Origin of the sequence: Streptomyces sp. NPDC087422 (assembly GCF_044744145.1) — a bacterium.
Taxonomy (GTDB): Bacteria; Actinomycetota; Actinomycetes; order Streptomycetales; family Streptomycetaceae; genus Actinacidiphila.
This window is the reverse complement of sequence record NZ_JBIUXT010000002.1, coordinates 1-56,372: the sequence shown is the minus strand read 5'-3', so window position 1 is coordinate 56,372 and position 56,372 is coordinate 1. Positions and strand designations below refer to the sequence as shown.

Annotated in this window: 55 protein-coding genes and 2 pseudogenes (1 of these 57 running past the window's edge); 34 read left to right on the top strand and 23 right to left on the bottom strand. The window is 71.3% G+C overall.

The genetic code is table 11. The features are described from left to right. From ACIO6U_RS06125 to ACIO6U_RS06105, 5 genes are all read left to right on the top strand, one after another. Nucleotides 1–899: the 3' portion of a gamma-glutamyltransferase family protein gene (locus tag ACIO6U_RS06125; RefSeq protein WP_401715982.1), read on the top strand. It extends 751 nt beyond the left edge of the window; 899 of the gene's 1,650 nt are visible here — the last part of the coding sequence; its start codon lies off the left edge, out of view; it ends in the stop codon at nt 897–899. A 62-nt stretch (nt 900–961) separates the two neighbouring features. Further along, complete coding sequence (locus ACIO6U_RS06120) at nt 962–1,741, top strand: IclR family transcriptional regulator (protein WP_355348430.1); 780 nt, start codon at nt 962–964, stop codon at nt 1,739–1,741. 101 nt (nt 1,742–1,842) lie between these two features. Next, nucleotides 1,843–2,829, top strand: coding sequence for a M14 family metallopeptidase (locus ACIO6U_RS06115; protein ID WP_355348433.1), 987 nt, complete (start codon nt 1,843–1,845; stop codon nt 2,827–2,829). Between the two features lie 60 nt (nt 2,830–2,889). Then, nucleotides 2,890–4,104 (top strand): amidohydrolase family protein, encoded by a 1,215-nt coding sequence (locus ACIO6U_RS06110; protein WP_401715979.1) that lies wholly within the window; start codon nt 2,890–2,892, stop codon nt 4,102–4,104. A 59-nt stretch (nt 4,105–4,163) separates the two neighbouring features. Then, complete coding sequence (locus ACIO6U_RS06105) at nt 4,164–5,063, top strand: aldo/keto reductase (RefSeq protein ID WP_401715976.1); 900 nt, start codon at nt 4,164–4,166, stop codon at nt 5,061–5,063. A 26-nt stretch (nt 5,064–5,089) separates the two neighbouring features. On the opposite strand, the gene ACIO6U_RS06100 is transcribed toward ACIO6U_RS06105, so the two are convergent. Further along, nucleotides 5,090–5,410: a DUF6191 domain-containing protein gene (locus tag ACIO6U_RS06100; protein WP_355348442.1), complete on the bottom strand. Its 321-nt coding sequence runs from the start codon at nt 5,408–5,410 to the stop codon at nt 5,090–5,092. A 132-nt stretch (nt 5,411–5,542) separates the two neighbouring features. Between ACIO6U_RS06100 and ACIO6U_RS06095 the strand changes: the two genes are divergently transcribed. After that, nucleotides 5,543–6,058 carry a malectin domain-containing carbohydrate-binding protein gene (locus ACIO6U_RS06095; protein ID WP_401715973.1) on the top strand — a complete coding sequence of 172 codons (516 nt, stop codon included), beginning with the start codon at nt 5,543–5,545 and terminating at the stop codon, nt 6,056–6,058. A gap of 115 nt (nt 6,059–6,173) precedes the next feature. Here ACIO6U_RS06095 and ACIO6U_RS06090 read toward each other — a convergent pair whose 3' ends face one another. Next, a complete protein-coding gene (locus ACIO6U_RS06090; protein ID WP_401715971.1) occupies nt 6,174–6,980 on the bottom strand; it encodes a LysR substrate-binding domain-containing protein in 807 nt (268 codons plus the stop codon). Between the two features lie 59 nt (nt 6,981–7,039). Between ACIO6U_RS06090 and ACIO6U_RS06085 the strand changes: the two genes are divergently transcribed. The 4 genes from ACIO6U_RS06085 (at nt 7,040) to ACIO6U_RS06070 (ending at nt 12,003) form a co-directional block, all read left to right on the top strand. Further along, nucleotides 7,040–7,432, top strand: coding sequence for a DUF5997 family protein (locus ACIO6U_RS06085; RefSeq protein WP_391161785.1), 393 nt, complete (start codon nt 7,040–7,042; stop codon nt 7,430–7,432). Nucleotides 7,433–7,624: 192 nt separating this feature from the next. Continuing rightward, nucleotides 7,625–8,458 carry a GntR family transcriptional regulator gene (locus tag ACIO6U_RS06080; protein WP_401715968.1) on the top strand — a complete coding sequence of 278 codons (834 nt, stop codon included), beginning with the start codon at nt 7,625–7,627 and terminating at the stop codon, nt 8,456–8,458. Nucleotides 8,459–8,552: 94 nt separating this feature from the next. Beyond that, the gene (locus ACIO6U_RS06075) at nt 8,553–9,692 is read left to right on the top strand and encodes a glycosyl hydrolase family 18 protein (protein WP_401715965.1); all 1,140 of its coding nucleotides are present in this window, start codon (nt 8,553–8,555) and stop codon (nt 9,690–9,692) included. A gap of 154 nt (nt 9,693–9,846) precedes the next feature. Further along, entirely contained in the window at nt 9,847–12,003 is a 2,157-nt protein-coding gene (locus ACIO6U_RS06070) for an ATP-binding protein (protein WP_401715963.1), read from the top strand. A gap of 159 nt (nt 12,004–12,162) precedes the next feature. On the opposite strand, the gene ACIO6U_RS06065 is transcribed toward ACIO6U_RS06070, so the two are convergent. Continuing rightward, nucleotides 12,163–12,945 (bottom strand): CAP domain-containing protein, encoded by a 783-nt coding sequence (locus ACIO6U_RS06065; RefSeq protein WP_401715960.1) that lies wholly within the window; start codon nt 12,943–12,945, stop codon nt 12,163–12,165. A 320-nt stretch (nt 12,946–13,265) separates the two neighbouring features. Beyond that, the gene (locus tag ACIO6U_RS06060; protein WP_401715957.1) at nt 13,266–13,829 is read right to left on the bottom strand and encodes a hypothetical protein; all 564 of its coding nucleotides are present in this window, start codon (nt 13,827–13,829) and stop codon (nt 13,266–13,268) included. A 35-nt stretch (nt 13,830–13,864) separates the two neighbouring features. Between ACIO6U_RS06060 and ACIO6U_RS06055 the strand changes: the two genes are divergently transcribed. Further along, complete coding sequence (locus tag ACIO6U_RS06055; RefSeq protein ID WP_355348469.1) at nt 13,865–14,563, top strand: response regulator transcription factor; 699 nt, start codon at nt 13,865–13,867, stop codon at nt 14,561–14,563. Then, the gene (locus ACIO6U_RS06050) at nt 14,560–15,927 is read left to right on the top strand and encodes an ATP-binding protein (RefSeq protein ID WP_401715954.1); all 1,368 of its coding nucleotides are present in this window, start codon (nt 14,560–14,562) and stop codon (nt 15,925–15,927) included. The genes ACIO6U_RS06055 and ACIO6U_RS06050 overlap by 4 nt, the downstream gene beginning before the upstream one ends. A 59-nt stretch (nt 15,928–15,986) precedes the next feature. Here the strand turns inward: ACIO6U_RS06050 and ACIO6U_RS06045 are convergent, their stop codons facing one another. Both ACIO6U_RS06045 and ACIO6U_RS06040 read right to left on the bottom strand, forming a co-directional pair. Continuing rightward, entirely contained in the window at nt 15,987–17,141 is a 1,155-nt protein-coding gene (locus tag ACIO6U_RS06045; RefSeq protein ID WP_401312370.1) for a cytochrome P450, read from the bottom strand. Nucleotides 17,142–17,596: 455 nt separating this feature from the next. Then, complete coding sequence (locus ACIO6U_RS06040; protein ID WP_401715950.1) at nt 17,597–18,910, bottom strand: ricin-type beta-trefoil lectin domain protein; 1,314 nt, start codon at nt 18,908–18,910, stop codon at nt 17,597–17,599. Between the two features lie 423 nt (nt 18,911–19,333). Here ACIO6U_RS06040 and ACIO6U_RS06035 point away from each other — a divergent pair, with 423 nt between their 5' ends. Together ACIO6U_RS06035 and ACIO6U_RS06030 are read left to right on the top strand one after the other, a co-directional pair. Then, nucleotides 19,334–21,616, top strand: coding sequence for a DUF4139 domain-containing protein (locus ACIO6U_RS06035; protein WP_401715949.1), 2,283 nt, complete (start codon nt 19,334–19,336; stop codon nt 21,614–21,616). A 3-nt stretch (nt 21,617–21,619) separates the two neighbouring features. Beyond that, complete coding sequence (locus ACIO6U_RS06030) at nt 21,620–23,338, top strand: mucoidy inhibitor MuiA family protein (RefSeq protein WP_401715947.1); 1,719 nt, start codon at nt 21,620–21,622, stop codon at nt 23,336–23,338. Nucleotides 23,339–23,371: 33 nt separating this feature from the next. Here ACIO6U_RS06030 and ACIO6U_RS06025 read toward each other — a convergent pair whose 3' ends face one another. Then, complete coding sequence (locus ACIO6U_RS06025; RefSeq protein ID WP_401715944.1) at nt 23,372–24,547, bottom strand: epoxide hydrolase family protein; 1,176 nt, start codon at nt 24,545–24,547, stop codon at nt 23,372–23,374. A 248-nt stretch (nt 24,548–24,795) separates the two neighbouring features. Here ACIO6U_RS06025 and ACIO6U_RS06020 point away from each other — a divergent pair, with 248 nt between their 5' ends. From ACIO6U_RS06020 to ACIO6U_RS06010, 3 genes are all read left to right on the top strand, one after another. After that, nucleotides 24,796–26,334, top strand: a complete 1,539-nt coding sequence (locus ACIO6U_RS06020) for an alkaline phosphatase family protein (RefSeq protein ID WP_401715941.1) — start codon at nt 24,796–24,798, stop codon at nt 26,332–26,334. 148 nt (nt 26,335–26,482) lie between these two features. Beyond that, complete coding sequence (locus ACIO6U_RS06015) at nt 26,483–27,364, top strand: alpha/beta fold hydrolase (protein ID WP_401715938.1); 882 nt, start codon at nt 26,483–26,485, stop codon at nt 27,362–27,364. Between the two features lie 315 nt (nt 27,365–27,679). Further along, complete coding sequence (locus tag ACIO6U_RS06010; protein WP_355348495.1) at nt 27,680–28,063, top strand: PPOX class F420-dependent oxidoreductase; 384 nt, start codon at nt 27,680–27,682, stop codon at nt 28,061–28,063. Between the two features lie 36 nt (nt 28,064–28,099). On the opposite strand, the gene ACIO6U_RS06005 is transcribed toward ACIO6U_RS06010, so the two are convergent. The 3 genes from ACIO6U_RS06005 to ACIO6U_RS05995 all read right to left on the bottom strand — a co-directional run bounded on the left by ACIO6U_RS06005 (nt 28,100) and on the right by ACIO6U_RS05995 (nt 32,196). After that, a complete protein-coding gene (locus ACIO6U_RS06005; RefSeq protein ID WP_401715936.1) occupies nt 28,100–29,908 on the bottom strand; it encodes a gamma-glutamyltransferase family protein in 1,809 nt (602 codons plus the stop codon). Nucleotides 29,909–30,108: 200 nt separating this feature from the next. Further along, nucleotides 30,109–30,780 (bottom strand): DUF4232 domain-containing protein, encoded by a 672-nt coding sequence (locus ACIO6U_RS06000; RefSeq protein ID WP_391050013.1) that lies wholly within the window; start codon nt 30,778–30,780, stop codon nt 30,109–30,111. 150 nt (nt 30,781–30,930) lie between these two features. Beyond that, nucleotides 30,931–32,196 carry a saccharopine dehydrogenase C-terminal domain-containing protein gene (locus ACIO6U_RS05995; protein ID WP_401715933.1) on the bottom strand — a complete coding sequence of 422 codons (1,266 nt, stop codon included), beginning with the start codon at nt 32,194–32,196 and terminating at the stop codon, nt 30,931–30,933. A gap of 143 nt (nt 32,197–32,339) precedes the next feature. Between ACIO6U_RS05995 and ACIO6U_RS05990 the strand changes: the two genes are divergently transcribed. From ACIO6U_RS05990 to ACIO6U_RS05980, 3 genes are all read left to right on the top strand, one after another. Continuing rightward, nucleotides 32,340–33,047 (top strand): helix-turn-helix domain-containing protein, encoded by a 708-nt coding sequence (locus tag ACIO6U_RS05990; protein WP_355348507.1) that lies wholly within the window; start codon nt 32,340–32,342, stop codon nt 33,045–33,047. 319 nt (nt 33,048–33,366) lie between these two features. Continuing rightward, nucleotides 33,367–33,714 carry an ATP-binding protein gene (locus ACIO6U_RS05985; RefSeq protein ID WP_355348510.1) on the top strand — a complete coding sequence of 116 codons (348 nt, stop codon included), beginning with the start codon at nt 33,367–33,369 and terminating at the stop codon, nt 33,712–33,714. Between the two features lie 94 nt (nt 33,715–33,808). Further along, nucleotides 33,809–34,714, top strand: coding sequence for a hypothetical protein (locus ACIO6U_RS05980; RefSeq protein ID WP_401715928.1), 906 nt, complete (start codon nt 33,809–33,811; stop codon nt 34,712–34,714). Nucleotides 34,715–34,984: 270 nt separating this feature from the next. Here ACIO6U_RS05980 and ACIO6U_RS05975 read toward each other — a convergent pair whose 3' ends face one another. Next, entirely contained in the window at nt 34,985–35,893 is a 909-nt protein-coding gene (locus ACIO6U_RS05975; protein ID WP_401715925.1) for a LysR family transcriptional regulator, read from the bottom strand. Between the two features lie 88 nt (nt 35,894–35,981). Here ACIO6U_RS05975 and ACIO6U_RS05970 point away from each other — a divergent pair, with 88 nt between their 5' ends. Then, nucleotides 35,982–36,362, top strand: coding sequence for a DoxX family protein (locus ACIO6U_RS05970; protein ID WP_391050059.1), 381 nt, complete (start codon nt 35,982–35,984; stop codon nt 36,360–36,362). A gap of 95 nt (nt 36,363–36,457) precedes the next feature. Here the strand turns inward: ACIO6U_RS05970 and ACIO6U_RS05965 are convergent, their stop codons facing one another. Both ACIO6U_RS05965 and ACIO6U_RS05960 read right to left on the bottom strand, forming a co-directional pair. After that, on the bottom strand, nt 36,458–37,093 hold the full coding sequence (locus tag ACIO6U_RS05965) for an NAD(P)-dependent oxidoreductase (protein WP_401715922.1): 636 nt from the start codon (nt 37,091–37,093) through the stop codon (nt 36,458–36,460). Nucleotides 37,094–37,179: 86 nt separating this feature from the next. Then, nucleotides 37,180–37,434, bottom strand: a pseudogene (locus ACIO6U_RS05960) (discoidin domain-containing protein); the annotation flags it as partial. A gap of 123 nt (nt 37,435–37,557) precedes the next feature. Here ACIO6U_RS05960 and ACIO6U_RS05955 point away from each other — a divergent pair. Continuing rightward, entirely contained in the window at nt 37,558–38,589 is a 1,032-nt protein-coding gene (locus tag ACIO6U_RS05955) for an SDR family oxidoreductase (RefSeq protein ID WP_401717108.1), read from the top strand. Here the strand turns inward: ACIO6U_RS05955 and ACIO6U_RS05950 are convergent. Both ACIO6U_RS05950 and ACIO6U_RS05945 read right to left on the bottom strand, forming a co-directional pair. Then, nucleotides 38,580–39,608 carry a helix-turn-helix transcriptional regulator gene (locus tag ACIO6U_RS05950; protein WP_401715919.1) on the bottom strand — a complete coding sequence of 343 codons (1,029 nt, stop codon included), beginning with the start codon at nt 39,606–39,608 and terminating at the stop codon, nt 38,580–38,582. The genes ACIO6U_RS05955 and ACIO6U_RS05950 overlap by 10 nt on opposite strands. A gap of 40 nt (nt 39,609–39,648) precedes the next feature. Then, nucleotides 39,649–39,816, bottom strand: a complete 168-nt coding sequence (locus ACIO6U_RS05945; RefSeq protein ID WP_401715917.1) for a hypothetical protein — start codon at nt 39,814–39,816, stop codon at nt 39,649–39,651. A 549-nt stretch (nt 39,817–40,365) separates the two neighbouring features. Here ACIO6U_RS05945 and ACIO6U_RS05940 point away from each other — a divergent pair. The 3 genes from ACIO6U_RS05940 (at nt 40,366) to ACIO6U_RS05930 (ending at nt 42,026) form a co-directional block, all read left to right on the top strand. Then, nucleotides 40,366–40,677: a hypothetical protein gene (locus ACIO6U_RS05940; protein WP_401715914.1), complete on the top strand. Its 312-nt coding sequence runs from the start codon at nt 40,366–40,368 to the stop codon at nt 40,675–40,677. 236 nt (nt 40,678–40,913) lie between these two features. Further along, entirely contained in the window at nt 40,914–41,192 is a 279-nt protein-coding gene (locus ACIO6U_RS05935; protein WP_401715911.1) for a hypothetical protein, read from the top strand. A 66-nt stretch (nt 41,193–41,258) separates the two neighbouring features. Further along, the gene (locus ACIO6U_RS05930) at nt 41,259–42,026 is read left to right on the top strand and encodes an IS5 family transposase (protein WP_401715908.1); all 768 of its coding nucleotides are present in this window, start codon (nt 41,259–41,261) and stop codon (nt 42,024–42,026) included. A 10-nt stretch (nt 42,027–42,036) separates the two neighbouring features. On the opposite strand, the gene ACIO6U_RS05925 is transcribed toward ACIO6U_RS05930, so the two are convergent. Then, nucleotides 42,037–42,204 (bottom strand): hypothetical protein, encoded by a 168-nt coding sequence (locus ACIO6U_RS05925; RefSeq protein WP_401312316.1) that lies wholly within the window; start codon nt 42,202–42,204, stop codon nt 42,037–42,039. Nucleotides 42,205–42,581: 377 nt separating this feature from the next. On the opposite strand from ACIO6U_RS05925, the pseudogene ACIO6U_RS05920 reads away from it, so the two are divergent. After that, a pseudogene (locus ACIO6U_RS05920) lies at nt 42,582–42,770 on the top strand (IS701 family transposase); the annotation flags it as partial. Between the two features lie 535 nt (nt 42,771–43,305). On the opposite strand, the gene ACIO6U_RS05915 reads toward ACIO6U_RS05920, so the two are convergent. Then, nucleotides 43,306–46,554 (bottom strand): RHS repeat domain-containing protein, encoded by a 3,249-nt coding sequence (locus ACIO6U_RS05915; RefSeq protein ID WP_401715905.1) that lies wholly within the window; start codon nt 46,552–46,554, stop codon nt 43,306–43,308. Between the two features lie 648 nt (nt 46,555–47,202). Here ACIO6U_RS05915 and ACIO6U_RS05910 point away from each other — a divergent pair. Both ACIO6U_RS05910 and ACIO6U_RS05905 read left to right on the top strand, forming a co-directional pair. Then, complete coding sequence (locus ACIO6U_RS05910) at nt 47,203–47,415, top strand: hypothetical protein (protein ID WP_391053013.1); 213 nt, start codon at nt 47,203–47,205, stop codon at nt 47,413–47,415. Between the two features lie 105 nt (nt 47,416–47,520). Then, on the top strand, nt 47,521–47,829 hold the full coding sequence (locus ACIO6U_RS05905; RefSeq protein ID WP_401715902.1) for a hypothetical protein: 309 nt from the start codon (nt 47,521–47,523) through the stop codon (nt 47,827–47,829). A gap of 214 nt (nt 47,830–48,043) precedes the next feature. On the opposite strand, the gene ACIO6U_RS05900 is transcribed toward ACIO6U_RS05905, so the two are convergent. The 4 genes from ACIO6U_RS05900 to ACIO6U_RS05885 all read right to left on the bottom strand — a co-directional run bounded on the left by ACIO6U_RS05900 (nt 48,044) and on the right by ACIO6U_RS05885 (nt 50,895). Further along, a complete protein-coding gene (locus ACIO6U_RS05900; protein ID WP_355343423.1) occupies nt 48,044–48,475 on the bottom strand; it encodes a hypothetical protein in 432 nt (143 codons plus the stop codon). 251 nt (nt 48,476–48,726) lie between these two features. Next, nucleotides 48,727–49,131 carry a DUF6262 family protein gene (locus ACIO6U_RS05895; protein WP_401312305.1) on the bottom strand — a complete coding sequence of 135 codons (405 nt, stop codon included), beginning with the start codon at nt 49,129–49,131 and terminating at the stop codon, nt 48,727–48,729. Beyond that, nucleotides 49,128–50,237, bottom strand: coding sequence for a tyrosine-type recombinase/integrase (locus ACIO6U_RS05890; RefSeq protein WP_401312302.1), 1,110 nt, complete (start codon nt 50,235–50,237; stop codon nt 49,128–49,130). The genes ACIO6U_RS05895 and ACIO6U_RS05890 overlap by 4 nt, the downstream gene beginning before the upstream one ends. A 13-nt stretch (nt 50,238–50,250) precedes the next feature. Next, a complete protein-coding gene (locus ACIO6U_RS05885; RefSeq protein WP_401312299.1) occupies nt 50,251–50,895 on the bottom strand; it encodes a site-specific integrase in 645 nt (214 codons plus the stop codon). 80 nt (nt 50,896–50,975) lie between these two features. On the opposite strand from ACIO6U_RS05885, the gene ACIO6U_RS05880 reads away from it, so the two are divergent. Next, on the top strand, nt 50,976–51,287 hold the full coding sequence (locus tag ACIO6U_RS05880; RefSeq protein ID WP_401312296.1) for an HNH endonuclease family protein: 312 nt from the start codon (nt 50,976–50,978) through the stop codon (nt 51,285–51,287). Between the two features lie 117 nt (nt 51,288–51,404). Next, a complete protein-coding gene (locus ACIO6U_RS05875; protein WP_401715897.1) occupies nt 51,405–51,683 on the top strand; it encodes a hypothetical protein in 279 nt (92 codons plus the stop codon). 5 nt (nt 51,684–51,688) lie between these two features. Here the strand turns inward: ACIO6U_RS05875 and ACIO6U_RS05870 are convergent, their stop codons facing one another. Beyond that, on the bottom strand, nt 51,689–51,832 hold the full coding sequence (locus tag ACIO6U_RS05870) for a DUF6233 domain-containing protein (RefSeq protein ID WP_401717105.1): 144 nt from the start codon (nt 51,830–51,832) through the stop codon (nt 51,689–51,691). Nucleotides 51,833–51,990: 158 nt separating this feature from the next. Then, nucleotides 51,991–52,461, bottom strand: a complete 471-nt coding sequence (locus tag ACIO6U_RS05865) for a hypothetical protein (protein ID WP_391052957.1) — start codon at nt 52,459–52,461, stop codon at nt 51,991–51,993. A gap of 1,192 nt (nt 52,462–53,653) precedes the next feature. Between ACIO6U_RS05865 and ACIO6U_RS05860 the strand changes: the two genes are divergently transcribed. The 4 genes from ACIO6U_RS05860 to ACIO6U_RS05845 all read left to right on the top strand — a co-directional run. Further along, nucleotides 53,654–54,664, top strand: a complete 1,011-nt coding sequence (locus tag ACIO6U_RS05860) for a DUF6192 family protein (RefSeq protein ID WP_391052960.1) — start codon at nt 53,654–53,656, stop codon at nt 54,662–54,664. A gap of 3 nt (nt 54,665–54,667) precedes the next feature. Beyond that, nucleotides 54,668–55,096, top strand: coding sequence for a RacP protein (locus tag ACIO6U_RS05855; RefSeq protein ID WP_401715894.1), 429 nt, complete (start codon nt 54,668–54,670; stop codon nt 55,094–55,096). A gap of 65 nt (nt 55,097–55,161) precedes the next feature. After that, entirely contained in the window at nt 55,162–56,016 is an 855-nt protein-coding gene (locus tag ACIO6U_RS05850) for an IS5 family transposase (RefSeq protein WP_401715891.1), read from the top strand. A gap of 132 nt (nt 56,017–56,148) precedes the next feature. Beyond that, a partial coding sequence (locus ACIO6U_RS05845; RefSeq protein ID WP_391052969.1) for a DUF2199 domain-containing protein occupies nt 56,149–56,372 on the top strand: 224 nt, incomplete at its 3' end.

The window sequence follows — 56,372 nt, the reverse complement described above, 5'->3', positions numbered from 1 at the left end:
CCCGCGCGAGCCGCCCGGTGCGGCGCGCCTACCGGGACCACGAGATCGTCGGCGCCCCGCCCCCGTCGTCCGCGGGCGTCCTCATCGGCCTCGTGCTCGGCATCCTGGAACACTTCGACCTGCCCGCCCTGGGCCACTACACCCGCGACGCCGAAGCCCTCGAAGTGCTGCGACGCGCCACGGCGTTCGCCGAGTTCTTCACCGAGCGCTTCGTGAAGGACCCGCTGTCCTTCGACGTCCCGGTGGACGAACTCCTCTCGTCCGACTTCACGGCGTCGCTGGCCGCGCTGATCCGCGGCAGCACCCGACGCGACCCGGCGCCCGCGAGCGGCGGTACGGTCCGGCCGCCCGGCGCGCCGCACACCCACAACACCGACCACGTCGTGGCGGTGGACGGTGCGGGCAACATGGCGTCGCTCACCCACAGCGTCTACGGCACCACCTTCGGCACCGGCCTGGTCGTGGACGGCGTTCACGTCAACAGCGGCAACAGCTTCCCCGGCACCGGCGACGGCGACGGGCGGCGCGTCCTGTCGCCCTTCCCGCCCACCATGGTCGCCCGCGCCGGAACCCCGCACCTGGCCCTCGGGTCACCGGGCCTGTCCGCGCGCGCCACCGCGATCGTCCTGGCCAACCACCTCGGATACGGCCTCGACCTGGCCGAGTCGATCGACGCGCCGCGCTTCCAGGGCGTCCAGACCGACCAGCCGTTCACCGTCGAGGCACGGGTCGACCCGCGGGTGCTCGACGCGCTCGCTACCCGCTACGGCGCCGACGTACGACCGACCACCCCCTACTTCTGGCACTTCGGATCCGTCCACGCGGTGGAAGTCGACGCGGACGGCCACCGCCACGGATACTGCGACCCGCGGCGCCCGGGACGGGCCACGGGATGGTGACCGACCCGCCCGAACAGCCGCCCAACGCAACCGACTTGGGACGACAGGAGACGCACGTACCCATGGCAGAGGACACCGAAGTCCCCGTACCGGCCCCCAGCGAGAACACCAAGTCACCCAGCTACATGGGGCGCATCCTCAACTTGCTGGAGCAGTCCGTGGTCGCCGAGGGCGCACCGCTGACCCTCACCGAACTGGCGGCGGCGGCCGACGCGCCGCTGTCCACCGTGTCCCGGCTGACGGCCCAGCTCGTCACCTGGGGCTTCCTCAACGAGACCACCTCGCACCGCTTCGTGCCCGGCCGACGGCTCGCCGCCATGGCCGCGGCCGTCAGCGAACACCTCTACAGCAACGACCGCCTCCAGCAGGCCACCCGGCTGCTCACCGGCGTCACCGGCGAGAGCACGACCGCCGGACGCATCGTCGGGAACAGCATGTTCATCATCGCCCGCACCGAGTCCGAGCAGCCGCTGCGCGCGGTGAACCGCATCGGCGAGTTCATACCGCCCGACAACTCCGCGCTCGGCAAGGCCATCATGTCCCGGCTGCCCCGCGCCCGGCAGCTCGCGCTGCTGCGCGGCGCCGACGTGGCGGACCCCGAGGCCACGCTGGAGAAGATGCAGCCGGAGCTGGAGGAGGCCAGGCGGCGCGGCTACGCCGTGGACGAGGAGACCTACAGCGTGGGCCTGCGCTGCCGGGCCGCCGCCGTCGTCGGCCCCGACGGCGTCGCGGTCGCCGGACTCTCCATCAGCGGACCCGCCGCCCGCTTCACCCTCGACCTCGCCGAAGGAGCCGTTCCCGCGCTGCGCCAGGAGGCGTCCGCGATCGGCGACATGCGGTGACCCCCGCCGCGGCCGGGGACACCGTCCCCGGCCCCGGCGACGACACGAACCCGAGCACCGATCCCCGTATCAGTACCCGTATCAGCAAGGAGACACAGCGGATGAGCGACACCACAGCCACCGGTACCCCGGCCGCGCAGCCCGGCCACACCGTCGAGACCGTCCCCGTCACCCGCGTGGACAACGGGCACGACCTCGCGCTCACCGTCCACCGCCTGACCGGCGCCCGGCCGGGGCCCACCCTGGTCGCCTTCGGCGGCGTCCACGGCGACGAGGCCATGGGACCCGAGGAGATCCGCAGGTTCGTCTCGTCGGTCGACCCCGCCGAACTGGCGGGCACGATCGTCGCCGTACCGGTGGCCAACCCGTACGCGTACGCGGCGATGTCCCGCTTCACCCCGCAGGACGGCCTCAACCTCAACCGCATCTTCCCCGGCGACCGCAACGGCTCGGTCACCGAGCAACTGGCCGCCGTACTCGCCGAGATCATGCTTCAGGCCGACTACTTCGTGGACTTCCACTCCAGCGGCCTGTACTCCACGGTCGAGTACTCCTACATCATGGACGACGGCCGGGAGATGGCCACGTCCTTCGGCGCCGCGCTGCTCTACCACCACGAGCCCTACGAGGGCACCTCCAACGCGTGGGCGATCAAGAACGGCATCTCCTCGACCGTCTGCGAACTGGGCGGCGGCGGGCAGCTCACCGACGCCTTCCTCGACAAGGCCGTACGCCAGGGCCGCAACATGCTCAAGGGCATCGGCATGCTGGAAGGCGCCCCCGAGGCGATCGTCGAGCAGCAGACGGTGATGACCGAACTCGTCACGCTGCGCCCGACCAAGGGCGGCACGATGATCTCCCACTTCACCCCTGACCGGCTCGGCGAGGTCATCAAGGGCGGCACGGTGCTGGGCGAGGTCGTGGACCCGTACACCTTCGAGACGCTGGAACAGCTCGTCGCGCCGTACGACTCCAACATCCTGGTGCTCAGCCGCGAGGGCTACTCCCGCACCGCGCCGGGCGACTACGGCTTCATGGTCGGCAACGCCGGCACCACGACCACCGTCGACGAGCTGTTCGGCGCCTGAGCGCAGGGGCGCGAGCCAGCGGGCGACGGGTGTAGCGGAGACGAGGAGCGGCGTACCGGCATGGACATCAGACACGTCCGCGTGGTGGACCCCGAGAGCGAACAGATCCTCAGGGACCGGCGGATCACCCTGGAAGGAGACCGGATCACCGCCGTCACGGCCGACACCCCCGACCCACTCGCGCCCGGCGACGTGGACGGCACGGACCTGTACGCGGTCCCCGGCTTCATCGACTGCCACGTGCACGTCACCTCGGTGACCGCCGACGAGTGGGCCGACACCGGGATGGCGCCCAGCTACGTCACCGCCCACGCGCTACGGGAACTGCGCGCGATGCTCGAACGCGGCTTCACCACCGTCCGGGACGCGGGCGGCGCCGACGCCGGGCTGGCCGACGCCCTGGACGAGGGGCTGGCGCCAGGACCCCGGCTGTACGTGTGCGGCAAGGCGCTGTCGCAGACCGGGGGCCACGGCGACCTGCGCCCCCGTGGCCGCTACCACGCCGACGACCATCCGGCCGTGCCCGGCATCGGCCGGATCGTCGACGGACCCGACGCACTGCGCACCGCCGTACGCGAAGGCGTACGGTCCGGGGCGTCGTTCGTGAAACTCATGCTCTCCGGCGGGATCTCCAGCCCCACCGACCGGATCGACACCCCGCAGTACAGCGAGGACGAGATCCGCGCGGCGGTCGACGAGGCCGCGCGGACGGGCGTCTACTGCGCCGGGCACGCCTACACCCCGCAGGCGGTGGCCCGCGCGCTGCGCCTGGGCGTACGCACCATCGAGCACGGCAATCTGATCGGCCCGGACGAGGCCCGGCTGTTCGCCGAGCACGACGCGTACTACGTGCCGACGCTGGTGACGTACACGGTGCTGGCGCAGGAGGGTCCGCTCCACGGGCTCCCGCCCGCGAGCACCGCCAAGGTCGCGGCCGTCCGGGACAGCGGCCTCACCGCGCTGGCCCACGCCCACGCCGCCGACGCCCCGATCGCCTTCGGCACCGACCTGCTCGGCGCGATGCACGTCCACCAGTCGCGGGAGTTCGCGCTGCGGGCCAGGGTGCAGCCGGGCTGGGCGGTGCTGCGCAGCGCCACCACCACCGGCGCCCGGCTGCTCGGCGCGGCCGGTGAACTCGGTGTGCTCGCGCCCGGCGCCCGCGCCGACATCGTCCTGACCCGCCACAACCCCGCTGTCCACGTCGAGCGGCTGGCGGACCCGGAGGCCGAGGTCGCCGCCGTCTTCTCACGGGGCCGCCTCGCGGTACGCCGCTAGGCGCCGCCAGGGCCCCGGCGCCGCACGCGGCAGCACCATCACACGAGACAGGGAGCCGTATGCACCACCCACCGCACCTCACCAACCCGACCCGCGCGTGCGGGAGTTCGAAGGTCTTCCCGGTCGGCCTTGGCGGCATGCTGCTGTCCATCGAAGGGCGCCCGGACCGCGCCCGTGCCACGGCGACGATCCACACCGCGCTCGACGCCGGAGTGACCCTCATCGACTCCGCCTCCGCCTACCACACAGGTGCCGACGAAGTAGGGCACAACGAGACGCTGATCGCCGACGCGCTGGAGAGCTGGGACGGCGACGCCTCCGGAGTCACGGTGGTGACGAAGGCGGGCCGGGTCAGACCGGGCGACGGGCGGTGGCTCACCGACAGCAGCCCCGACCACCTCGTCCGCTCGGCCGCCGCGTCCCGCGACCGGCTCCGCCTGGACCGTATCGAGCTGTTCTTCCTGCACGCACCCGACCCGGTGGTGCCGATCGCCGACTCACTGACGGCGCTGCTCCGGCTGGTCGCCGACGGGACCGTCACCTCGGTCGGTGTCTCCAACGTCACCGTCGCCGAACTCGACCAGGCACACGAGCTGTTGGGTGACGCCCTCGTCGCCGTGCAGAACGAGTTCTCACCCAGCGCCGTACAGCACCGCGCGGTACTGCGCCGCGCGGAGGAACTCGGTCTGGCGTTCCTGGCCTGGCGGCCGTTGGGCACCATCGGCACGAAGGACGACGAACTCACCGCCGCCTTCACCGAGATCGGCCGCGCCCACGACGCCAGCCCGCAACGCACCGCGCTGTCCTGGATGTTGTCCACCAGCCCGGCCCTCATCCCCATACCGGGCGCCCGCCGCCCCGAGACGATCCTCGACTCCGCCCGCGCCGCCGAACTGCACCTGGGGGAGGACGAAGTGAGCCGACTGGACGCGGCGGTCGCGAGCCGCGTGCCGTCCTAGGCGAGAGGCGTTCCGAAGGTCGCGCCTCAGGAGCGGGGCCGCGCCATCCGTACGACCGCGGTCCCGCGCTGGAGATCGACGGTCGTACGGTTCGCGGGCGCGCCGTCCTCCTCGTCGTCCCGCAGCACGAGGGCCGACTGCCGCTCCTTCAACTCGTTCTGCTTGCCCGGCGAGAAGCTCGCGTGCAGCATCTCGAAGCCGGTGGACGAGATCTGCCCCTGGCGGCCAGGGCCGCGCCACGGCAGGATTCCGGCCCGCCCGGCCCGCATGAGCATCTGATCGGCGAAGGCCACCAGGGTCAGCAGGATGACCAGACCGGGCAGGGTCATGAAAACGACGAACGTCATGCCCCCAGTATCGCCGTCCGGGCACCGGTGATCCATGGGCCGGCAGGGGCCGGTCCGGCCCGCGCGCCACCGCGTCGGCCGCGCGAGGGGTCCGGCGGGAGGCTCCCTCTGAGCATGGTGCTGGGCGGTCTCGTGACCGCGGGGACCGCTCACGCCGACGTGGCACCAGGGGTGTCGATCGACCTCGGCGGCGCGGGCGGCGGCGACTTCATCGCGGACACCGGCACCGGCGGCAGGCCCGACACCATTCCCGCGGGCGCTCCCAGCTTCCCGAACTGGGGACGGACCGTGGCCCACCCGATCCCCGCCGACATCTGGAACACCTCACGCGTCGGGGACTCCTCCTACAGCATCCCCGGTCTCACCCCGGGCGCCGACTACCAGGTCCGTCTCTACTTCATGGACTGGTACTACACCCACTCCGGTCAGCGTGAATTCGACGTCACGATCGACGGCGCCAAGGTCCTGACCGACTTCGACACCATCGGCGCGGCCGTGGCGGCGGGCGCGGACGGCCAGGAAGCCTTCGGCGTCGAGAAGGACTTCCCCGTCACCGTGGACGCCTCCGGCACCGTCTCCCTCGACTTCACCCGCGGCTCCGCCAACCAGGCCCAGGTCAACGCCATCGTCGTGACGCCCGCGAGCTGACGACCCGCCTCCGGCACGCATCGTCCACGTGATCGCGGTCGGCCGGCCGGGCGGTGCCTCCATGGCGGGTCCGGCCGACCGCGCTGCCGTACGGGGGACCGGGACCCCGGTCCGGCTACGGGCGGCGGCGGGGCTTGCCGCGCTTCGCGCCGCCCGTACCGCCGCTCTTGCCGCCCTTGCCTCCGGCACCCCGGCCCGGCGCGGGCTTGCGGCGCGCCTGCGACACCTTGTCCGGGCGCTTGTCCTTCGCCTTGTCCGTGGCCTTCGCGGCCTTCGCCCCCGGTGCGGACCGCTCCGGGAGCGGCCGGCCGCGCGTGCTGTTGACGGTGCGACCGCGCACGATGCCGATGAGGTGTTCCACCAGATCCGTGGTCTCCTCCTGCGGCCAGGACAGGGCGACGCGGGACTCGGGCGCGTCCGGGACCGGCCGGTAGGTGAGGTCCCTGCGGTGGTGCAGCCGCGCGAGCGACTGGGGGACGATCAGCAGGCCCACACCCGCCGCGACCAGTTCCACGGCGTCCGCCGTGGTGGCGGGCCGCTCCTTCGCGGGCCGCCCCGGCGGCGTCTGCCAGGTGAGGGTGTCGTCCAGGGGACGCAGCACGATGTCGTCCGCGAGGTCGGCCAGCGACACCTCGTCGACCGCCGCGACCGCGTGGTCCTTGGGGACGACGACCACCGTCGTCTCCGTGTAGAGCGGGATCGCGCTGAGGTCCGCGCCGTCGACCGGCAGCCGTACGAATCCGGCGTCCGCGCCGGACCCGCCGCCGTCCCGCAGCGCGCCGAACGCCTCGGCGGCGGGCACCGGGACCAGGGTGAGCGGGACCTCCGGCAGTCGCTCGTTCCAGATCCGCACCCACTTGGTCGGCATCACGCCCGGAACGTATGCGAGCCGGAACGAAGGAGGTACTTCCGAACCTGTCACCCCAGCAGGTTATCCGCTGGTGGTCGGAGGCGGCGCACGCGCTCGTTACCCTTGACGGCATGACGTCGCAGCAGACCGCCCAGACCATGAAGCCCGCGACAGCGGCGAAGAAGCTGGGTGTGTACCTCCAGGCCACACCCGCCGAGTTCCAGGAGGGTGTCGTCTCGCGCACTGAGCTCAACGCGCTCCAGGCCGATCCCCCCGAGTGGCTGGTGGAACTGCGGCACAACGGACCGCACCCCCGCCCCGTCGTCGCGTCCAAGCTCGGCGTGTCCATCGCGGGTCTCGCGCGCGGCGGCGTGACCGAGGCGCTCACCACCGAGGAGATCGAGGCGCTGAAGCGGGACCAGCCGCAGTGGCTGGTCGAGGAGCGTGCCGTGCAGGCGGAGGTCCGCAAGGAAGCGGTGCGGATCAAGGAGAAGAACGCGGAGCGCGCCGCCCGTACCCGCTGACCTTTTTCCCGCTGACCCGTACCCGCTGACCTTTGTCCCCCGACCTTTGTCCGCTGACTCCGGCGCGGATTCGTTGACCACATATTGACCAGTGGTAAGAACGGGGTCCATCATCGGTGCGTCGCCGAACACCTCGGCGTCCGGACGCCGAGACACCGGCACCCGCCCCGCGCGGACAGGACTGGTGGGCCCATGGTCAGCAGCGAGAGCCGCTGGGAGAAGCGGCAGCGGATCCGTACGCACCTCCTCGACCTCGTCGAGGAGACCGCGACCGGACGACCGCTGCCCGGTGAGCGCCAGCTCTGCGAGACCCTGGAGGTCTCCCGCCCGACGCTGCGCTCGGTGATGGACGACCTGGTGCGCGACGGACTGCTGATCCGGGCCCACGGGCGCGGCGTCTTCGTCGCCGAGGACAAGGTCGCCCAGCGCCTGGGCCCGGCCGCGGGGCCGGGACCGAGCCTGGGCGTCGGCGGTGTGGACGGCGCATGGACCAGCCGCACCGTGGAGTTCACCGACATGGCCGCCGGACCCAGGATCGGCCGCCGCCTCGGCACGGCCCCGGCCGACCGGATCCTGCGGATCGCCCGGCTGCGGCTGGTCGACGGCGACCCGATGTGCGTCGAGACGCTGCACGTACCGCTGGCGCTGGTCCCCGGCCTCACCGCCCACGACCTGGAGACCGACTCCTTCTACCGCCTGCTCGGCAGCCGGTACGGCATCCTGCTCACCCGCGCCTCACAGCTCATCGAACCGACCGTGGTGGACGAGGCCGAGGCCGAACTGCTCGGCGTGCCCGTCCACACCCCGGCCCTGCTCTTCGAACGCGCCGCCAGGGACGCGGACGGGCGCGTCGTGGAGTTCACCCGCTCCGTCTACCGGGGCGACCGGTACCGCATCCTCACCGAACTGTCGCTCGCCCCCGAGCCCGACAGCGGACGCGTCCTGGGCGGCTCCTGGTCGGCGGCCTCGCGCGTACCGGGCGCCGACACCCTGGTCCTCGACCCCTACTGGAACGACAACGGGTAGCCCCCGCGCCCACCCACGACTCCTCCGTCACCCCCCACCCCGCGCCGCCGCCCCGGCCGACGCGGCGCACCCCCACGCCCCGAAGGGACGGATCATGCTTCGTCGCAGGCTCATCCTCGCCACGGCCGCCGCTTGTTCGGCCGCCCTCGCCGGTGCCATGGCCGCGGGCGCCATGACGACCGACAGCGGTACGTCCGGACCCGGTACGTCGGCCGCCGCGTCGAGCGGCGCCGCCCACCGGCCGCCCGCCGCCCGTACCGCCGCCTCCGCCGTACAGCTACAGACCTGGCTCTACCCCGGCTCCGCAGGCGACTCCACCTGCACCGCGCCGAGCGAATACGCCGACAACCGGGTCAAGAACGGCGCGCTCAAACCCGAGTACTGGAGCGTCACCGGCAAGGGCAAGGTCAGCCTGGAGACCACGGCCGCCGGGCTCTGCAACACCTACAGCGCCGACAACGTCGCCGACCTCAAGGCGCACTCCGCCTACCAGTACCCGACCGTCTCCGGCATGACCACCGCCGACGTCCACGCCCTGGTCAGCAGCAGTGCCAACCGGAGCGACGCCGTCTCGCAGCTCACCTCCTTCGTGGTGACCAACCAACTCACCGGCGTGGATGTCGACATGGAGGACTACTGGTCCTGGAGCGCCGCCGACTTCACCAACTACAAGACCTTCCTCGGCCAGCTCGCGACCTCCCTGCACGCGCAGGGCAAGAAGCTCGTGGTCGACGCGCCCGCGATGACCGAGGACGCCGCCTTCTACGACTACGCCGCCGTCAGCGCCAAGGGCGTCGACGAACTGGACATCATGGCGTACGACGAGGAGTTCGACACCGCGCCCGGCAGCCGCTGCCTGCCGATCACCCCGCTCGCCTGGCTCAAGCAGGTCACGCGGTACGCGCAGAGCAAGATCCCGGACCCGTCGCGGCTGGTCATCGCCCTGCCCTCGTACGGCATCAGCGCGCCCGACCCGTGCGACCTGGACGCGGTCACCGGCAACATCCAGTTCAGCGACATGAAGCACAGCCCCGGCTTCTCCACCGACCCGAGCACGATCGCCGCCCGTCGCGACGCCTCTTCCGGAGAGATCCGCTGGGTCTCCGGAGGAAAGCTCTACGACTACGTGGACAGCACCGCGCTCAACTCCAAGCTGGCGGTGCTGACCTCACTGGGCGTCACCAAAGTCTCCGTCTGGTCCCTCGGCGGCGGGAACCCCTGGTTCACCGGGTGACTCTCCGTCAGTACGGGTGAAGCGCGCGACCCGCGGGACCGGCCCGAGTCCGGTTCCGCGTACGCCGCCTGACGCGCCCTCATGAGGCACTCGCGCCGAGCTTCACCACGACGGCCCGTTTCCCTCCGCGGTCGGTCGGTGTCAGGCTGTGGCCATGAAGGGGCACATTCCGCAGGAGACAACGAGTTTCGTCGGCCGTACGGCGGAACTCGCGCGGCTGGACATGGCGTTGGCACACCGCCGGCTGATCACCCTCACCGGGCCCGGCGGAGTCGGCAAGACACGGCTCGCGCTGCGGGCGGCGGCGCGCGCGTCGGTCGGCCGCGTCGCCGTGGAAGTCGCCGCGGAACAGGAGCCGGGCGCGGACCGGCGAATCGGTTCTGCGGAAGACACCGACTCCTCCCGCTTCCCCGACGGCACCTGGTGGGCCGACCTCGCCACCCTCGACAGCCCCCACCTGCTGCTCGCCACCGTCAGCGACGCCGTCGACCTCGCCGACCACTCACCGCGGATGCCCGTCGAGGCACTGTGCGAATGGCTCGCCGACAAGCGCCTGTTACTCGTGCTCGACTCCTGCGAGCACCTGGTCGAGGCGTGCGCCCACCTCGTCGGAGAACTGCTGACGGCCGCGCCCGGCCTGACCGTACTGGCCACCAGCCGCCGCCCGTTGGCCTCCGCCGTGGAGGAACTGATCGACGTCGCACCGCTGTCGGCCGAAGGACAGGACGCGCTCGCCCTCTTCAACCAGCGCGTCACCGGCCGCCTCGGCCACACCCCGCTCGCGGAACCCGGCGCGGCGGAGGCCGCCGCGACCATCTGCCGCCGCCTCGAAGGGATACCGCTGGCCATCGAACTGGCCGCGGCCCAGGTCGGCCCCGCCACCGTCGCCGACGTCGCCGACCGCCTCGGCTCACGCTTCGACGTCCTGTCCCGCACCGGCTTCGTCTGGCCCCGGCGCCACCAGACACTGCGCACCGCGATCGGCTGGAGCCACGAGCTGTGCACCCCGCAGGAACGGCTGCTCTGGGCCCGGCTCAGCGTCTTTCGCGGCGCCTTCGACCTGGCCGCCGCGGAAGCGGTCGCCACCGGCGGCCCGCTGCGCGCCGCTGACGTCGCGCCGACCCTGGAACGGCTGGTCACCCAGTCGGTGATCATCAGGGCGGCCCCCGCCGACGACGCGTCGAGCGGCGCAGGACACCGCGAGCGCTACCGCATGCTCGACACGATCCGCGAGTACGGCGGTGAGTGGCTGCGCGAGCTGGGCGAGTCCGCCGCGACCGCCCGCCGTCACGCCGACTACTTCACCGGCCTCGCCCGCTGGGCGGACGGGAGCTGGTCGAGCCCCGACCAGCTCCTCGGCTACCGGGTGATCGAGGACACCCACCCCGACCTGCGCTCCGCCCTCGACCACTGGCTCGTCCACGACCCGGCGCAGGCCGCCGAACTGGCCGGGCTGCTGGTCTACTTCTGGACCTGCTGCGGCCACCTCAAGGAAGCCCGCTCCTATCTGGAGCGCGCCCTGGAACTGCACACCGCGCAGGACCGGGCCCGTGCCCGCGCGCTCACCGGCCTCGGGGCCACGGTCACCCTCCAAGGGGACTACGCCCTGGCCACCGAGATCAGCGCCGAGGTGGAGGCCGCGGCCGAAGCGGGCGGCGACCAGGAGGAGCGGATCGCCGCCGCCTGCCTCACCGGCCTGCTGGGCCTGCTCATGGGCCAGCCGCGCAAGGCACTGGACGCGGTACGCGCGGCGCTCGGCGGCGCGCCCGGCTTCGCCTTCGACTCCCCGGACCGGCTGCGCTGCAACCTCGTCGAAGTGCTCTCCCTCACCGCCCTCGGGGACTTCGCCGAAGGCCGCGAGCGGGCCCTCGAACTGCGCGAGCACTGCGTACGCACCGGCGAGGTGTGGACCCGCTCCTACCTGGACTACCAGCTCTCCGTCGTCGCCCTCTTCTCCGGCGCCCCCACCGAGGCCATCGGCTACGCCCGCACCATGCTGGAGAGCAAACGCCTTATCGGGGACGCCTTCGGCATCGCGCTCGGCCTCGACCTGCTCGCCGCGGCCCTGGCCGCCGAGGGCCGGCCCGAGCAGGCCGCGTCGGTCTACGGCACCGGCGGCGCCTATTGGCGCAGCGTCGGCCACCCGCAGCGCGGCGCGCCGGAACTCCAACTGGTGCGCGAGCGCTGCGAGGAGACGGCCCGCGCGGCGCTGGGCGACCAGGCGTACGCCGCCGCGTACGCCCAAGGGTCCACCGCCCACGGCCCGACCGCCTTGGCCGCCGCCCTCCAGCCGGACAACCACACCGCGTGAGCGGCCCGTTCACCCCTGCCGGAGACCCGCGAGGGAACGGCGCGGCCGGTCGGACATCCGTCGGCCGGGGCCGGGGGGAGGTCGGCCCCGGCCGACGGGAACGTGCCGCGCTGTGGGGTTCGCGGCACCGGGCGGGAAGGAAGTAGGAGGCGGCGACGGTCAGTTGGAGAAGTCCTGCGTCATCCAGACCGTGCCGGAACCGTCGCGGTAGACGTCGATGCCGATGTGCGTGTAGCCGCTGCTGAGGATGTTGCGGCGGTGGCCGTCGTCGGGGGCCTTCTCGTCGAGCATCATCTGCGTCAGACCGACGGCGCTCGCGGCGATCGCGGAGGCGGAGGAGCCCACACCGCCGCCCTCGCCGATGTTCTCGCCCGCCGACGTCCAGTGCACCCCGGCGGCCGTCTCGCGGTCACCGAAGGCCGGTTCGCCCGGGCACTGGTGGGACAGGCCGCAGCCGGACGCCATCACCTGATTGTGCGCGGCGGCACTCTTGTTGAGCCCTTCGAGCAGCGTGTACGGGGCGAGGCCCTCGGCGGCGCGATTGCGGTTGATCAGGTCGAGCACCTGCTGCACGGCGTCGCCGGCGCTCGGCGGGTTCGTCGCGGCGGGCGGTGCGGGAGTCGTCGCCGAGGGGCTGGGCGCCGCCGTCGTGGGCGCGGTGGTCACCGGGGTGCCGGTCGGCGTGGCCGTCGGCTTGGGGCTCGGCCGTCCGGGGCGCGGGCGGTGCGTGGTGGAGATGGTCGCGGCGGGGGCGGTGGGCCGGAAACCGGCCGGCTTGCCGCCGGGCCTGTGCCCGGCCGACGCGCTCGTGTCGCCGGAGCCGGAGCCGGACCCGGAGTCGCTGTGCCCGGCGGTGGGCGACCCCTGATGCGGCGCCCCGAGGCAGGCGAAGGCGGTGCCGCCACCGAGTACGGCCAGAGCCGCGGCTCCGGTCACCGCCATGCGTATCCGCGGCTTGCGCCTCGCCCTGTGCTGGCCATGGGCGGAGTTACGGGAGTGGGCACGGCGGGACGAACTCATCGCTGGCACCTCGTGGTGGGGGAGACGTGTCGTGAGGGGGACCCGCTCACAGGAACGGTCCGGCGGGCACGACCCTAGGCGGCCGGAGCCGTCCGATCAGCCGCCCCAGCCCAACTTCACGTTCCCCTAAGGAAAGCCGCAGATTCCGCTGAGCCCCGCCCCCGGCCGGGCGTCCGCAGGACCGCGGACACCGCTGAGCCCCGCCCCCGGCCGGGCGGGCGAAGAACCGCGGACACCGCGCCTCACCAGGACACCTCGCTGGTGACCTCCTTCGCCTGCGGACGCAGCGTCGCCGTCAGCTCCGAGCGGTGGCGCGCCCCGGTGAAGGTGATGGTGAGGGTGTCCGGCGCGCTCTGCCGGGTGCTCGTGGTGAAGCCGATCGCGGGCACCGCCGAGACCAGGCACACCGCGTCCGCGCCGAACCGTATCGACGCCTGACCGCCCGTCGACTCGAAACTGTGCGTCCCGGCGCCCCCTTCGCAGTCCGGCGGCCGGGAGGCGGTCGACGGCGGCGCGGCCGGCGCGGAGGACGGGCTGGTCGCGGTCGCCGTCGGGCGACGGGTCGAGGGGGACGGCGACACCGCGGGCTTGCGGGTCCGCGTCGGCGACTGCCGGGGCGTGGCCGTCGGCGAGCCGATCACCACGGAACTGGGCGAGTTGGTGGCGATCCCGGCCGCCACATCCCGCGCGGACGGCGGCAGCGGCGCCGTCGAACCCACCACGAAGCGCACGGTCAACGACACCGCCGTGACGGTGAGGACCGTGCACGACAGCCAGATCAGGAAATGGCGCAAGGACCGGGGCACCGGGCCATCATGGCCGATCCGTTACGGTGTGCCGCATGGCGAGCGTCCTTGTCGTAGAAGACGATCCCGGCATACGTGCCGAACTGATCGGGATACTCACCCGCGACGGGCACGAAGTCCGCAGCGCCGCCGACGGATTCAGCGGATTGCGCGAGGCGACCAGAACGCCGTTGGACGCGGTGATCCTCGACCTCGGGCTGCCCGACCTCGACGGCGGCGACGCGCTGCGCATGATCCGCGGCATCTCCCGCGTACCGGTCCTGATCGTCACCGCCAGGGACGACGAGGCCGAGATCATCCGGCTCCTCAACGCGGGCGCCGACGACTACCTGGTCAAACCCTTCTCTGGCGGACAGCTCACCGCGCGCCTCGGCGCCGTCCTGCGCCGCTCCGCGGGCCCCGACGGCAGGACCGGCGCCCCCAATCTGCGCGAGCCCGTCACCCTCGGACCGCTGCGCATCGACCCCGGACCCCGCACCGTCCACCTGCACGGACACGAAGTCCCCCTGACCCGCCGCGAGTTCGACCTGCTGTCCTTCCTCGCCGCCAACGCCGACACCGTCGTGTCCAAACGGCACATCCTCACCGAGGTCTGGCGCGACCCCTACGTCGAGGACCAGACCATCGACGTCCACCTGTCCTCCCTGCGCCGCAAACTCGGCGAGAGCGCGGCGGCACCGAGCCTGCTGCGTACGGTGCGCGGCGTCGGCATCAAACTGGTGACCCCGCGGTGAGAGGGACCCTGGCCAGGGTCGCCCTGGCCGTCACCTCGATGGTGGCCCTGTCCTTCCTCATCCCGCTGGGCCTGCTGGTCCGCTCCGAGGCCCGCAACCAGGCGATCATCGCCGCCGAGCAGCGCGCCGCCGCCCTGGCGCCGGTCCTCACGCTCACCGACGACCCGGCCGCCGTACGGCAGGCCGTCTCGGGCCTCGACCCGTCGGGAAACCTGGCGGTCCACCAGCCCGACGGCCGCTCCATCGGCGCGGGCCACGCACCCCACTCCCTGCTGGTGCGCGCACAGCACGACGGCGAGTCACTGGCGCAGGACCTGCCGGGCGGCGGCTGGGTCTACCTCCAGCCGGTCGTGCTGCCGCAGGGCCGGGTCGCCGTCGTCGAGGAATTCGTCCCCGAAGCCGAGCTGAACCGCGGGGTGAACGCGTCGCTGACCGTGATGGCGCTGCTCGCCGTCGGCCTGGTCGTCGGCTCCGTCCTGGTCGCCGACCGCCTCGCCTCCCGCGTCGTACGGTCCTCCCGCAACCTCTCCTGCGCCGCCAACGCGCTCGGCCGCGGCGACCTGGAGTCCCGCGTCGACCCCATGGGGCCGCCGGAACTGCGCGAGGCCGGGCAGGCGTTCAACGCCATGGCCGCACGCATGCTGGAACTCCTGGCCGTCGAGCGGGAATTGGTCGCCGACCTGTCCCACCGTCTCAGGACACCCCTGACCGCCCTCCAGTTGGCCACCGAACGCATGGGTACGGGACCGGACGCCGCCCCCGTGGCCGCCGCGGTCGCCCAGCTCGAAACACAACTGCACGCCGTCATCACCGCGGCCCGCACACCGCTGGCCGTCGGACACATGGGCGCGCCCCAACTCGACCGGCCCGAGCAGGTGTTGTGCGCCGCCACGGTGATCGTCCGCCGCCGCGCCGGATTCTGGACGACGCTCGCGGAACAGCAGGGCCGTCCCTGCCTGGTGGAAGTGACCGGCGAGGACGCCCTGATCGACCTGCCGGAGGACGACCTCGCCGCCGTCATCGACGCGCTCGTCGGCAACGTCTTCCGGCACACCGCGCCCGGCACCGCCTTCGCGCTGCGCCTGGTGCGCGCCGCCCAGTCCGTCACCCTCACCGTCGAGGACGCGGGCCCCGGCATCCCGGACCCCGACGACGCCCTCGTCCGCGGCGCCAGCACCGCGTCCACCGGCCTCGGCCTCGACATCGCCCGCCGCGCCGCCGCCGCGACCCGCGGCGCGCTGGACATCGACCGCGGCCCGATGGGCGGCACCCGCGTCGCCGTCCGCTTCGGCCTCGCCTCACCGCCGCCCAAGCGCGGACCGCTGCACCGCAGGCGGGCCCGCCTGCGCAAGTCGCCGGTCTGACGCGGCGGCCACGAAGGAGTCCTGCCCCGCGGCCGAGGGCGTGGGCCGCGGTGGCCGATTCAGCGCTCGGGAGCCGGTACCGCTCGCGCGGTGAGCCGGGTCCAGCCGGCGGGCGGCGCCAGAAGCGTGCGCACATGCGGCCTGCGCGTGCGCAGCCGCACCTCGCCCCGGTAGCCGCTCAGGATGAGGTGGCCGAGGTGTTCGAGCGCCCTGACGGCGAAGCCGCTCGCCGGACACATGCCCTCGCCCTTGCCGAACGGCAGGTAGGACCGCCGCTGTTCGTCGGTCGGCCGCTGCCAGCGCGAGGGGCGGAAGTCCAGCGGCGCCTCCCAGACGGCCGCCGACCGGTGGATCGCGTGCGTGCCGATCAGGACGTGCTCGCCCTCGCGGACCTCGGCCCCGGCGATCTCGTGGTCGGCGGCGGCCACTCTCATCAGCCGCCAGGCGGTCGGATACAGGCGCAGCGCTTCCCTGACCAGGTGGTGGACCTGCTCCCGCCGCACCGTCGGGGTGTTGTAGCCGTGCCGGACCCCGAGCAGCACCACCCATTCGAGCGTCACGCCGGTGAAGCCGACCGTGGACAGCACGAGGCGTTGCAGCACCTGCGCGCGATCGGCCGTCGACAGCTCGCCGGGCAGCCCCAGCACGAGGTCGACCAGATCCCGCGCTCCGTCCTCCTGAGCGGACAGCCGCCCGAGCTGTTCGGCGAGCCCGGCCCGGACGGCGGGCACCGTACGGTGCGAGCGTCTCAGCACATGGCCGACGACGTCGTCGGCGACCACACTCGACGTCACATACGTGTCGACGAGCGCGTTGATCGCGGTGTGGCTCCGGTCCGCGATGACGGGGGCGAAGTACCGCCGGACCACCTCGACGCCCCAGCGCTGGTGCCGCAGACGGCCGCGACCGTCACACACCTCGCCGAGAGCCGCGCCGAGGTCGAAGGACGACGCGGGATCGTGCCGGGCCAGGACCCTGAGCAGTTCACGCGAGGCTTCGCCCCTGACCGCCGGGGGCAGGGACTCCGGCCCGAGACGGAAGAACCCGGACTGGGACAGATAGTCGCCCGCCTGCTCGACCAGCACGTCACGGGCCGCGTCGGCGTCGGCCACGAACAGGGTGCCGAAGCGCAGCCGGAACGGCCCGTCACGGCCCGCCGCCTGCTCCTCCCACCGCCGCAGGTCCGGCCACAGACTCTTCCTGTCGAGGAACACGGGTCGCCCGCCTTGTCGGATACGGGACGGAACGCGCGCCGCGTACGGCCGCCCGTCCCGTCCCCGCGCGGAGAAGACGTCAGGCGTTGTGCCCGTACCTGTCGCCGTACTGGTTGCGCCGCGCACGCGCCTCACCGCTGAGCGCGCGAAGGCTCCTGACGATCCATGACATCGTGGCCGTCCTCCTTGTCGGTCCGAGTGGTGCCCGGTCCTGCTGCGGGCGTCAGTCCTGCTGCCCGTAGCCGACGAAGTACCCGTGCCACCGTGCGCGCATCTCGCCGCTGAGCGCCCGAAGGCCGCTGGTCACCCATGACATGGCGTACTCCTTGTCGGTCGGTGCTCCCGGAAGGTGACGGTACTCCCACGAGCGAACCGGGCGAACCGCCGAAACCGGCCAAAGACGGCGCGAGGCGCGTCCGGTGGACCGGGCACGCCCCACGCCGTCGGACCAGGGGTCAGCCGAAGATCCACTTCTGGTTGGCGGCCCCGCCGCACGTCCAGGTCTGCAACCGCGTCCCGTCCGCCGACGCATTGTCCTTCGCGTCAAGGCACTTGTCCGCGCCCGTGTTCGTCAGGTCGTGGGCGTCGGTGTACTTCCACTGCTGCGCCTGGGTGCCATTGCACGTGTAGAGCTGCACGACCGCGCCGTCCGCCGTCGAACCGCCGTCCACGTCGAGGCACTTGCCCAGCGCCCGTACCGTCCCGTCGGCGCCGAGCGTCCACTGCTGGGCCACATTGCCGGTGCAGTCGTGGAGCTGGACCGGCGTACGGTCGGCCGACGAGCCGCCCGCCACGTCCACGCACATGCCGCCGATGCCCTTGATCGAGCCGACCCGGTCGGAGCCGCCAGACCCGCCGGACCCGCCGGTGCCGCCGCCCGCCGTCGTGCCGGAGCCGCTGTCCCACTGCGACGCCCGTACGTAGTCGACCGTCATCGTCTGCGGGAAGGACGTGGAACCGTCGGGCGAGCCCGGCCAGTCACCGCCGACCGCCAGGTTGAGGATCAGGAAGAACGGGTGGTCGAACACCCACGTGTTGCCGCCCGCGTCCGACGGCGTACGCGTCTGGTAGACCGTGCCGTCCACCGTCCAGGTGATCGCGCTCGGGCTCCAGTGCACACCGAAGGTGTGGAAGTCGTCCGCGAAGGCCGCGCCGCCGGGCAGTGTGTACGGGGACCCGATACCGGCCGCGCCCGAGTAGCCGGGGCCGTGGATCGTGCCGTGGACGGTGCCGGGCTCCCGTCCGATGTTCTCCATGATGTCCAGCTCACCGCTGTGGGGCCAGCCGACGCTGCCGATGTCGCTGCCCAGCATCCAGAACGCCGGCCAGATGCCCTGGCCGCGCGGGATCTTGATGCGGGCCTCGAAGTGACCGTACGCCTGCGTGAAGGTCGAGGCCGTGTTCAGCCGCGCCGAGGTGTACTTACAGGGTCCGTACCAACAGGACAGCCCGGTGTCGGAGTTGGGCCGTGCGGTGATCACCAGGTGCCCGTCGCCGTCGAGAGCGGCGTTGGAGGTGCTGTCGGTGTAGTACTGCAACTCGTTGTTGCCGTTGCCCGAACCACCCTTCTCATGCGTCCACTTGGCGGGGTCGGGCGCGGTGCCCGCGGGGCCGTCGAACTCGTCGGACCAGGTCTGCCGGCCCTCGGCGGCGTCCGCCCTCGACGTGCCGGGACCGGTCGTCGCCACCAGGACGGCGGCCACCAGAGCGGCGGCGACCAGGACGACCAGTCCGCCGAGCGACCATCTGCGTGCGCGGTGTGCAGCCATGGGTTACGTACCTTGTCTGTGGGGGAGATCAGGGTTCGCGTCGGCGGCGGCCGGGCGTACGGCGTCGGGGGGAGGCGGGGGCCGTGGCCGGGGGAGCGCTCTCACGGGAGCGACGACCGCCGCCGACGGCCCCGATGCTACGCACGGTCACCCTGCCCGCCAACCCGCCCGGACAGCCGCCCGCACGCCCGTGACGTGCCCGAACTGCGAGGACGCCGATCGGCCCGAGGCGCTGATAAGCCGCTCTTAACCGGCCCTTAAGACACGGCGTTCGTGATCGTCCGTCACCGGCCGGACCTCCCGCGCCGCCGGACCGGCACCGACCCTCGGCATGCCCAGGAGGACTCGGCTAGGGTACGGACGAGTCCGGGCCCCGAGACGTGACGGGCAGACCGGCCGCGGGCCGAGCGTGGGGGAGACAAGGTGGGCGCAGCCGTTCCGAGCGGCCCGGATGAGCCGAACGAGCCGTCCGCCGCTGAGTCCGAGGTGACCTCCGTCGTCGTGCACGCCTCCGGAGCGGTCGTCACCCGCCGCGCGCGCGTCACGGTGCCGACCGGAACCGCCGAGACCACCGTCCGCGTCGAGGGCCTGCCGCCCACGCTCTACGAACAGTCGCTGCGCGGCCGGGTGGTGAACGGACCGCACGGGCTGCGCGTGACCGACGTACGGCTGGACGTCGGCGCCACCGTGCACCGGGGCGAGCAACTGCCCTCGCTGCGGCTGGACCTGGAGGACGCCGAGGACCAGCAGTCCCGGCTCCAGGACCGCAAGTACCGGCTGGAGAGCGAGATCGAGGAGGTGGCGGCGCTGCGCGCCGAGCCGCCGCAGCCGCGCAGGGGCGACCCGCCTCGCTGGGCGCCGGTCGAGTCCTTCCTCGCCCTGGCCGGATTCGTCGACACCCGACTCGGCTTCCTGCACGAGCGGTTGCGGGCCACCGAGGACCAACTGGCGCGCGCCGACCACGACGTGGACGTCCTGCGGGCGCGACTGCACCAGTCGTCCACCGCCCTGAGCGCCGAGCGCACCGACCCGGCCGTCGGCGCGGTCGTGACGCTGGCCTCCGAGGTGACCGACGCGGCCGACGTACCGGACGCGTCGGCCGACGAACCGGACGCGCCCGAAACCCGCGAGGACACCTCCCCGACCGGCGAGGCCGGGACACCCGCCGACGCCCCGGCCGAGATCGACGTCGAGGTCGAGTACCACGTCCCCGGCGCCACCTGGGTCCCCACCTACCAACTCCGCCTGGACGGCACCAGCGGCGCGGGCACGCTCGTCCTGCGCGCCTGCGTCGCCCAGCGCACCGGCGAGGACTGGTCGGGCGTACGTCTCGGGCTGTCCACCGCGGACCTGCTGCGCCGCTCCGACCTGCCCGAACTGCGGTCGCTGCGGATCGGCCGCGCCCAGCAGGAACCGCAGACCCCCGGATGGCGCGAACCGCCGCCAGGGCTCGCCGAGTTGTTCACCGGCTACGACGGCGCCGCCGCGGCCCACCCCGCCGCGTCGCGCGGTCCGGCCCGGCCGTCGGGCCCGGGCGCCCCCAGGTCCATGAACGCGTGGCTCGGCGGCGTCGAGGACGACCTGGAAGAGGCCGACCTCTCGCCGGACCTGGCGGCGGGCGGCGCGTACGGACCCGCGGAGCCCGGCGGCGCGGCCGAGGCCGTCGGCTACGGCGGTTCGTTCGGCGGCCCGGTGCCCGCACCGGGAGCGGCGCCGCCCCCGGCTCCGCTCCCCGCCGCGGCGCCCATGTCCCAGGCGCACGCCGAGCCCGCGACGGACCGCGCACGCGGCAGGTCGGCGCCCGTCGCCCGCAGCGCCCGGCGCAAAACCGCCGCGCCGCCCGTACCGCCGCCGTCCACCGCGCCGTCCGTGGACATGCTCGACTACGGCCGCCTGACCGTCGCGGGTCCCGACGCTGGCGCCGAGCGCGGCACGCTGCGACCGGAAGCCGCCCCGATCGCCACCGTGGTCACCGAGTACCGGCGCAGGGCCGAGACCGTCGGCCGCCTCCCGCAGCCCGCGCACGCGGTCGACGTACGGACCTCGGCCGGCTCCTTCGACTACCGCTTCGACACCGCCGCGCCCGCGGACGTGGTGTCCGACGGCGCGTGGCACATCGTGCCGGTCAGCGAGGTGCCGGTCGTCACGGAGTCGCTGCACGTGTGCGTCCCCGCGGTGGACACGGCCGTCTTCGGCACCGTCCTGGTCACCAACACCTCCCCGCACGCGCTGCTCGCAGGTCCGGCCGATGTCATGGTGGACGGCGACTTCGTCCTCACCGCGGCCCTGCCGACCCTCGCCCCCGGACAGCGGCAGGCGGTCGGCGTCGGCGTGGCCGAGAGCGTCCAGGTGGCCCGCCGCACCCACATGCGCGAGTCCACCGCGGGACTGCGCGGCGGCACGACCGTCCTCGACCACACCGTGGAGATCGAGGTCGCCAACCGCCTGCCGTACCCCGTCGTCGTCGAGGTCCGCGAGCGCGTACCGGTGTCGACCGACAAGGACGTCCGTATCGAGGAGCACCGGGCGCGACCGGCCTGGACGGAACCCGAGGAACCGCTCACGGGCCAGGACGGCTCGTACGTCCGCGGAGCGCGCGTGTGGCGCGTGGAGTTGGCACCCGGCCGGACCACGACGCTCACCGGAGGGTTCGAGGTCCGCCTCCCCGCGGGCAAGTCGGTCGTCGGCGGAAACCGGAGGAAGTGAACCGTGACCACCCCGGAGACCCTGACCGACGGGACCGGCGCGCCCGGCGCCGATGACACGCCCGCCGAGCCGGACGCGCTCTTCCTCCCGGTCACCACCGTGACCTGCCTGGAGGACCGCGCCCAGGTCGAACGCACCGGCACCGCGCGGCTCACCGCGGGCGTCCAGCGCCTGCGGATCGGCCCGGTCACCCCGCTGACCGTCGACCGCTCCCTGCGCGCCGAGATCTCCGCGCACACCGAGGGGGACGACGACACGGACCTCGGCGCGGACGGTCCGCGCGTGTTCGACGCCCGCGTCATCCGCACCTACACCCCCGCGCCTCCCGGCGGGCCGGGTCCCGACGCGTCCGAGCTGCGCCGCGAAGTCGACTCCCTGGAACGGGAGATGCGCGAGGTCGGACAGCTGCGGCAGCGCCTGGAGAGCGCGCTGGCCGTGGTCCACCAGGCCAAGGCCGATCTGCACCGCGACATCGTGCAGGGCGCGGGAGCGGGCGCCGCCGACCCCGAGCGCTGGGCCGACCGGCTGGAGCGCGTGGACGAGGACGCCGAGACCCGGATCGGCGAACTCCACCGGCTGCGCCGCCGCGAGCACGACCTGAACGAGGAACTGCGTACGGCGCGTACGGCGTTGGCGGCCACCGAGACCGAACCCCCGGTGCTCACGGCCTTCGTGGAACTCGTCGTGGAGGCGCCCGAGGCCGGTTCCGCGCGGATCCGCGTCGTGAGCCTCGTCCCGTGCGCGCTGTGGCGCCCCGCCTACCGCGCGACGCTCGCCGCCGACCGCGACAGCGTCACCCTGGAGACCGACGCCTTCGTGTGGCAGGACACCGGCGAGGACTGGAACGGCGTACGGCTGTCCCTGTCCACCGCGCGCCCGACGCTCGCCGCGGCCCCGCCGGAGCTGACCGAGGACGTCCTGACCCTCAGGGAACGCACCGTCGAGGAGCGCCGGACCGTCGAGGTGGACCTGCGCGAGGAGGACGTCACGACCGTGGGCGGCGACTCGGCCGCCGACACCGCGGGCGGCGCGGGACCGCTGCCCGGCCTGCACGACGGCGGCGCGGTCCGCGTCCTGCACGCGCCCCGCCCCGTCACCGTCCCCTCCGACCGGCGCCCGCACCGCGTCCACCTGTCGGCCTTCACCGCCGCCTGCCGCACCGAGGACACCTGCGCCCCCGAACTGTCGCCCCTGGTCGTGACCACCGCGCGGTTCCCCAACGCCGCGGGCCACGTCCTGCTGGCCGGCCCCGTCGACCTGGTGCGCGACAGCGGCTACACCGGCCGGGCCACGATGTCCTTCGCCGGTACGGGCGAGGACGTACGCCTGTCCTTCGGCAGCCAGGACACCTTCCGGGTCGTCCGCCACACCGAGGAGCAGCGCGACACCACCGGTCTCGCCGGGATCAACCAGCGCACCGTGATCACCCGTCAGGTGCGGCTCTTCGTCTCCCGCCTGGACCAGCCGGGCGCCGAGCACCCCGGCGACGCCGACCGGCCGGGCGCCGACCTCACCCGCGAGGTCGTGATCCGCGAACGCGTCCCCGTCTCCGAGGTCTCGGCCGTCGAGGTCCGCACCCTGCCCGACCGCTGCCGCCCGGCGCCCGACGAGACCGACGACGACGGCATCGTCCGCTACGTCCAGCGCCTGGCTCCCGGCGAGCGCCGCGAGATCACCCTCGTCTACGAGGTCAGCGCGTCGAGCGCGGTGACCGGTCTGTGACGCGGCCCTGACGCCCTTACGCAGGACCGCCGTTCAGCCCGCTGCCGCCCGGTAGGGGCGGAAGAATTCGCGCAACTCCCGCGCGTACACCTCGGGTTCCTCGAACGCCGCGAAGTGGCCGCCGCGCGCGGGCTCGGTGACGCGTACGGCGTTGGCCGTACGCTCGAGCCAGGCCCGCGGCGGGCGGGCGATGTCGCCGGGGAAGAGCGAGAAGCCGGAGGGCACTTCGACGCGGCGGGTGAGCTGGGCCGACGGGATCGCGGAATTCGCGTGGTACATCCGCATTGACGAGGCGATCGTCCCGGTGAGCCAGTAGATGGTCACGTTGGTGAGGATCTCGTCCTTGGTGAAGCTCCGCTCGATGTCGCCGCCGCAGTCGCTCCACGCCCGCAGCTTCTCCACGATCCACGCGGCCAGCCCCGCGGGCGAGTCCTGGAGCCCGACGGCCGCGGTCTGCGGCTTCGTACGGTGCATGGCGGCGTATCCGCCCTCGGTCGCGCCCCAGGCGGCGGTCTGCTGGAACCAGGCGCTCTCCTCGGGTGTGAGGTCCGCCGGATCGCCCGCGAAGACGGGCAGGCCGCCGTCGGTGCGGTGGACGGCCACCACCCGGTCGGGGTGGTCGAGCCCGAGGTAGCGGCTCACATGGCTGCCGATGTCCCCGCCCGCCGCGCCGAACCGCGCGTAGCCGAGGACGTCCATCAGCTCCGCCCACAGGCCGCTGACGGCGACGGAGTCGAGCGGCCGTCCCGCGGCGGGGCGGTCGGAGTACCCGTAGCCCGGCATGTCGGGCACGACCACGTCGAAGGCGTCGGCCGGGTCGGCGCCGTGCGCGGCCGGGTCCGTGAGGAGCGGGACGACCTTCGCGTACCGCCAGAAGGAGTCCGGCCAGCCGTGGCTGAGGACCAGCGGCAGGACGGGCCCCGTGGGCGCGACGGCGCGGGCGTGGACGAAGTGGATGCCGAGCCCGCCGATCGGGGCCCGGAACCGGGGGAGCCGGGCCAGCGCCGCCTCCTGCGCTCGCCAGTCGAAGCCGTCCGCCCAGTAGGCGACCAGTTCGCGGAGGTAGTCCAGGTCGGTTCCGAGCGACCAACCCGCGTCCTCGGGCGCGTCCGGCCAGCGCGTCGCGCGCAGCCGGGTCCGCAGGTCGTCGAGCGCGGCGGCGTCGGCCCGCGGGGTGAAGGGTTCGGGGCGGGGCGGGGCATCGGGCATGGGACGCATGCTAACGCCGCGTACCCCGGCGGCCCCGGAACGGGGAGCGTGGCGAATCCGGACGTCGGCCACTGGTAGCCGACCGTTCAACAGGTGGTCTTCCGCAGGGGTCTGGCCTCCGCCCATGCGTCACGGAAAGATAACAGGTATGGACCGAACGGCCTCGATGTTCCGGGGCGTTCGGTCCCACTGGTGCCCTCCCGCACCGCGCGTCTCCGCCACCTCCGCCATGTCGAACGGAGCAACAGATGTCCGACCACGGGATCTCCCGCCGCAGCGTCCTCGCGGCCACCGCCGCCGTCGGCGCGACCGTCGCCGTCAGCGGCGTCACCGCCGCGACCCCGGCCGCCGCCGCGGCCCCCACGCTGCCGAACGGCACCAGCAAGGACAAGGTCCTCGTCGTGGGCATGGACGGCCTGCGCCACGACAGGATCGACGCGGCCACCGCCCCCCACCTCAAGTCCCTGATGGCGAACGGCACCTACGGCACCAGCCTGCTCTACGCGAGCCCGATGGCGGCCACCGTCTCCGGCGCCGGCTGGTCGACCATCGCCACCGGCGTGTGGCCGGACAAGCACGGCGTGAAGGACAACACCTTCGCGGGCAAGAACTACGGCGCCTACCCGGGCTTCATCAAGCGCATCGCGTCCGTGAAACCGGCCCTGTCCACGTACGTGGCCGTCGACTGGAAGCCGCTCGACGCGCAGGGCACCTTCACCGACGGCGCGGACGGCAAGGTCGTCTACGACGGCGACACAGCCGACTACACCGTCACCGACGCCCAGATCGTCGCCGACTCCGAATCGGTCCTGCGCGATCAGAACCCGGATGTCGCCTTCGTCTACTTCGGCAACACCGACGAGGTCGGGCACGCCTCGGGCGCCGCCAGCCAGGCGTACCTCAAGGCCATCGCCACCCAGGACGGCTACCTCGGCCGCCTGCTCGCCGCGGTCAAGGCCCGTCCCACCTACGCGAGCGAGCGCTGGACGGTCATCGTCGCCACCGACCACGGACACCTGGACGCGGGCGGCCACGGCGGCTCCACCATCGAGGAGCGGCGCACCTTCGTGCTCGCCCAGGGACCCGGCATCGCGGCGGGCCTGCGGCCCATCGACACCCGCCTGGTCGACGTGGCCGCCACGGTCTTCAAGCAGCTCGGCATCGTCCCCGCCGCCTCCTGGGGCCTGGACGGCAAGCCCATTCAGGAGCGCTCGACCGATCCCTTCGACACGCTGACGCTCTCACCGCGCACCGACGAGACCGGCATCCCCGCCGGGGTTCTGGGCTACACGCACACCACGCCCAGCGGCTGGTCGATCATCAACTCCGCGATGGGCACCGGCGGTGTCACCGAGTGGCGCGGCTGGTCCTTCGCCACCGACGAGTTCTGGTCCCGCGCCCAGGCCGACCAGTCGCGTGAACTCAACGTCCGCTCGCGCGGGGTCTTCGCGGTCGCCGACTCCGACGAGTGGGCCGACAAGTCCTTCTCCGGCACGTTCGACTCGACGCTCGTCACCCCCGCCCACGCGGTCACCGCGGGCTCCAAGGTGACCCTCGACTACGTCACGCACTACCTCCAGGAAGGCAGCCAGAAGGCCGAGATCCTCGCCTCCTGGAACGGCGGCACCCCGACGGTCGTCAAGACCTACACCGCCGACACGGTCGCCAAGGTGGAGTCCCTCACCCTGACCGCGCCCGAGGGCGCCTCCAGTGTCAGCTTCCGCTTCCACTACACCGGTTCCAACAACTGGTACTGGGTGATCGACGCGGTCAAGATCACCGCCTAGCCGCCCGATGTCCGGGCAGGGGGCGCCGCCACCGGCATCCGCGCCCCCTGCCCGCCCGACCCGGCACCTGAAGGTGCGGGAGAAGACGCAGGTCAGCCCCGGCCGAAAGCCGGATGCGAGGCGATCGGCCGAATGGCAGACTCCGCACATGCCCCATGCAGACGTCGCGCCCGGAGTGTCCCTCGCCTACGAGACCTTCGGCGACCCCGGCGATCCCGCCGTCCTGCTCGTGATGGGCTTCGGCGCCCAGATGATCTCCTGGCACGAGGACTTCTGCCGCGCGCTCGCGGACCGTGGCCGCCATGTCATCCGGTACGACAACCGCGACTGCGGGCTGTCCACCTCCTTCGACGCCCACCCCGTCGACATGGGCCGGTTCATCGCCGCGGTCGGCTCGGGGGACATCGCCTCCGCCCTGGCCATGGTCCCCTACACGCTCCAGGACATGGCCGACGACGGCCTCGGCCTGCTCACCGCGCTCGGCATCGACCGGGCCCACGTCTTCGGCTCCTCGATGGGCGGCATGATCGCCCAGACGATGGCCATCCACCGGCCGTCGCGGGTGCTGACCCTGACCTCGATGATGTCCTCGACCGGCGAGTCCGAATACGGCCGGCCGACCCCCGAGGCGCAGGCGGTGCTCTTCGCCCCGAAACCGGCCGACCGTGAAGGCTATGTCGCCGCGGCGGAAAGGGAGTTGGTGTGGGCCTCCCGGCGCTACGGCGACGCCGACGCCCTGCGCGACCTGGCCGCCCGCAGCTACGACCGCGCCTATCACCCCTCCGGCGTCGGCCGGCAGCTCGGCGCGATGATCCTCGGCGGCTCACGCGCGGACGCACTCCGGAAGCTCAAGGTGCCGACCCTCGTCATCCACGGCCTGGACGACACCCTGATCGGCCCCAGCGGCGGGGAGCGCACCGCGGAGTTGGTGCCAGGGGCCGAACTCGTCCTGATCCCCGATATGGGCCACGACCGCCCCCGTGAGCTGTGGCCCGAGATCATCGGCCTCGTGGCGGAGCACACCGCCTGAGCGATGACCGCGCCGCGGTCGCGCAGCGTCCGTCAGGTCGCGCAGCCCCGGCGGACCGGCCTCGCCCCCGTACGGCCCGGCGGTCGTATGGTCACCCCTCCAGGACGCCCTCGTCGACGAGGCGGTTCAGCCGCTCGGCCGGCGCCTCGCGCGGGATGCCGAGGTCGCGCGGACCTGGCAGGGTTCTCAGTGTGCACGCGTGTCGGTCCACGGATACGTCCCCGGACGCGGCCCTGGGCGGCCGTCCGCGTACACCACCAGAGCCGCCGACCCGTTCACCGGCGCACCCGCACCAGCCATCAGGAGCTGACCACGATGCTCGACCCCGACGTCCGCCGCGTCCTCGACGGCACCTCACTCGCCCACATCGCGACCGTCCTGCCCGACGGCGCCCCGCACACCGTCCCCGTCTGGATCGGCACCCACGGCGACCGCGTCACGATCTTCACCGGCCCGCGGTCCCGCAAAGCCCGCAATCTGCGCCGCGACCCGCGCGTGGCGCTCTCCCTCACCCCGGCCGACAACCCCTTCCAGCCGGTCGTCATCCGCGGCAAGGTCGTCGAATGGCTGGAGGGCGACGCCGTCTGGGAGATCATCGACCGGATGGCGACGAAGTACACCGGCGGCCCCTACTCGCGCGACAACGAGCTCGTCGTCGCGCTCATCGAGCCCGAGCACCAGAGCGTGGGCATGGGCTGAGGATTCCGCAGGGCCGCGCGCCGCCGTCCGGACGCGTCAACGTCCCACGGCGTAGCCCTGCATGCCGCGCGGATTCGCGGCGGCCGACAGCACGCCCGTCTCCGGATCGCGCGCGACGGCGGAGATCCGCCCCTCCGACCAGGCGCCGCCGACGCTCACCGCGTGCCCCCGGCGGCGCAGTTCGGCCACGACATCGGGACCCGTCCGCTCCTCGACGGTGAGGCTGCCCGGCGCCATGGCCCGCGGGTAGAAGGAGCCGGTGAAGCTGTCGGTGTGCCAGTTCGGCGCGTCGACGGCGCCTTGCAGGTCGTAGCCGCCGCGCACCCGGTCGCGGAGCGCCACGGCAAGGAAGAAGTGCACCTGCCACTGGTCCTGCTGGTCGCCGCCGGGGGTGCCGAAGGCGAGGACGGGCACCCCGTCCCGCAGCGCCAGCGACGGACTGAGCGTCGTGCGCGGCCTGCGGCCGGGGGACAGGGAGTTGGGCAGACCCTCCTCGACCCAGGTCATCTGGAGCCGCGTGCCGAGCGGGAAGCCCAGCTCCGGTATCACCGGATTCGACTGGAGCCACCCCCCGCTGGGCGTCGCCGAGATCATGTTGCCCCAGCGGTCCACGACATCGATATGACAGGTGTCGCCGCGCGTGCCGCCGTCCACCGCGACCGTCGGCTCGCCCGCCCCGGCCCCGGCCGGCACCAACCGCGCACCCGCGCCCTGCCCCGCGGCGGTCGCGTACGCGCTCAGCTTCGGCGTCCGACCCTCGGGGCCGCCGGGCCGCAGTTCGTACGAGGCCCGGTCACCGATGAGTTGGCGGCGGCCGGTGTTGTACGCGGTGGACAGCAGCGCGTCGAGCGGGACGTCCGACGCGTCGCCGTACCACGCCTCGCGGTCGGCCATGGCGAGCTTCGTGCCCTCGACCAGCCGGTGGACATACGCGGCGGACCCGTACGCGGGCAGGTCGGCGGCGCGCGACGGCAGCAGGGCGAGCTGCTGGAGGAAGGCCGGGCCCTGACTCCACGGACCCGCCTTGCAGACCGTCCAGCCATCCCACTCATACGTGGCGGGCTCCTCGTACGACGCGGACCAGCCCGCCAGATCGGCGGCCGTGAGCGTCCCGGTGTGCCGCTCGCCGCTGGTGTCCATGGTCGGACGGGCGGCCTGGGCGACGATCGCCTCGGCGACGAAGCCCTCCCGCCAGATCCGGCGCGCGGCCTCGATCTGCGCGACCCGGTCCCCGCCGCCGTCCGCCTCCGCCTCGGCGATCAGCCGCCGCCAGGTCGCGGCGAGCGCCGGATTGCGCCACAGCTCGCCGGGACGCGGCGCCTCGCCGCCCGGCAGATACAGCTCCGCGGACGTCGTCCACTCCGTCTCGAACAGCTCACGCACCGTCTCGACGGTCGCCGTGACGCGCTCGACCGGCGGATGACCGTCCGCCGCGTACCCGATCGCGTAACGCAGCACCTCGGCGAGGGACGCGGTGCCGTAGTCGCGCAGCAACGTCATCCAGGCGTCGAACGCGCCGGGCACGGCGGCGGCCAACGGCCCGGTACCGGGCACCAGGTCCAGGCCGAGCGAGCGGTAGTGGGCGACGGTCGCGCCCGCGGGCGCCACCCCCTGCCCGCACAGCACCCGTACCTCCCCCTCGGCGGGCCCGACGATGATCGGCACCTCGCCGCCGGGACCGTTGAGGTGCGGCTCCACCACGTGCAGCACGAAAGCACCGGCCACGGCGGCGTCGTACGCGTTGCCGCCGCCCTCCAGTACGGCCATCGCGCTCTGGGAGGCGAGCCAGTGGGTGGAGGCCACCATGCCGAAGGTGCCTTGGAGGGTCGGCCTGGTCGTGAACATGCGCTGCGCCTCTCTCGGGTCGGGCAACTCCCGTCAAGGCGCGTCCCGTTGCCCGCGTCGAGGGCCGTCCGCCGCCATGACCTGGCACATCACGGTGCCGCGTCCTTGCACGCAGGCTAGCGACCGGGAAGCGGCGGGTCCGCGGCGGTCCACCATCCGGGCCCGCGCGGGCCCTTGACGGTGCGTCAGGCGACCGGTCGTCAGCGCCGCACGGCGCCTATGGTCAGCGGGTGGATGCCCGTACCGGCGCAGTGCTCGGTCTTGTCGGCGAGGAACAGCGCCGCCTTCTGGTTCGGCGGATAGATCCGCAGCCCCTCGACCTTCGTCAGCTTGCACTGGTCGGCGCTGTAACCGCCCTGACCGTTGCTGTCGTGCAGCTCCGCGTACGCGGTCGCCTTCGGCGCCAGCGAGACGGTGCCGTGCGAACCGCCGTCACGGTCGGCCGCGGGACCGGCCTGCGCCCCGGCCGTCTTGACGTACGAGACGCCCGGATAGCCCGTCAGCGTGCACGCCGTGCTGCCGGTGTTGGTGAAGACGACCTTCGCGTGGTACTGCCCGGCGCCGACCTCGGCGTCCTTCAGCGCCACGCTGAGGTGGTCGCTGGCGCACGCGCTCGGCCCCGCCGCCTCGGCCGACGCGCCGCCGGAGCCGTCCGCCGACGACGTGGGCGTACCGCCCGGCGCGCTCTGCGTACCGTCGTCCGTCGTGGACGGCGCACCGGCGGACGGGGAGTCGGACGGCGCCGCGCTGACCGAGACGGACGAGCCCGCCGGAGCGGCGGACCCGCCGTCGTCCGAACAAGCCGTCAAGGTCAGGGCCGCCGTGGCCAGAGCCGCGGCGGGCACCATCACGCGTACGGACAGGCTGCGCATCGTGGGACCTCCGTGCGTCCTGGGGCCGGAAGACCGACCCCGTCGTACTCATTCACCCTGTGATGCCACGCCTGCCCCTGTCCTCCCTGGCTACACAGGCGCCCCAGGTCCGGGGGCACCCCGGGGCATCCGCCCCGACGGCCGCGGGCGCTACGCGTTCGGCGCCTGGGCCGCGTCCCGATCCTGCGCGTTCCCGGCCTGTTCGCGCATCGCCCACGGGGACCCGTACGCGACGAGCAGGTCGAGGAAGGGCCGCGCGTCGAACGCCTCGGGGCCGAGGACACCGCTGCCGCTCCAGGTGCCGTCGGCCAGGAGTTCGAGGGCGATCACCGGATTGATCGCCGTCTGCCAGACGACGGCCTGGGAACCGTACTCCCGCATCGACCACTGGTTGTCGACCACGTGGTAGAGGTAGACCTCGCGCGGGCGGCCGTCCTTGGTGCCCTTCACCCAGGTGCCCGCGCAGGTCTTGCCGTGCATCCGGTCGCCGAGCGCGGCCGGGTCCGGCAGCACGGCGGCGACGACGTCCCTGGGGGAGACCCGGGCCGGACCCCGGTCGGTGGCGACGGTGACCGGGTCCGTACGGTCCAGGCCCAGGTCGTGGAGGGTCTGGAGCTTGTCGATGAAGTCCTGGCCGAGACCGTACTTGAACGTCACCCGGCGGGCGTCGACCCAGCGCGGGATCAGCAGCACCTCCTCGTGCTCGACGTTCACGCACTCCACCGGGCCGATGCCCTCGGGGAAGTCGAAGATCTCGGGCTGGCTGAACGGCGCCGTGGTGTACCAGCCGCGGTCCTTCTCCCACACCACCGGCGGGTTCAGACACTCCTCGATGGTGGTCCAGATGCTGAACGACGGCGCGAAGTCGTAGCCGTCCACCGTGAGGTTCGCGCCGTCGCGCACCCCGATCTCGTCGATGCCGTCGAAGAGGTGGTCGGCGGCGTAGCGGGCGAAGACATCGGACATGCCCGGCTCCACGCCCATGCCGACCAGAGCCAGCAGCCCGTCCTCCTCCCACGCCTTCGCCTGCGCGAACTGGTCGTCGCCGAGCTTCGTGCCGCACTCCTCGTGAGGCCGCCGCGCGTGCGGCACCGACAGCGACATCGCCATGTCCATATACGTCGCCCCGGCCCGGTGCGCGGCCTGGAACAACGGCATGACGAAACGCGGGTCGGTCGCGTTGAGCAGCACGTCGCACCGCCGCTCCCGCAGCAGATCCTCCACGGAGAGCTGGTCGGAGGCGTCGATCCTGGCCGTGCTGAACCGGTCCGCCGCCTCGCCCAGTGCCGCGACGGCCGCCTCGGCCCGGCCCGGGTCGTAGTCGGCGACGACCATGTGCTCGAAGAAACCGCGTCGGGCGGCGATCCGGGTGATGGCGCTTCCGACGCCTCCGGCTCCGATGAGCAGTACGCGCATGGCGGGGTTCCTTCCGCTGGTCGAGTGGGTGAGCGGGTGAGCGGTGCGGCCGGGGCCCTCGCACGGGGGGGTGCTCGCGCCGTGGAGTGATGGAACCGCCGACGACGCCGTAAGGTCAATGCCGTTGGCGTAAGCTCCCGCCCGTGGCCAAGAAGGTGGTGGACGGAGCCGCGCGGCAACGACGTCGGCCGACGCGGCAGGGCGAGGTGCTCAGCCACGAACTGATCGTGGAGACCGCCCTGCGCATGCTGGCGGAACACGGCGCGCAGGGGCTGACCGCGCGGCGGCTCGGCCTGGCACTCGGCGCCGACCCCAGCTCCCTCTACCGCTACTTCCGCGGCATGGACGCCCTCGTCCTGGCCATCGCCGACGAACTGATGGGCCGGGCCCTGGCGGGCTGGACGCCGACCGGCCAGTGGCGGCGCGATCTGCGCGACCTGGGCCTGCGGATCCACCGCGCGTATCTCGCCCACCCGCAGGCGGCGGTGCTGACCGCCAGCCGGGTCAGCGGGGGGAAGCGCGAACTGGCCGCGGACGAGGCCATCCTGGGCATCCTGCACCGCGCCGGATTCACCGGCCCCGGCCTCGTACGCGTCTACCACGTCTTCATCGACGGCTGCCTGGCCTTCGCCGCCCTGGACGCGGCCTCGCTGGCGCTGCCCGCCGCCGCCCGCGCGGCCGACGAGGAGATCTGGCAGGACACGTACGCGGCCCTGTCGCCCCGCACCCACCCGCACATCGCCGCGACCGCGCCCCTGCTCGCCGCCCGGATGACCCGCAGCGCCTATCCCGACGCCCTGGACATGCTCATCGCGCAGGCCGCCCGCGAACTGCCCCCGGCCACGCGCTGACCGACCCGGCGTCCTTCCCCGGATCCGGTCCCTTACCCCTGTATCGAAAGAACGCGGTAGACCGGTCCGAGCCGGGCAAGCGACCTGAGGAAGCAAACCGCCGGACAATCTGGTTCAGGAGCGTCACATGTACATAGGTATCGGAACCATCGTTCTCATCGTCGTCGTCGTACTCGTCGTCATGATGCTGCGGCGCGGCTGACCTCAGGTCGCACGCGCCGCGGGATCTCCTCCAGAGGTGATTCACGTGAGCGATCCGTCCGATGGCGGGGCACCGGCGGCAACGCCGGTGGCCCACGCCGTGACTGTTTCCCGGCCCATGAGCGCGGCGGAAGCACGCGTCGCCGCCTCGGAGTTCGCGGACACCCTCAACCCTCCGCTGGCCGTACGGACCCTGCAGAATCTGACCCTCGTGGTCTCGGAACTGGCCGCCAACGCCCTCCGGCACGCCGGAGCGGTACGCGAACTGCGTCTGAGCGCCGCCGCGAACACCCTTCGCGTGGCGATCGACGACCCCAGCGACACCCCGCCGCAAGGCCGCGCGCCCGACTGGAACGGCGCCAGAGGCGGCTTCGGCTGGATGATGATCCAACGGCTGGCCCATTCACTGGCGGTGACCCGCCGCCCCGGAGGCGGCAAGACCGTCCTGGTCACGCTTGCCCGATAGGGCCGCCGCGGCCTCGCGCCCGCACCCCGCCCGCCCGTGACCCGACCGGCATCCCGGTGGGGTTCGGGCGTGGCCCGCGGGGCAGACGGGCGGCATGGAGACCGCTGACCAGCCCGTACACCCCGCAGGACGACGGACCGCCCGGCCGGGCGTCCTCATCGCCGTACTGGTGATCGCCCTCGCCGTGACCGCCGCTCTGGTCCTCACCGGACACGGCCGCGACCACGGCGGAGCCGGAGCCGGCGGCCCGGCGGACAAGGGCGCGCCCGGCGCGGGAAGCGCTGACCAAGGAAGTGCCGACCAGGGAAGCGCCGGATTCGGCAGCACCGATCCCGACGCCACGGCCCGTCTGCACGCCGACGCCGCCGACCTGTTGGTCCTCGAAGGAGTCTCGGGTCGCGTGCGGATCACCGCCGACGCGAGCGCCCACACGGTCTCGGGCACGTATCACCGCCCCGACGGCGGTACGGCGCGCGTGCGCGGTGTCGTCGACGACGCGGCGGGCCTGCGCACCCTCACTCTGGTCTGCGGTACGGACACCGGTGACGACGGCGGTGACGACGACGACGGCGGCGACGTCGGGGGCGACACGGCGGGCTCGTGCGACGGCGACCTGACCCTCACCGTCCCCGAGAAGACCGGCCTGCGGCTGCGGCAGACCTCGGGCGAGACGCTGCTCGAAGGACTCGGCGGCCGACTCACCGTCAATGTCGCCTCCGACCGCCTCACCGCCCACGCGCTGCACCCCTCCCACGCTGACTTCGCGGTGACCTCCAGCAGCGCCGACCTCGGCTTCAGCGCGGCACCGGACACCCTCGCCGTGGTGACGACCTCCGCGTCGACCGCCGTACGCCTCCCGGTCCCGGCGGGCGACGCCTACGCCGTCACCACGGCCGCCACCTCCGCCGACGTCCAGGTGAAGGTCCCGAACCGGGACGGCGCCGCCCACCGGGTCACCCTGACCGTGCACTCGGGATCGCTGGCCGTCCTGCCCGCCTGACGTCAGGTCAGATCCCTGAACGGCCTTCGGCGGTACGGCCCTTAAGGCGCCGTACCGCCGTCCACGAAGCGTTCCTCAAACTCGCCTGCTGCCTCATCACGCGACGACAGGTCAACTCATTGTGTTAGCCGTTGTCAGACCATGGGTATCCCCAGCGGCCGGAAACGGAACAATGCGAGGGTGGGCTTCTCGCCGAGCGCCGCGTTCCCCGTGCCAGGGTGCCGCGGTCTCCGCGTCCGAGCGCCGTGTTCCCGCGCCTGCCCGTGGTGGTCAGGCCCCTGACGCGTCCGGCCACGGCCGGTCGGTACAGCAGCTGACGAAGTCCCGGACCACGGGATTGGCGTCGTCGGCCGGTGCCCAGGCCACGCCGACCTCGCTGTCGCTGACGCCGCTCACCGGGCGGTAGGCGATACCGGGCCTGGCGTAGAAGCGGGCGGCGGACGCGGGTGCGAGAGCGACGCCGTAACCGTTGGCGATGGCGCTGAGCCAGTCGTCGGGCAGATCCGTGACGGCGCCGATCCGTACCGGACGGCCCTCGCGCTCCCCGGCGGCCAGCCATTCCTCCCGCCACCGGCCGGTCTCCGCCGGAGCGGCCACGAACGGCTCGTCCCACAGGTCCCGGAACGCGACCGTCTCCCGCGCGGCCAGTGGATGCGCCTCGGGCAGCGCGACCCAGCGCGGCTCGGTGAACAGCGGCACCACCCGCAGCGCCTCCTGGCCCGGGAACGGCAGCCGTACCAGCGCGACATCGACGTCCCCGTCGGCGAGCCCGGCGGTCGGATTCGCCCAGGACGCCTGGCGCATCTCCACCCGCCACCGCGGACGGCGACGCGTGAACTCCGCGATGATGTGCGGAGTCGCCTCATTGGCCGCGCTGGCGAGGAAGCCGACCCGCAGCAGCCGCAGGCCCCGGCGCTCCGCGCTCCTGGTCTCCGTCAGCACGCGGTCCCAGTCCGCCAGCAGCGCGGGCGCGCGCTGCGCCAGCAGACGGCCCGCGTCCGTGGGCGTCATGCCGGTACGGGACCGGGTGAACAGCCGTACCCCGAGTTGACTCTCCAACTGCTTGATCTGCTTGGTGAGCGCGGGCTGCGACACGAAGAGCCGCTCGGCGGCGCGGGTGAGGGTCCCCTCTTCCGCGACGGCGACGAAGTAGCGCAGCAGCCGGGTATCCACGTCCATGCCCCCAGGTTATAGGTGCAGGTATTGGACGGGAAAGTTGAGTGTGACGAGGCTGGTGGTCGCGGGCGCCCGCACCTTCTTCGAGCCCATGACGTTTCCGACCCCGAGGACAAGCATCGTGTTCACCGCGTATGTGATCATCACCGTCGTCACCATCCTGGCCAACGCGGGCATCGCCGTCGCGGACCTCGCCCGCGCCGAGTTCGTCCTGGCGAACTCGGCGGAGGTGGGCGTCCCGCAGAGCTGGCACATCTGGCTGGCCTCGCTCAAGGCCGCCGGCGCCGCCGGTCTTCTCCTCGGACTCCTGGGCGTCCGGCCCGTCGGTGTCGCCGCCGCCGCGGGCCTCGTCGTCTTCTTCGTGGGCGCTGTCCTCACTCATGTGCGTGCCCGTGTGCTCTACAACATCGCGTTCCCCGGCGGCTATCTGGCCCTGGCGGTCGCGTCCCTCGCGCTCGCTGTCGCCTACTAGCGGGTCGGCGGCCCGGAATCCGTTCCTTTGCGCGGGCCCGTGCCGCGCTCACCGGCGCGCGTGCGGTCCGGCCCCCGACGTAGCTGTGGAGCGGGTCAGTCGGCGAGCTGGACAGTGGTGTGGAGGTGGGCCGGGTAGGCGGCCTCGCGGAGCATGAAGTGGGCGACGTCAGCGCGGGAGATACGGGGGATTCCGCGCAACGGGAGGCGTTCGCCGGTCCGGTAGCGGCCGGTGAGGGGTCCGCCGACGAGCATCACGGGATAGACCAGGGTCCAGTCCAGGCCGCTGGCGCGCAGGATCTCCTCTCCGGCCGCCTTGTCGGCGAACATCGGTCCGAGGGCCTTGTAGACGGCCCAGTACACCGCCGGCGCCTGGTCGGCGGTGTCGCCGACGCCGTGTGCGGACAGGTGGACGATCCGGTTGACTCCGGTGTCGCGCATGGCCCGTACGATCCGCGGGATCGCGGTGACGGTCAGGGTGGGCGAGGTCAGCCCGTGCCAGGTGGCGGGGCTGCCGAACGCGGTCAGGACCGCGTCCTGCCCTTCGACGGCGGCGCGCACCGCGTCCTGGTCCCCGGTCACTTCCCCGGTCGCGACGCGGAGCCGGGGCCGGGGTTCCGGCGGGGTGGCCCGAGGGCGGACGAAGGCGGTCATCTCGTGGCCCGCGGCCAGTCCCTGGGCGAGGAGTTGCCGCCCGGTCCTGCCGTTGGCCCCGAACACGAGGAGCTTCACGTCGGCCTCCCGGACCGGTGTGCGGGGGCGCGGTCCGCGGTGGTCCCGCGGACCGTCACCCGGCCTGTGCGCATTGTCGCCCGCGGCTACCCGGTATAGACCTCAAGACTCACCACATGGGGCGCCGCCGGGCCCTGCGCGGTGTAGGTCGCGGTCGTGCCGTTGTGGGACTTGAGCGTCGCGGTGTGGGTGGGGTCGCCGAAGGGCGTCCAGGCGGCGCCGTCGGATGAGACGTCGATCCGGTACGCGGTCGTGGCCCCGGACGCCTGGACCACTGTGCGTCTGACGCGCGTGGCCTTGCCCAGGTCGACGGTGAGCGCGGCTCCGGGCGCTGTCGCCCGGGCCGGATGCCAGGGGTGTCAGGGCTGTGGGTTTGGCGTTGTTGGACCTGTCGTCGTCGCGGTTTCTGTGACGGCTGGGAAAGGGTGACGGGGGTTGTCACCTTTGGGGTGGAGGTTGGGGGGATGGACAAGAACACGAACATTCAGGATCCCGGCCGGAACGTCTCTCCCGCCGGTTCTCCCGCCGTCTCTTCCACGGTCTCTTCCGCCGTCTCTTCCGCTGGTTCTTCCGCGGGTTCCTTGGACGGGAGGATCGCTCTGGTGGCGGGGGCCACGCGTGGTGCGGGGCGGGCGTTGGCGGTTGAGCTGGGCCGTGCGGGAGCGGTGGTGTATGTGACGGGCCGTACGACGCGCGGGCGCGTCAGCGAGGTCGGCCGGGCGACGGAGACGATCGAGGAGACGGCGGAGCTGGTGACGGCGGCGGGGGGTACGGGCGTGGCTGTTCCCACTGATCATCTGGTGGTGGAGCAGGTCCGTGCTCTTGCGGCGCGGATCGGACGTGAGCGGGGGCGGCTGGACATCCTCGTGAACGATCTGTGGGGCGGTGAGCATCTGCTGACCGGTTCGGTGTTCGGGAAGAAGAGCTGGGAGACGCCGCTGGAGGACGGTCTGCGGATTCTGGAGCTGGGAGTGCGCTCGCACGTGATCACCGCGGCGTTGGCGCTGCCGTTGCTGGTGCGGTCGGCGGAGCCTTTGCTGGTGGAGGTGACGGATGGCACGGCGGTGTCGAACCGTCGTTACCGGGAGAATCTCTTCTACGACCTGGCGAAGAACGCCCCGATCCGGATGGCGTTCGGGCTGGGTGAGGAACTGGCGGAGTTCGGGGGTACGGCGGTTGCGGTGTCGCCGGGGTTTCTGCGGTCGGAGCAGATGCTGGCGCACTTCGGCGTGTCGGAGGAGAACTGGCGTGACGCTGTCCTGACGGAGCCGGATTTCGCGGTCGCGGAGTCGCCGTACTACCTCGCGCGGGCGGTGGCGGCCCTGGCGGCTGATCCGCAGAGGTCGGCGCGGTGGAACGGCACGTCGACTTCGAGCGGGGAGTTGGCGAGGGTTTACGGTGTGCGGGACGTCGACGGCAGCCAGCCGGACGGGTGGGGGTATTTCGAGGATGTGCGGTACGGGGGGAAGGCCGGTACGGCGGACGACTACCGCTGATCCTGCGGCGGGGGGCCGTAGAGGTCGCTGAGGGCCTGCGCGTGGTCGCGGAAGCGGGCGCGCAGGCCCTGCGGGGCCAATACCTCGGCGTCGGCGCCCAGTTGGGTGAGCTGGGTGAAGGCGACGTCTTCGCTTTCGGCGGGCAGGCGGAGCGTGACGCGGCCCGCGGTGTCGGGGGTGTCGGCGCGGGCGAGTGCCTCACCGGTCGCGGCGGGGTCGGTGACGGCGGGGAGGCGGTCCAGTCCCCGGGGGGTCAGGCGGACGGTGACGGTGGTGCGCAGCAGTGCCCGGGCGAATTCCGCGGCCCTGGCCTGCCAGTGCGCGGCGAGGTCGAAGGCGGGGTCGCGGGTGAAGGGCTCGCCGGCGCCGGGGGACAGGGCGGTGATCCGGTCGGCGCGGTAGGTCCGCCACGGGTCTTCGTGTTCTGCCGGTGGGCCGGGGACGCGGCCCACGACGTACCAGACCCCGGCTTTGAGGACGAGGCCGTACGGTTCCAGGTGCCGCGTCACGGTGGCGGGCGGTGTGCCATCGCGTCCCGGCCGTGTGTAGGTGAGCTCGACCGTCCGGTCGGACCATACGGCGCGGGCGAGTTCGGGCAGCAGCGTGCAGGCCGACGGTTCGCGGAACCAGGCCGGTGCGTCGAGGTGGAAGCGGTGCGCTGAGGACTCGGCCGCCGCGCGCAGCGACGGCAGCAGGGTCGCGGACAGTTTCAGCCGTGCGGTGTCCGCGGCGTCGGACAGTCCGAGGTCCCGCAGGGCCGAGGGCAGTCCGGTGAGGTAGAGCGTCTCGGCTTCTCCGGGACCGAGCGTGGTCAGCCGGGTCCGGTACCCCGGTGCCAGCCGGTATCCGCCCGCCCGTCCCCGCTCCGACCGTACGGGGACTCCCGCCTCCTGTAGCGCCTGTACGTCCCTGATCACCGTCCGTTCGCTGACCCCCAGTTCCCGGCCGATCGCGGCGGCGGTCATACCGGGACTCGACTGGACCAGCAGGGCCATACGGATCAGCCGGGCAGCGCGCATCCCCCCATGATCCCGCACTCGCTGGCGCGGCGGTGAGGGGTCAGCCTTTGCAGCCGGGGTCGGGAAGTATGACGGGTGCGGCGTCGCGGGTGGTGACGAACGCGCGGTAGCCAGGTGCGCCCGAGACGCATTTGGTGGCGATGTTGGCGTAGTGGTCGGGGAAGTTGGTGACGTCGGCGGGCGCGTTGTCACCCTTGTGGTTCGCCACGGGTGAGTCCCCGGTCCCGCGTCTGTCGCTTGCGCACCCGGACAGAGCGGCCAGGGCGATGGCCAGCGATGCCCCCGCGATCACACATCTCGTCATACGACCTCTCACCGGCATCCTCATCATCCTCGTCTCTGCCCGCGGGGTCTCCCGCGGGTGCGGATGCCCTGAAGGACACTCCGCGCCCGGCCGTGGTTCCCTGACCCCGGCTCGCGCGGTTGGCGTGTGGGTGAGGTGTCCGGCTTGCTGTGATGGCGAGGCAGGCGGTCCCAAGGCGGTCGGCGAAGACCTCGCCGACAACGTCGACGCAGGGTGCAACGGAGGCCCGGGGAGCACGGCCAGGAGCGGTGTCCGGCCCGGATTTGAGCGAGGGCCGTTGCACCCCCACTGCGGGGTGGTACCTCAACTGTCTCCACTGCCGGTAGTACCCCTGATCCCTCCGAGGGCAAGCCCGCCAGCGGGAAGCGCACGTCGTCTCACCAGAAGAAGGCCAAGCGCGGGCCACGTAAGCACAACCACGTCGGCCAACGGTTCGCGCTGGCCGGAGAGCTGATGCGGCGTCTGCCATGGCCGCGGGCCGCCGACCAGGCCCGGATCGCGTGGGCGGTCAACGAGGTCTCCGACGCGGTCTGGAGCGCCGATGATGTCCTGGCAGCCCTGGATCTGCGCCAGGAGCCGCCCGGCGGCGTACGGCGTGCGTCCGGGTTCCTCGCCGCCGGGCCGCGCGGCATGGCTACCATGCCCGGCTGGACCACCCGCCAGCAGCGCCCCGTACAGGTCGACCACCGCAACGCCGCCGTCGACGCCCCCGAAAACCGCAGCACACAGCTTCGCAACCAGCAAGAACGCAGCGAGAGCACCTGACAGAAGCCGCGCAGCGCCGCCGCATGGCGTGACGCCGACCAGCTGCTCGAGCAGGCCCTGACACCCGAGCCCCCGCCAGCTCCGACATCGAGGGGCTGCCGGAGCTTGCGGGCCCGCAGGACACGACCGCGACAGAGATCCGGCAGACGCGCCGGGCAGCGGCCGCGGTACTGGCCTGCTCCACCGCGCCCGGCAGCTGACCGGCACCGACCCCCACCAGCACACCGCGGCCGCCGGTGAGCAGCGACGGCCGCACCGCGGTGTTCGACACCGACGGCTGCGGCAACCTCGTCAAGACCACCGACACCCGCACGACGAAGGTGGTCACATCCGGCGGCGCCAGTGTCACCTACACCTTCGACGGTGACGGCAACCAGCGCTCCCGCGTTGACGCCACCGGCACCACCACGTACGCGATGGACAAGCTCAACCGCGAGCCCCTGCGAACCCTGACCGACGGCTCCACCACACTGAGCCTTTTCCAACCTGCCGGTGGGCGCGTGGAGTTGGGGTGACGACGTGGCGAAGCCCCTGGTAGATGGGCTTTCGACCAAGAAATCCGTCTCCACCAGAGGCTTCGTGTGCTTGTCTACCCGTCGGGCGTCGACGTGTCCAGTTCTGCCCTGCGCTTCCTGTCCGCCGAGCTCCGTCAGCGCCGCCGGGAGCTCGGCACCCGCTGGCGGCGCCTGAGTGCCGGCCGCCAGGCCCTGCTCACTCTCGTCCATCTCCGCAACGGCCATCCGTATGCCCAGCTCGCGGCCGGGTTCGAAATCGGGACCACGACGGCATACCGCTACGTCACCGAGGCCGTGGACCTCCTGGCCGCCCTCGCACCCACCCTGGCCGATGCCGTGCGCGCCGCGTCGACGAAGGCGTTCATCCTCCTGGACGGCACGCTCCTGCCCATCGACCGCATCGCCGCGGACCGGCCCTTCTACTCCGGGAAGCACAACAAACACGGCATGAACGTGCAGGTCCTCACCGATCCGTCCGGCCGACTGCTGTGGGCCTCACCGGCCCTGCCCGGCACCGTCCACGACATCCGAGCAGCCCGCGAACACGGCATCATCGACGCCCTCGCCCAGGCCGACATCCCCTGCCGGGCCGACAAGGGCTACCGCGGCGCCGGCGGAACCGTCCGCATCCCGTACCGGGGACGATGGGAGACCCTCTCTGCCGGTCAGCAGGCGGTGAACCGGTCCCACGCGAAAATCCGCGCCCTCGTCGAGCAGGCCATGGCGACCCTCAAGAACTGGCGACTCCTGCGCAAACTCCGGTGCTCCACCGCCCGGATCACCAGCCTCATCCAAGCCGTCCTCACCCTGCATCTGACCAGCTCAAACCCATGATGGAAAAGGCTCACTCACGCCGCGGACCGCGCAGCATGAGATAGGTCAGCGTTCCGGCGGCTGCGAGCGTAACGATTCCCACGCAGATGAATGCCACTCCGCCTGTGCCCTCCTCGTTGCTTCCCTGGATGATAAGGGATACGGCAGCAATGAACGTGATGATGATGAAGATCACCATTCGCCGCGCCATATTCGGACCCGATTTTCCCATTCGGCGCTCTTTCGGCGTGGTGGGTGACATTGCTATCGAAACCGCCGACGCACCAGGGGCTGCTCTGGAATCCGCGGTCGGAGTAAAGCTACTCTTTTTCGAGTCCTCGAATAATCAGAAAATGCATCACAAGGGCACAAGCAAGAGCGACGATCCCTGCTGCTAGGATTACGGCATTTCCGTTTACCCCCTGAGTGATGCCAGCGATTCCCAGTGCTGCGCAAACAATTACGAATATTACCAGCGTTCGTGTTGCGGCTTTGCTCATTTTTCCCGTTTTCTATTATTGGCGAGAAAGCCAGTACGGAGTCCCCGGACGGTTGGCCAGATCACCTGCTGGGTGCGCCTTCCTCGCCGTCGTCCGCGCGGACGACGGCGACCGCCACCCCGCACCCGACACCCGCACCCCGCTCACCTGCAACGAACAACCCGTCTACGGCACGGACCACCGGCTCGGCTGGTCCGACTGGCGACGTCACCACCAGGCCCGCTCCCAGACCAGCCGCTACCGACGACAAGCAACTCAGACTTGAAGATCACGAACTACGACTGGAGTATTAACCCCGATGTTGCGAGACCAGCCTCGTACCCGAGTTGCAGTGTCGCGCTACTTTTTATTTTTGAACCTGAAGATGAAGAATATTGCGCCTGCTACGACGGCGCACACGCAGGTAATTGCGATATCCGTTCCGGTGCTACTGGGCAGGCTCGTCCCTCCGGCGGCGAATTTTATTGTCGTCATTGTGACTCCTGCCGCTTGTATTGGATTCCATGCTTACTCGTGTCGGGCCCATCGGGGGCCATTTTGCTTTTGCCTTCGGTATCGGACGAATCCGATACCTAGGAGTGGGGCGATCAATACAGGGAGTGTGCCGCCCCAGGCCGAAGCCGCGCTTTTTCCGCTGGCGGTCATTATGAATCCAACGATCACGTAGAAGCCTAAGAAAGCCGTAGCGAGGTACAGTCAGCCGTGAGCGGAGTTTTTCTCGATTTTATCGGAAATGAATATCACCTCTCGAAGGGGGCTGGGGGGCGCTCCTGGAGAGAGCGCTCCCCCAGCGATCTAATTCACGACAGAGCTACCTGCACTGAATATGATGCGGCCACACCGAACGCATAGCAGCCTACGGTGGAAAGTCCGGCGGATTCAGGGGCTGTTGCTGCCTCACATACGGCACCGGCCACCACTCCGGCGCTGATGCTGGCGAACCCAGACGCCGCTCCTGAAATGTCTCCGCTCAGCAGGCTAGTGCCTGCCTGCAGCCAGTCATGAGCGTCGAGCCCTTTTGCGAGGCCACTAGTCACCGACGACAGTCCGAATTGCCCTGTGGGATCGGTGTTGTTGATGGGGTCGTCGCCTGCGTAGGCGTAGCGGTTGCCCTGGGCGGGGTCGGCGAGGAAAGAGTGTGCGTCTTGGGTGGTGAAGCGGCCGGTGGTGGGGTTGTACCAGCGCTGGCCGTATTTGATCCAGCCGGTGGTGCGGTCGTAGGTGCCGCCGACGTAGCGGTAGGGGTTCTGGGCTGCGGCGGAGCCGGTGGCGGTGGTGGTCTGGTAGGCGCCGTAGGGGTCGTACTGGTAGACGGTGGAGGTGACCGTGGACTGGTTGATGAATTCCACGGGGGATCCGAAGCCGTCGGTGATGTAGTACGCCTCGGTGCCGGTGGTGGTGCGCAGGACCAGGGGCTGGCCGGTGGTGGGGTCGTGGTCGATGTAGGCGGTGCCGGCGTCGAGTGTGACCTGTTCGATGACGGGCTGGCCGTTGCCGTCGGGGCGGCCGTAGACGTAGTCGATGTTGTCGCCGGTGTCGGTGGTCTGGTGGGTCAGTTCGGTCTGGCTGGTGCCGGCGTAGGTGTAGGTGCCGGTTCCGGCCGGTGTGGTGGCGGCGGTCATCTGGCCGGCGCCGTTGTAGGTGACTGAGGACAGGGACGGGGTTTTCGTGAGGTTCCCGGCGGCGTCGTAGGTGTAGCCGCTGGTGGTGATCTGGTTGGCGGCGTTGTGGGCGAGGGCGGTTGTCCCGGTGGCGGTGGTGCGGTTGCCGCGTGCGTCGTAGCCGTAGCTGTACGTGGTCCCACCTCCCGAAGTCGCCACTGACGTCAGCCGGTTGCCCGGGTCGTATCCGTAGGTCGTCGTTTTCCCCGTTACATTGTCCTTAGACCACTGGAGAAGGCTGCGGTCGTCGGCGGTGGCGCTGGAGCAGGTGGTGCCGGGTGTGCCGCCTGCGGCGCGGCAGTAGGTGACGTCGAACTGGCGGGTGGGCGAGGTGGCGGGGCCCTGGTCGGCCCAGACTCGGGAGGGGCGGCCGGAGGCGTCGAAGCCCTGGTGGACGTGAGCCTTGTAGAGGGTGTGGTTGGCGTCGGTGCCGTACCAGGTGTCGGTGCGGCGGCCGTGGTCGTCGTAGGCGAAGCGGATCTTGGTGGAGGCCGGCGCTGCGGTGATGAGCTGGGTGAGGAGGTTTGCGTCGTCGTAGGTGTACGTGGCGGTGCCGCGGGCGTCGGTGACAGTAGTCAGGTTGCCTGATTTGTCGTATCCGTAGGTGAGGGTGCCGCCGCCGGAGGTGGCGGTGCGGGTGGCCAGGTGCCCGAGGTCGTCATAGGCGTAGGTGGTGGTGATGGTCCGGCCGTCCTTGGCCGTGGCGAGCCTGCCGTAGCTGTCGTACGTATAGCTCTGGGCGCCGAGGGATCCGCCGGTCACCGGGGTGACGGAGGTGGTCTGGTGGGTGGCGGAGTCGTAGCCGTAGGTGGTGCTGTCGCTGTTGCCCGGGTCGGTGGAGGTGGCGACGGTGCCGTCGCTGTTGTAAGTGACCTTGGCGTTGGCGGCGTTGGCGTCAGTGGTCTGGTCGCGCTGCCCGGCACCGGAGTAGTGGTAGGAGCTGCTGTTCGACTGCGCGTCGGTGGACGCCGAGGGCAGGTACTTCGTCCCGGCAGCGGTGTTGTCGTAGAGCGCGGACTGCGACGAACCCGTGGGGGAAGTCGTCTTGGTCAGCGACTCGCCGCCGTTGGCGTTGTACTCGTTCGACGAGGTCGAGGCCTCGCTGCCGGACCCGATGGTGCTGGTGGAGGTGTCGAAGTTCGCGGTGTACGTCTTCGACCGGACGTTGCCGTCCGCGTCGGTCGCCTTCAGCACGTGTGCTGTGTCGTCGGTGGTCAGGTCGTAGGTGGTGTGCGGCACCGAGGCGACCGGCTGGGCCTGGTTGGTGTCGGGCGCGTCCAGCAGGGTCTGCGTCGCCGAGGGGTAGGACAGCCGGGTCACCGAGTCGCCGGGCGCACCGGCGGCGGTGTTGTGCTGGGAGACCGAGGCCACTCCGCGGCCGCCGTACGCGAACTCCGTGATGCCGCCGCCGGGGTTGGTGATCGACGTCAGCTTGTGCGCGGTGTAGCCGAAGGACGTGGTGCGGTTGAGGGTGTCCTTGACCGAGGCCAGGTCGCCGCTGCTGTTGACGGTGTAGGTGACGGTGCGGACCGAGCCGTCCGAGGCGGTCTGCTTCAGCGTCGTCACATGACCCGACGCATTGGCGTACACACCGGTCCGCTGCGTGGTGGTGCCCCGCGTCGCCACAATCGAGCCAGGCAGTGCGCCGGAGTAGCCGAGCGTGGTGGCGTTGCCGTTGCGGTCGGTGATCTTCGTGAGTTTGCCGGAGGAGTCGAACGTCTGCTTGGTCTGGCTGGAGTGGTCGGTCAGCGTGTAGGTGCCGTCGCTGTTCTTGACCAAGTCCGCCTTGAACCCGCCCGGCGCGGTGAAGCCGGTGCCGGTGGACACGAACAGGCCCGTCACACCGGCCCGGCCGCGGTAGGTCACCGATCCTTCCTCATGCACCGTCAGCGAGACGTCGTACGGGGTGAGCAGCCACCCGTACCCCGCCGGAGCCGACGTCGAGGTGAACCCGGATCCCACCGACTCGCTGTTGTACGACGCGCCTAGACCGACATCGGCGTTGATCCCGGGCAGCGTCAGATCGCTGGTGGACACCAGTACATTCCCCGAGCCCACGTCGACCTGCGCCGAGACATGGTCGCCGGCGGAGAACGACAGCCGCGTCGCACCCGGCCGTGCACCCGCGCTCAGCATCGGCGAGACATGCGTGTCCTGAAGCGTCGTCAACGCCGAGCAGGTGCCACTCTGGCACGCCTGCACCTGCCAGTCGAACTCCGTACCGATCGGCATCGACACCGGCAGCGTCAGCCGGGCCACCGAGCCCGACGCCACCGTCACCGTACCGCCGTTGACCAGATCCCACGCCCCGCCGGCGGCATACGTCCCCGCGAAGAACTTCGCCGTGACCTGCCCGCCCGACGGGCTCGACACCTTCGCAGTCAACACCGGCTTCACACTGTCCACCAGCGCCACCGCCTGCGTCGGAACATCCGGCGCGGCAGCCACTGCCGGCGCCCCCGACGCGATGACCACCCCCGTGGTCACCACACCAACAACCGCTCCCCAGCGGCCGAACACACATCTACGCACCCGCAGCCCACCCCCGTCAGAATCAGCGCTCCGCCGTCCGGCGGCACGCCTGAGACATCCTGAGGCAGGCCACGTACGGAACGTTGCCGTCCGGCAACTGATTGCGGAGCGTGATGGGGGTGGCGTTCGGTCATCTCGGGAACATTCCGGCGGTCTGCCAGTGATCCACGGGGCAACAGGGATCCTGCCGATGGAGTCCCGGCCCGCGGGAGTCATTGACCGGGGATTGAGCCGGGCAACGAGGAGGCGAGACCTTCCTCATGACATGACCCGCGTCATCCGGGGAGGAGCCCGCAGCCATCGGGGCGCCCCCACGCGGGCATCGAGTCCTCACCGCAGCCGGGCCGACATCGCGGGGCGGCCGAAAGATCCGTGTTATGGCCGGTACCGTCCCGCCGGCCACGGGCCAGTGGCCGGGCGCGCAGGTGCGGCTGCGGGTCAGCGCCACGGCGTGGGCGGGCCTGGACCGCGGGCACGGGATCCTGCGCGGGCGCCGGGCCCCGGGTGACTGCCGCCGGGACCGGCATCCACCCGGGCCGCGCCGTCGAGGTGTGGCTGCCCGGACCGGACGGACGCGCCGTCCAGGAGTTCGACAGCGAGGTGTTCGACCTCTTGGACGGCGGCCTGCTCAGGACCGGACACCCCGCCACCACGCCGCGCCGCGGTCGACACCTGGACGGCCGGACCGGGGGTGCATCGGCGGTCACCGCGGTCTGACTTTCCGGCGCCTGACGGATCGAAGGGGGCGGCTCCTGGTTGGCGACGTGCCCGGCAGGGGTGACGGTGCCCGGTGCGGGACGGGTTGTCCGGTACGAAGCGGTCATGATCCTTTCTTCGATGCGGCGTACGGTCTTCGCCTCCGGTGCCGCTCTGGCCGTCCTGACCCTGCCGCTCGCGGGCCCGGCTGCCGCGGCTTCCGTGCCCACATCCGGCACGGCGGGGGAGACGGTTTCCCTTCCGGCGAGCCAGGCGCTGGCGGCGCTTCCGGTCCGGGCGGAGGACCGCACCGGGTACGAGCGCAGCAAGTTCCGGCACTGGATCGACGCCGACGGCGACGGGTGCTCGACCCGGCAGGAGGTGCTGAAACGGGACGCGCTCACAGCCCCGGTCCAGGGCCGCGCTGCGCGCTGACCGGCGGCACCTGGCTCAGCCCGTACGACGACATGTACATCGACGACGCGAGCAAGCTCGACATCGACCACCTGGTATCTGCACCTACGGCGAGCTGAGAACGCGATGTCCCAGGTACAGCTGTCGACGGCATGGCGCCCACAGAACTCGCCGCAGGCACGCGCCTTTCCGCTCCTCCTGACACTGGAGCTGTGAGCGCTGACGCCCAGGTTGGCTACCAGTGCTCAGTAATGGTGCCGTCAGCGTTGATCTCCTCGCGTACCGTCGCGGCGTGCCGCTTCCAGACCGGCATCTCCGCTTCCGCAGTCGCACGAAGCCAGTCTGTGAAAGAGGCATGGCTGCGGAAGGGAACGTCGCCGTTCATGCCCTCGGAGTAGGACCAGACCTCGGGGTCTGGCCCGGTGCCGCGCATGAACTCGAACTGGTAACCCTGATGCATGGTGAAGACGCGGTCAGTTGGTTCGAAGTGGAAGGGGGAGTCGTTCTCCTCGAGCAGCTCGCGGGCCGCCTCTCCCAGTCCAAGAACGCGGGAGTAGTAGACGTCTTCCCCACGCATGAATCGACCTGCGCCACCGCCGATCAGCGAGAGGAACTCTCGGTAGGCATCTGCCATCGGAACCTGCTGGTCACGCTCGACCGCCAGCACGGCCTCTGCCGGCAGGCCCCGGATCTGCTCGGGGCGGGCCGTGGTCCCATCGGTGATGGCGTGGACGACAGCGCGAACCCGCTGCGCCGCTGTAAGCCTTCCAGGTTCGTCCCACGCGGTCGGCCATCGCTCCGTCGGAGAAGGTACGGCTGAGCTCTCTTCCCGGCGTCGCTTCCACCACATCTGGCACCTCATGCCCTTTGACGACTCGGTCACAGGCTGTCTACCAGAGCGCGAGGTGCCTGGGTCCGTCAGGCCTCGTAGTGGGCCAGGCGCCTGCGCAGGTCCAGATTCTCACCTTGGGCCACCTCCAAAGCCTTGCGAAGCCGGTCAACCTCTGCCCGATGATCCTGCTGTTGGCGTGTGAGGCGCGCGCTCAGCGCCCGCACCGCAGCTGAGGTTGACCGATCTTCCAAGGGTTCTGTTGGCCTCGTCAGAGTCTGCCCGGCCTTGTCGCGGTGCCGTTCGATCTGGGCGCGTAGGTCCGGGCTTCGATACAGGAAGTCGGTGCTCACCTCGGCCTCCCGGGCCACGGCGGTGAAGCTGATGGGCCTTCCCGCCTTGGCCAGCTGGGCGAGGGCGGCGCGGGCCCGCTTCTCGGTTTCCTCGGTCCGGGCACGGATGGCTTGGCGGAGATGTTCGGGCAGCGGTGTCATGCGGTCGGCTCCTGCGGTGGGGTGGTGGCCGGCAGTTCGGGGCGGTCGGCCGCACCGGCTCCGCGTACCGCCCGCAGTTGCCCGTCCTCGTGGACGCTGACCTGGTCCAGGGCGACGAGAACCTTGGTCAGTGCGCGGGTCTCGGACAGGCGACCGGCGAGCCAGATGTTGTCCTCACCCATCGGCTCGCCGTGGCGAACGGTGAACTGGGTCTGACGCCGGGTGATCAGCGCCTCCGACTGTTGAAGCTGGTGTTGGAGTTCCTCGCGATGGCTGGCATCGGTGACGAACTTGTCGCAGCTCAGGCAGGCGTTTCCCTTCGAACAGACTTGCCGGGGCGGCAACATGCACCAGCCGTTCGGCAGAACCCGGTCAGCGCGCTGGTCCAGGTGCAGGAGGTCGTAGAGGTCGCTCGGATCGACCTCGGCGGTCCGGCCGTCGGCCGTCACCTTCTTGTAGCGCAAGAACTCGCGCTCGGCCGTCACCGCCAGGGTCTTGGCGTAGTGCATGGTCATGGTCGGAGTGATGTGGCCCAGGTAGCGCATGACGACGTGGATCGGCACCCCGGCGTTGATCAGGTCGGTCGCCCGGGTGTGCCGGGAGGTGTGGGTCTTGGACACCTTGACGGGGCGGCCGACACTGTCGGTGATGGCCAGCTCCTCGGTCAGCACGCCAAGTCGACTGTGGAACGTCGCCGAAGCGTAGGGCCTCTTCCCGAGCCGGTTGTTCTTGGTCTGCAGGAAGAGATACGGCGGGTCCGTTCCCTCTGGGGCGCCCTGCGCGGCGATGAACTCGCGGGCCCACTTCTGCTGGAGACGGCCCCGGTACAGGTTGCAGAAAATGTAGGCATCATCCCAATCGTCGAGTTCGACGTCGGCGCCGGCCTCGCACAGCGCCCACACCCAGTCCCCGTACAGCCGGTCCAGGGATGAGCCGACGAAGACGCGTCGGTAGCCGCTCTTGGCCCGCAGACCGTGCGGATGGTCCTCGCGGTGCACCACTTCGACCTGGGCGGTGGTACCCGTGCCGGTCTTCCAGTCCCGGTGCCGCAGCCCCAACGCCTCGCCCAGCCGCAGACCGGTCTCCTCCAGCAGCGTCCACAGCAACCGGTACCGCAACTCACCCGACCAGGCACCGACAAACCGGATCCCACAACGCCTCCGACTCGCGCAGTGACGCCATCTGCCCTGGCAGAAGAACAGGGACGGGCTTCACCCGGACCCGGACCTTCACGACACTCGAATGCCGGCCCTGCTTGCGGGCCACATGCTCCAGGAACGGCAGATAGTTGCCCGGCCTGGCATGTACCGTCTCGTACAGACGGCCCGCGACCTCGACCCCACGTGCGGCCTGGTAGCGGTAGAAGCCCAGCACCGCCCGGACCCGACTCGCCACCGTCGCATCGGCCGCCCTCTCCGCGGCGCGCAGCGGGACGACGGCCTCCGCGACCCCACCGCGACGCAACTGCCCTACGAACGTGCCGAGTTCGGTCACGCCGACCGTGTCCCATCCCTGCGAGCGCTGCTCCAGGAACGACCACCACAGCGCCAGGCCCCGGGCATAACTCCTGATCGTGTTCGGTGACCGGTCCGTCCCCCGCAGGTACTCCAGATACTGCTCAGCCGGCTCCGCGACCCGGAAGTCACCCGCGACCACCGTCCACGTCGGCCCGGCCCCGGTCGCCACCCGTTGGGTGCTCGCCACCACATCCCCCTGCCTGTCATCACTGTCAGCGGCAAATAGCCGCTGCACCGGATAACGCAACGCTCACAGAAAGGAAACCGGGCAATCGCCCTCTGTCACGGATGTCAGCGGCAGGCACGTGAGGGGGCGGATAACACCTGGTGCCGCTCGCCGAAGCCTGGGACAGCGGTGCCTCGGCCTGGACGCCCAAGGAACGACAGGACTACGCGAACGACTTGGGGGACCCGCGGGATCTGGTCGCGGTCTCCGCGAAATCCAATCGGTCCAAGGCCGACAGGGACCCGTCGCAGTGGCTGCCGCCGGCCGCCGGTTACCGCTGCACCTACGTCACCGACTGGATCGCCGACAAGACCCGGTGGGGCCTGGACATCGACACCGCCGAACAGGAAGCGCTCGCCCGCACCCTCGCCGACTGCCCTGACACTGTCATCACCGTGACCACAGCCCGGTGACCGCCGGTCTCTGGCCGCTGCCCTGCTTGAGGATTCGGCGGCTGGTCCTCCGGGCGGCGTAGCAGGCCGTGCCCTCCCGGTTCGGCGGTCGTTGGCCCGGCCATGAAAAAGATGATCATGCGCGGGGCGCTGACGGCCGCGGCGGTGGCTTTGGCCGCCACGGCCGGTGCCACTCCCGCCTTCGCGGACAACGACAGCAACTTCGGCAGCGGCGTGAACGCCGCGAACAACTGGAACTTCACCGCCGCCGCGGTGTGCCTCCAGGAAGTCGCGGTCGTCCCGGTGCTGGGCGACTACGTCAGCGACCACGCCAACAACTGCTCGAACGGCAACGTCATCGACCACACCGCGCGAGCCGTGGAAGAAGAGGTGACCAACGACCTGACCGGCCACTGACCGCGTCACCCCGGGACCGGCCGCGACGCCGCCCTGCGCAGCGGCCGGCCGGGCCGGCACATCTGGCAGGGCGCCGCATTGTCGCGCTCGAGGGCAGCGCGGGCCTGCTCGGTGGTGGCGGACCGGGTGAGGCGTGCACCGCGTGGCAGTCACCGCGGTGCAACCGCCGGGACCGGCCAGAGCAGGAGCAGGAACGGATGCTGTATCCGTACGGGTCGGCCGGTACATCGCCCGCACCGCGGGCGATGTACCGGCCGATGTCCTCCGTGCGTTTGTGGTCAGTCCGCGCTGGGGGCCCCTTTGCCGGTCACCCTGCTGACGGCAGGGGAGGATCGTCGGCTGTGGGCAGCGGCTGGCCTTCCTGGGGGAGGACGAGCTGGACGTCCAGGATGATCCTGGCTGACTGGATCAGCCGCTCCCACATGATGGCACTGCGCGCCGTCAGACCGGTCGACAGCAGTTGGAGCCACTTCACGACATCAGCGGACTGTCCCAGGTCCGCGGGGAGCACACCGAACAGTCCCACCGCGTCGGCCTCGCGCAGAGCGTCCAGGGCGGTCTGTGCCGGGTGCGGTACGGGCTCTTCAGCGGCTTCCGCGGTGTGGTGGCTGTTAAAGAGCCCGATGGCGATGACGGTCTTCACCCGCTGCAGGAAGACGGCGTGTTCGATGTCCCAGGTGCTGCTGGCGCTCTCGATCCAGTTGCGGAGTTCGCCATCGCGCAGGCGTTCGCGCACGATCTCGGCGGCTTCCTGTTCACACTGGGTGAAGGTGACCATCTCGTCCCGCCCTTGGTCCTATGGGCCTGCCTGGTCTAGAGGCAGGGGATGTTCTTCGTCGTCCCGTTGGCGTCGGTGCTGGTAGCGCCCCCGCTCGACTCCACGAAGGAGCCGATGGTATGTACACGGTAGGAGTAGTTCGTCGGTTGTATCTTGCAGTTCGTGACCGTGGATGGCGCCGACCTCAGGGGAGGCGGACACGCGGTGGTCTCCCCCTGGTTCCCAGCCGCCACCCAACCGGGAGTCAGGTAGATCGTAAGTGTTACGTGACTCGTGCATGCGACCGGTGAGCCGACGCAGGAGGTCCAACCGCCGGTGCCGACGATGGTCGAGCCGCTGTAGTTCACCGGGTTCGCGAACAAGTAACACTCTGTGGCATTAACCGTCGCCTTCCGATGCTCGTGCACCGTGTAGGTACCGGGCGGTGCCGGATCGGCGACAGCGGTTGCGGTCCCCAGCGACAGCACCCCCGCCATTGCTCCCGTGACCGTCAGTCCCACTCGGAAGAATTTGGACATAGTTCCCCCTCCGGATCAGTTCGAACACTTGAACGAGGGCGATTTTATGAGTTCACCGGCCCCGCAGGCCACAGCTCTTTGAGTCATTCAACTGCCCGATACAAGCCCGCCAGAGCTTGAGGGAGGCCGGTGTATGCAGGTGAGTGCCTGTTTTCGATCCTGGGTTTTGAGTAGCTTTGTGCCCTAGGCTTGTTGGGTGTCCGAGGACGCCGGGCAGGCTGTGGAGCGGGTGTGTGAGGGGTGTGGGGTTCGGCTGCGATCGGACGCTCCGCCTCGGACGAGGTTCTGCTCAACGTCGTGTCGTTCCAGGCAATGGCGTCGCGACCTGCGGTTGCGCAAGCGGGTGGCTGCGGAACTGGGTGGTGCCGGCCGGGCTGTGTGTCCCGAGTGCGGAGCCGCTTGGGTCGTGGGGGTGGACCGCCGTTCGAATGCGGTCTACTGCTCGCGGCGGTGCGTCACGAGGGCCTGGCGGGCCCGGAAGGAATCGTTCGGCGAACGGTCACAGTGACCGCAACGCGAACGCATCCGGGCCGCATGTTCGGTCGGAACCCGGTCATTTACGGTCATTAGTTGTGATCTTCGTATTTCCGTTCTGACGCTCGATCGGAGAAGCGGGCCGGGTCATGCCACGGCCGCGGGGCCGTGCCCCGGCCCCGCGGTGGGTGGTGAAGGCCATGCCCGAAGAGATCAACGACGCCGACAAGGTCGGCAGCGTCAGCGCGACACGGTATGCGGAGATCGTCGCTGACTTGCGGAAACAACTGGAGACAGCCGGTCGCATCCAATTCGCGGTCGGTGACTGCGCGCTCGAAGTCGAGCCGATGCGCGAGTTCGGCGGCCAGGAGCGAAGCGATTCACTGTTCACGGTCAAGGACTCGCTGTTCCGCCTGTCCGAGGACATCGGGCTGTCCTACGCGACGGTGGACAAGGCCCGGTGGACGGCGTCGAGGTGGCCGAAGGACCGCCGGGTGTCAGGGGTGTCCTTCACCGTCCACCAGATCCTGGCGTCCATCGCCGACGACGAGGAACGATTCGCCACCATCCTCACCCCGCCCGAGGGCAAATCCCGCTGGACGCCGGACCAGGCCAACCGCAGGGTCGGCCGACAGGTCGTCAAACCCGTAACTCCGCAGGAGAAGGTCAGCGCGATCCACACTCTGGCCACCGACGAGGAGGTCGCCGCGACCGTCACCAGCGACCTGCTGCGCCGCCCGACGGTGGTCGCGCAGGTCAAGCAGGAGGACAAGGTCCGGGTCGTGGAAGAGCTGACCCGCGACGACCACGTCGCCGCGAAGGTCACCACCGGCCTGCTGCGGCGCCCGGATGTCGCGTTCCGCGCGATGTCGGACGACACCGCCCGCCACCAGGTCAACCACGCCCAGGTCGAGCGGGGCCGCCAGGCCCGCGAGCACTTCGAGGACACCAGCCCAATCGCCCCGGCGGTGAAGAACATGGACCGGACAGTGGAGTTCCTGGACCTGGTCACCGCCTGCCACGCGTTCGTCGCCGCAGCCGGCCGGGTCGTCCCCGGAATGCGCGACCGGCAGCTCGGCGACGACGAACGCGTCATCATGCACGAGAACGTCGCCCGCGTGAGGGCGACGCTGGACTGGATCGAGACCGCGGTCGACACCGGCAAGGTCGACGTCGACGGCGAGCTGGCCAAGCTCCTGCAGGGTGAATAACCGATGCCCCGTGCCTCCGCGCGCAGGCCGCCGGCGGCCCAGCGGCACGCCGACACCGTCCGGTTCGTGCTCTTCGAAGCACGGCCGGCCGGTCTGACCTTTCCCCAGTTGGTCAGATCCAGCGAGCTGTCACCCAGCCAGACCCGATCCGGCCTGGCCTGTCTGCGCGACATCATCACCGAACGCGGCTGGCCACCGCTGATCTGGACCCTCAAGGACGGCTACAAGTTCTGCGCCGACCCCTCCGAGCTCCAGGCATACGAGGTCGCGGTCATCCGCGGCAAGCTCACCGAGATCCGCCGGTTCATCACCGGCACCGTCGCCCCGCACGCCGTCCTCCAGCCCAAGGGCCGGTGGATCAAGCACCTGAACACCCAGCTCAACTCGGTGGAGTCCACGCTCGACGTTATCGCCGACTTCACCGACGCATGACCGGCCCGGACCGCAGTCTGCCTGGGGGCACGGCGGTCCGGACCCCTGACCTGGAGGAGGGATCGTTGCCGCGGCCACGCTGCTACCCCTCCGACACCTGGGACGACGAGTGGGCGCTGATCGAACCGCTGCTGCCTACGCCGGCCTGGGAGACCGCGACCGGCGGGCGCCCGGAGAAGCACCCGCGCCGGGAGATCGTGGACGCGATCCGCTACGTCGTCGACACCGGATGCAAGTGGCGGGCCCTGCCCAAGGACTTCCCTCCCTGGCGGACCTGCTACGGCTTCATGGCCCGCTGGGCCGCCGCCGGCGTCATCGGCCAGATCCGTGACGAGCTCCGCAAGCGGATCCGCCGCGAGATGGGCAAGGCACCGGGGGCGGTGGCCACCGTCATCGACTCCCAGTCGATCAAGGCCGCCGAAACCGTCGGCAAGGACTCCCGCGGCTACGACGGCGGCAAGAAGGTCAACGGCCGCAAGCGGCACCTGGTCGTGGACACTAAGGGCCTGCCCCTGTTCGTCATGGTCACCCCGGCCGACATGACCGACCGCAACGCAGCGAAGGAAGTCCTGTTCCGGCTGCGGCTGATGCACCCCGAGATCACCATCGTCTGGGCCGACTCCGCCTACGCCGGACAACTCGTGACCTGGGCCAAGACCTACCTCAACCTGACGATCAAGACCGCCAGCCGCCCGAAGAACACCCCCGGCTTCGTCGTCCTGCCCCGCCGCTGGGTAGTCGAACGCTCCCACGCCTGGGTCATGCACGCCCGCCGGCACGCACGCGACTACGAACGCCTCATTCAGCACTCCGAGTCGTTGATCACCTGGGCCGCGATCACCCTGATGACCAGGCGCATCACCCGCCGAAGCTCCCGCAGGAGCGGACAGCCCGCCTCCCGCGAAGCCCACCGAGACTGATCACTGCGGCACTGACGGTCAGCAGACCCACCAAGAGGCCACCGGGCCCTCTAGCAGGTCCAATTGTCGCACCGGCACGCCGACTCCATAGGCGGCTCTGGCCGGACGGGCCAGATCACTAGGCTTCCTGCCATGGCCAACGATCTCGGATTCACCTGCTCGTGCTGCGGCGAGCACCACTTGGAGCTGCCGATGAACTACACGGCGCCCGCCCCCTACGTCTGGGATCCGACCTTCGCCGACGCCCCCGACTGCCTGCTCTCCCCGGACCAGTGCGTCATCAAAGCACAGCACTACTTCGTCAAGGGCATGATCGACATACCGGTCACCGACAGCGACGATGTGTTCTCCTGGGG

Coding starts and splice junctions, on each gene's coding strand:
- ACIO6U_RS05940 (WP_401715914.1), top strand. CDS start 40,366: ATGCGGCGTCTGCCATGGCCGCGGGCCGCCGACCAGGCCCGGATCGCG.
- ACIO6U_RS05865 (WP_391052957.1), bottom strand. CDS start 52,461: ATGGTCACCTTCACCCAGTGTGAACAGGAAGCCGCCGAGATCGTGCGC.
- ACIO6U_RS06085 (WP_391161785.1), top strand. CDS start 7,040: ATGACGTCGCAGCAGACCGCCCAGACCATGAAGCCCGCGACAGCGGCG.
- ACIO6U_RS05980 (WP_401715928.1), top strand. CDS start 33,809: ATGGAGACCGCTGACCAGCCCGTACACCCCGCAGGACGACGGACCGCC.
- ACIO6U_RS05895 (WP_401312305.1), bottom strand. CDS start 49,131: ATGACACCGCTGCCCGAACATCTCCGCCAAGCCATCCGTGCCCGGACC.
- ACIO6U_RS06000 (WP_391050013.1), bottom strand. CDS start 30,780: ATGCGCAGCCTGTCCGTACGCGTGATGGTGCCCGCCGCGGCTCTGGCC.
- ACIO6U_RS05995 (WP_401715933.1), bottom strand. CDS start 32,196: ATGCGCGTACTGCTCATCGGAGCCGGAGGCGTCGGAAGCGCCATCACC.
- ACIO6U_RS06065 (WP_401715960.1), bottom strand. CDS start 12,945: ATGGCGGTGACCGGAGCCGCGGCTCTGGCCGTACTCGGTGGCGGCACC.
- ACIO6U_RS05855 (WP_401715894.1), top strand. CDS start 54,668: ATGCCCCGTGCCTCCGCGCGCAGGCCGCCGGCGGCCCAGCGGCACGCC.
- ACIO6U_RS06055 (WP_355348469.1), top strand. CDS start 13,865: ATGGCGAGCGTCCTTGTCGTAGAAGACGATCCCGGCATACGTGCCGAA.
- ACIO6U_RS06075 (WP_401715965.1), top strand. CDS start 8,553: ATGCTTCGTCGCAGGCTCATCCTCGCCACGGCCGCCGCTTGTTCGGCC.
- ACIO6U_RS05985 (WP_355348510.1), top strand. CDS start 33,367: ATGAGCGCGGCGGAAGCACGCGTCGCCGCCTCGGAGTTCGCGGACACC.
- ACIO6U_RS05970 (WP_391050059.1), top strand. CDS start 35,982: ATGACGTTTCCGACCCCGAGGACAAGCATCGTGTTCACCGCGTATGTG.
- ACIO6U_RS05905 (WP_401715902.1), top strand. CDS start 47,521: ATGATCCTTTCTTCGATGCGGCGTACGGTCTTCGCCTCCGGTGCCGCT.
- ACIO6U_RS05950 (WP_401715919.1), bottom strand. CDS start 39,608: ATGCGCGCTGCCCGGCTGATCCGTATGGCCCTGCTGGTCCAGTCGAGT.
- ACIO6U_RS06110 (WP_401715979.1), top strand. CDS start 2,890: ATGGACATCAGACACGTCCGCGTGGTGGACCCCGAGAGCGAACAGATC.
- ACIO6U_RS05925 (WP_401312316.1), bottom strand. CDS start 42,204: ATGGTGATCTTCATCATCATCACGTTCATTGCTGCCGTATCCCTTATC.
- ACIO6U_RS06010 (WP_355348495.1), top strand. CDS start 27,680: ATGCTCGACCCCGACGTCCGCCGCGTCCTCGACGGCACCTCACTCGCC.
- ACIO6U_RS06025 (WP_401715944.1), bottom strand. CDS start 24,547: ATGCCCGATGCCCCGCCCCGCCCCGAACCCTTCACCCCGCGGGCCGAC.
- ACIO6U_RS06015 (WP_401715938.1), top strand. CDS start 26,483: ATGCCCCATGCAGACGTCGCGCCCGGAGTGTCCCTCGCCTACGAGACC.
- ACIO6U_RS05975 (WP_401715925.1), bottom strand. CDS start 35,893: ATGGACGTGGATACCCGGCTGCTGCGCTACTTCGTCGCCGTCGCGGAA.
- ACIO6U_RS05955 (WP_401717108.1), top strand. CDS start 37,558: ATGGACAAGAACACGAACATTCAGGATCCCGGCCGGAACGTCTCTCCC.
- ACIO6U_RS06120 (WP_355348430.1), top strand. CDS start 962: ATGGCAGAGGACACCGAAGTCCCCGTACCGGCCCCCAGCGAGAACACC.
- ACIO6U_RS06005 (WP_401715936.1), bottom strand. CDS start 29,908: ATGTTCACGACCAGGCCGACCCTCCAAGGCACCTTCGGCATGGTGGCC.
- ACIO6U_RS05875 (WP_401715897.1), top strand. CDS start 51,405: ATGCGCGGGGCGCTGACGGCCGCGGCGGTGGCTTTGGCCGCCACGGCC.
- ACIO6U_RS06080 (WP_401715968.1), top strand. CDS start 7,625: ATGGTCAGCAGCGAGAGCCGCTGGGAGAAGCGGCAGCGGATCCGTACG.
- ACIO6U_RS06070 (WP_401715963.1), top strand. CDS start 9,847: ATGAAGGGGCACATTCCGCAGGAGACAACGAGTTTCGTCGGCCGTACG.
- ACIO6U_RS06040 (WP_401715950.1), bottom strand. CDS start 18,910: ATGGCTGCACACCGCGCACGCAGATGGTCGCTCGGCGGACTGGTCGTC.
- ACIO6U_RS06100 (WP_355348442.1), bottom strand. CDS start 5,410: ATGACGTTCGTCGTTTTCATGACCCTGCCCGGTCTGGTCATCCTGCTG.
- ACIO6U_RS06115 (WP_355348433.1), top strand. CDS start 1,843: ATGAGCGACACCACAGCCACCGGTACCCCGGCCGCGCAGCCCGGCCAC.
- ACIO6U_RS05860 (WP_391052960.1), top strand. CDS start 53,654: ATGCCCGAAGAGATCAACGACGCCGACAAGGTCGGCAGCGTCAGCGCG.
- ACIO6U_RS06020 (WP_401715941.1), top strand. CDS start 24,796: ATGTCCGACCACGGGATCTCCCGCCGCAGCGTCCTCGCGGCCACCGCC.
- ACIO6U_RS06105 (WP_401715976.1), top strand. CDS start 4,164: ATGCACCACCCACCGCACCTCACCAACCCGACCCGCGCGTGCGGGAGT.